This is a genomic window from Actinoplanes hulinensis (assembly GCF_019429605.1).
GTDB lineage: Bacteria > Actinomycetota > Actinomycetes > Mycobacteriales > Micromonosporaceae > Actinoplanes > Actinoplanes campanulatus.
Map to the genome: position 1 here is coordinate 1 of NZ_JAHXZI010000025.1, position 57,538 is coordinate 57,538.

General features: G+C 69.8%; 52 protein-coding genes and 2 tRNA genes (1 of these 54 cut by a window edge). 20 read left to right on the forward strand and 34 right to left on the reverse strand.

Translation table 11 applies throughout. From position 1 onward, the window contains the following. On the reverse strand, positions 1–507 hold a 507-nt coding region (locus KZ829_RS36050), incomplete at its 3' end, for an RICIN domain-containing protein (RefSeq protein ID WP_246636865.1). Between the two features lie 409 nt (positions 508–916). On the opposite strand from KZ829_RS36050, the gene KZ829_RS36055 reads away from it, so the two are divergent. Next, the gene (locus KZ829_RS36055) at positions 917–2,608 is read left to right on the forward strand and encodes a cellulose binding domain-containing protein (protein WP_220148322.1); all 1,692 of its coding nucleotides are present in this window, start codon (positions 917–919) and stop codon (positions 2,606–2,608) included. 51 nt (positions 2,609–2,659) lie between these two features. Here the strand turns inward: KZ829_RS36055 and KZ829_RS36060 are convergent, their stop codons facing one another. Continuing rightward, the gene (locus tag KZ829_RS36060) at positions 2,660–4,084 is read right to left on the reverse strand and encodes a WGR domain-containing protein (protein ID WP_220148323.1); all 1,425 of its coding nucleotides are present in this window, start codon (positions 4,082–4,084) and stop codon (positions 2,660–2,662) included. Between the two features lie 163 nt (positions 4,085–4,247). Next, on the reverse strand, positions 4,248–5,879 hold the full coding sequence (locus tag KZ829_RS36065; RefSeq protein WP_220148324.1) for a methyl-accepting chemotaxis protein: 1,632 nt from the start codon (positions 5,877–5,879) through the stop codon (positions 4,248–4,250). A 345-nt stretch (positions 5,880–6,224) separates the two neighbouring features. Here KZ829_RS36065 and KZ829_RS36070 point away from each other — a divergent pair, with 345 nt between their 5' ends. Further along, positions 6,225–8,066 (forward strand): two-component system sensor histidine kinase NtrB, encoded by a 1,842-nt coding sequence (locus tag KZ829_RS36070; protein WP_220148325.1) that lies wholly within the window; start codon positions 6,225–6,227, stop codon positions 8,064–8,066. A gap of 22 nt (positions 8,067–8,088) precedes the next feature. On the opposite strand, the gene KZ829_RS36075 is transcribed toward KZ829_RS36070, so the two are convergent. The 9 genes from KZ829_RS36075 to KZ829_RS36115 all read right to left on the reverse strand — a co-directional run bounded on the left by KZ829_RS36075 (position 8,089) and on the right by KZ829_RS36115 (position 19,664). Next, positions 8,089–8,652 (reverse strand): GNAT family N-acetyltransferase, encoded by a 564-nt coding sequence (locus KZ829_RS36075; protein WP_220148326.1) that lies wholly within the window; start codon positions 8,650–8,652, stop codon positions 8,089–8,091. 41 nt (positions 8,653–8,693) lie between these two features. Beyond that, positions 8,694–9,830: a condensation domain-containing protein gene (locus tag KZ829_RS36080; protein WP_220148327.1), complete on the reverse strand. Its 1,137-nt coding sequence runs from the start codon at positions 9,828–9,830 to the stop codon at positions 8,694–8,696. Beyond that, a complete protein-coding gene (locus KZ829_RS36085) occupies positions 9,827–10,858 on the reverse strand; it encodes an NAD-dependent epimerase/dehydratase family protein (RefSeq protein ID WP_220148328.1) in 1,032 nt (343 codons plus the stop codon). The genes KZ829_RS36080 and KZ829_RS36085 overlap by 4 nt, the downstream gene beginning before the upstream one ends. Next, positions 10,855–12,696 (reverse strand): fatty acid CoA ligase family protein, encoded by a 1,842-nt coding sequence (locus KZ829_RS36090; protein WP_220148329.1) that lies wholly within the window; start codon positions 12,694–12,696, stop codon positions 10,855–10,857. Before KZ829_RS36090 ends, KZ829_RS36085 begins: the two co-directional genes overlap by 4 nt. Continuing rightward, the gene (locus tag KZ829_RS36095) at positions 12,696–13,586 is read right to left on the reverse strand and encodes a beta-ketoacyl-[acyl-carrier-protein] synthase family protein (protein WP_220148330.1); all 891 of its coding nucleotides are present in this window, start codon (positions 13,584–13,586) and stop codon (positions 12,696–12,698) included. The genes KZ829_RS36090 and KZ829_RS36095 overlap by 1 nt, the downstream gene beginning before the upstream one ends. Positions 13,587–13,588: 2 nt before the next feature. Next, positions 13,589–14,638 (reverse strand): 3-oxoacyl-ACP synthase III family protein, encoded by a 1,050-nt coding sequence (locus KZ829_RS36100; protein WP_308285811.1) that lies wholly within the window; start codon positions 14,636–14,638, stop codon positions 13,589–13,591. A gap of 244 nt (positions 14,639–14,882) precedes the next feature. Next, entirely contained in the window at positions 14,883–16,292 is a 1,410-nt protein-coding gene (locus KZ829_RS36105) for an endo-1,4-beta-xylanase (protein WP_246636866.1), read from the reverse strand. Positions 16,293–16,695: 403 nt separating this feature from the next. After that, positions 16,696–18,045: a glycoside hydrolase family 43 protein gene (locus tag KZ829_RS36110; RefSeq protein WP_220148331.1), complete on the reverse strand. Its 1,350-nt coding sequence runs from the start codon at positions 18,043–18,045 to the stop codon at positions 16,696–16,698. Then, positions 18,045–19,664 (reverse strand): glycoside hydrolase family 27 protein, encoded by a 1,620-nt coding sequence (locus KZ829_RS36115; RefSeq protein WP_220148417.1) that lies wholly within the window; start codon positions 19,662–19,664, stop codon positions 18,045–18,047. Before KZ829_RS36115 ends, KZ829_RS36110 begins: the two co-directional genes overlap by 1 nt. 339 nt (positions 19,665–20,003) lie before the next feature. On the opposite strand from KZ829_RS36115, the gene KZ829_RS36120 reads away from it, so the two are divergent. After that, a complete protein-coding gene (locus tag KZ829_RS36120; protein ID WP_220148332.1) occupies positions 20,004–21,290 on the forward strand; it encodes a CE1 family esterase in 1,287 nt (428 codons plus the stop codon). A 6-nt stretch (positions 21,291–21,296) separates the two neighbouring features. Here the strand turns inward: KZ829_RS36120 and KZ829_RS36125 are convergent, their stop codons facing one another. Genes KZ829_RS36125 through KZ829_RS36150 form a run of 6 tightly spaced genes read right to left on the reverse strand, consistent with a single transcriptional unit; the run spans position 21,297 to position 30,345 of the window. After that, positions 21,297–22,178, reverse strand: coding sequence for a fructosamine kinase family protein (locus tag KZ829_RS36125; protein ID WP_220148333.1), 882 nt, complete (start codon positions 22,176–22,178; stop codon positions 21,297–21,299). A gap of 26 nt (positions 22,179–22,204) precedes the next feature. Beyond that, complete coding sequence (locus KZ829_RS36130; protein WP_246636867.1) at positions 22,205–25,144, reverse strand: hypothetical protein; 2,940 nt, start codon at positions 25,142–25,144, stop codon at positions 22,205–22,207. A 44-nt stretch (positions 25,145–25,188) separates the two neighbouring features. Beyond that, on the reverse strand, positions 25,189–25,410 hold the full coding sequence (locus KZ829_RS36135; RefSeq protein ID WP_372453982.1) for a response regulator transcription factor: 222 nt from the start codon (positions 25,408–25,410) through the stop codon (positions 25,189–25,191). A 16-nt stretch (positions 25,411–25,426) separates the two neighbouring features. Next, positions 25,427–27,898: a glycoside hydrolase family 5 protein gene (locus tag KZ829_RS36140; RefSeq protein WP_220148335.1), complete on the reverse strand. Its 2,472-nt coding sequence runs from the start codon at positions 27,896–27,898 to the stop codon at positions 25,427–25,429. Between the two features lie 55 nt (positions 27,899–27,953). After that, complete coding sequence (locus KZ829_RS36145; protein WP_281428326.1) at positions 27,954–29,249, reverse strand: type I glutamate--ammonia ligase; 1,296 nt, start codon at positions 29,247–29,249, stop codon at positions 27,954–27,956. Next, positions 29,233–30,345, reverse strand: coding sequence for an amidohydrolase family protein (locus tag KZ829_RS36150; protein ID WP_308285813.1), 1,113 nt, complete (start codon positions 30,343–30,345; stop codon positions 29,233–29,235). Before KZ829_RS36150 ends, KZ829_RS36145 begins: the two co-directional genes overlap by 17 nt. Before the next feature lie 171 nt (positions 30,346–30,516). Between KZ829_RS36150 and KZ829_RS36155 the strand changes: the two genes are divergently transcribed. The 5 genes from KZ829_RS36155 to KZ829_RS36175 are packed head-to-tail and all read left to right on the forward strand — an operon-like array spanning position 30,517 to position 34,246. Further along, positions 30,517–31,581 (forward strand): ATP-binding protein, encoded by a 1,065-nt coding sequence (locus KZ829_RS36155; protein ID WP_220148337.1) that lies wholly within the window; start codon positions 30,517–30,519, stop codon positions 31,579–31,581. After that, positions 31,574–32,053, forward strand: coding sequence for a roadblock/LC7 domain-containing protein (locus tag KZ829_RS36160; RefSeq protein WP_220148338.1), 480 nt, complete (start codon positions 31,574–31,576; stop codon positions 32,051–32,053). Before KZ829_RS36155 ends, KZ829_RS36160 begins: the two co-directional genes overlap by 8 nt. Positions 32,054–32,107: 54 nt before the next feature. Continuing rightward, positions 32,108–32,416 (forward strand): DUF742 domain-containing protein, encoded by a 309-nt coding sequence (locus KZ829_RS36165; protein ID WP_220148339.1) that lies wholly within the window; start codon positions 32,108–32,110, stop codon positions 32,414–32,416. Beyond that, complete coding sequence (locus KZ829_RS36170) at positions 32,391–33,011, forward strand: GTP-binding protein (RefSeq protein ID WP_220148340.1); 621 nt, start codon at positions 32,391–32,393, stop codon at positions 33,009–33,011. The genes KZ829_RS36165 and KZ829_RS36170 overlap by 26 nt, the downstream gene beginning before the upstream one ends. Further along, on the forward strand, positions 32,996–34,246 hold the full coding sequence (locus tag KZ829_RS36175; protein ID WP_220148341.1) for a styrene monooxygenase/indole monooxygenase family protein: 1,251 nt from the start codon (positions 32,996–32,998) through the stop codon (positions 34,244–34,246). Before KZ829_RS36170 ends, KZ829_RS36175 begins: the two co-directional genes overlap by 16 nt. Positions 34,247–34,423: 177 nt before the next feature. On the opposite strand, the gene KZ829_RS36180 is transcribed toward KZ829_RS36175, so the two are convergent. Then, positions 34,424–37,045, reverse strand: coding sequence for a M4 family metallopeptidase (locus KZ829_RS36180; protein WP_220148342.1), 2,622 nt, complete (start codon positions 37,043–37,045; stop codon positions 34,424–34,426). Between the two features lie 290 nt (positions 37,046–37,335). Between KZ829_RS36180 and KZ829_RS36185 the strand changes: the two genes are divergently transcribed. From KZ829_RS36185 to KZ829_RS36210, 6 genes are all read left to right on the forward strand, one after another. Then, a tRNA-Sec gene (locus KZ829_RS36185) sits at positions 37,336–37,431 on the forward strand. A gap of 27 nt (positions 37,432–37,458) precedes the next feature. Next, positions 37,459–38,472: a selenide, water dikinase SelD gene (gene selD / locus KZ829_RS36190; protein WP_220148343.1), complete on the forward strand. Its 1,014-nt coding sequence runs from the start codon at positions 37,459–37,461 to the stop codon at positions 38,470–38,472. Next, positions 38,469–39,764, forward strand: a complete 1,296-nt coding sequence (gene selA, locus KZ829_RS36195) for an L-seryl-tRNA(Sec) selenium transferase (RefSeq protein WP_220148344.1) — start codon at positions 38,469–38,471, stop codon at positions 39,762–39,764. The genes selD and selA overlap by 4 nt, the downstream gene beginning before the upstream one ends. After that, positions 39,755–41,536 carry a selenocysteine-specific translation elongation factor gene (gene selB, locus KZ829_RS36200; RefSeq protein ID WP_220148345.1) on the forward strand — a complete coding sequence of 594 codons (1,782 nt, stop codon included), beginning with the start codon at positions 39,755–39,757 and terminating at the stop codon, positions 41,534–41,536. The genes selA and selB overlap by 10 nt, the downstream gene beginning before the upstream one ends. Continuing rightward, a complete protein-coding gene (locus KZ829_RS36205) occupies positions 41,533–41,961 on the forward strand; it encodes a rhodanese-like domain-containing protein (protein ID WP_220148346.1) in 429 nt (142 codons plus the stop codon). Before selB ends, KZ829_RS36205 begins: the two co-directional genes overlap by 4 nt. A gap of 25 nt (positions 41,962–41,986) precedes the next feature. Continuing rightward, positions 41,987–42,523: a MauE/DoxX family redox-associated membrane protein gene (locus KZ829_RS36210; RefSeq protein ID WP_220148347.1), complete on the forward strand. Its 537-nt coding sequence runs from the start codon at positions 41,987–41,989 to the stop codon at positions 42,521–42,523. A 1-nt stretch (position 42,524) separates the two neighbouring features. On the opposite strand, the gene KZ829_RS36215 is transcribed toward KZ829_RS36210, so the two are convergent. The 10 genes from KZ829_RS36215 to KZ829_RS36260 all read right to left on the reverse strand — a co-directional run bounded on the left by KZ829_RS36215 (position 42,525) and on the right by KZ829_RS36260 (position 49,691). Then, complete coding sequence (locus KZ829_RS36215) at positions 42,525–43,220, reverse strand: hypothetical protein (RefSeq protein WP_220148348.1); 696 nt, start codon at positions 43,218–43,220, stop codon at positions 42,525–42,527. After that, a complete protein-coding gene (locus KZ829_RS36220; protein ID WP_220148349.1) occupies positions 43,217–43,735 on the reverse strand; it encodes a SigE family RNA polymerase sigma factor in 519 nt (172 codons plus the stop codon). The genes KZ829_RS36215 and KZ829_RS36220 overlap by 4 nt, the downstream gene beginning before the upstream one ends. A 70-nt stretch (positions 43,736–43,805) precedes the next feature. Further along, complete coding sequence (locus KZ829_RS36225; protein WP_220148350.1) at positions 43,806–44,291, reverse strand: hypothetical protein; 486 nt, start codon at positions 44,289–44,291, stop codon at positions 43,806–43,808. Positions 44,292–44,366: 75 nt separating this feature from the next. After that, the gene (locus KZ829_RS36230; RefSeq protein ID WP_183218789.1) at positions 44,367–44,519 is read right to left on the reverse strand and encodes a hypothetical protein; all 153 of its coding nucleotides are present in this window, start codon (positions 44,517–44,519) and stop codon (positions 44,367–44,369) included. A 23-nt stretch (positions 44,520–44,542) separates the two neighbouring features. Continuing rightward, positions 44,543–45,091, reverse strand: coding sequence for a hypothetical protein (locus tag KZ829_RS36235; protein ID WP_220148351.1), 549 nt, complete (start codon positions 45,089–45,091; stop codon positions 44,543–44,545). Between the two features lies 1 nt (position 45,092). Further along, positions 45,093–45,611: a hypothetical protein gene (locus tag KZ829_RS36240; RefSeq protein WP_220148352.1), complete on the reverse strand. Its 519-nt coding sequence runs from the start codon at positions 45,609–45,611 to the stop codon at positions 45,093–45,095. Positions 45,612–45,615: 4 nt separating this feature from the next. Beyond that, entirely contained in the window at positions 45,616–46,314 is a 699-nt protein-coding gene (locus tag KZ829_RS36245; RefSeq protein ID WP_220148353.1) for a hypothetical protein, read from the reverse strand. A gap of 635 nt (positions 46,315–46,949) precedes the next feature. Then, positions 46,950–48,200 (reverse strand): cysteine desulfurase family protein, encoded by a 1,251-nt coding sequence (locus KZ829_RS36250; protein ID WP_246636869.1) that lies wholly within the window; start codon positions 48,198–48,200, stop codon positions 46,950–46,952. 244 nt (positions 48,201–48,444) lie between these two features. After that, complete coding sequence (locus tag KZ829_RS36255) at positions 48,445–49,191, reverse strand: hypothetical protein (RefSeq protein ID WP_220148354.1); 747 nt, start codon at positions 49,189–49,191, stop codon at positions 48,445–48,447. Continuing rightward, positions 49,188–49,691: a SigE family RNA polymerase sigma factor gene (locus tag KZ829_RS36260; protein WP_220148355.1), complete on the reverse strand. Its 504-nt coding sequence runs from the start codon at positions 49,689–49,691 to the stop codon at positions 49,188–49,190. Before KZ829_RS36260 ends, KZ829_RS36255 begins: the two co-directional genes overlap by 4 nt. 407 nt (positions 49,692–50,098) lie before the next feature. Between KZ829_RS36260 and KZ829_RS36265 the strand changes: the two genes are divergently transcribed. From KZ829_RS36265 to KZ829_RS36285, 5 genes are all read left to right on the forward strand, one after another. Further along, positions 50,099–50,806 (forward strand): hypothetical protein, encoded by a 708-nt coding sequence (locus KZ829_RS36265; protein ID WP_208465757.1) that lies wholly within the window; start codon positions 50,099–50,101, stop codon positions 50,804–50,806. Between the two features lies 1 nt (position 50,807). After that, a complete protein-coding gene (locus tag KZ829_RS36270) occupies positions 50,808–51,305 on the forward strand; it encodes a hypothetical protein (RefSeq protein WP_220148356.1) in 498 nt (165 codons plus the stop codon). 19 nt (positions 51,306–51,324) lie between these two features. After that, the gene (locus tag KZ829_RS36275) at positions 51,325–51,882 is read left to right on the forward strand and encodes a hypothetical protein (protein WP_220148357.1); all 558 of its coding nucleotides are present in this window, start codon (positions 51,325–51,327) and stop codon (positions 51,880–51,882) included. Next, positions 51,879–52,076, forward strand: a complete 198-nt coding sequence (locus KZ829_RS36280; protein WP_220148358.1) for a hypothetical protein — start codon at positions 51,879–51,881, stop codon at positions 52,074–52,076. Before KZ829_RS36275 ends, KZ829_RS36280 begins: the two co-directional genes overlap by 4 nt. A gap of 126 nt (positions 52,077–52,202) precedes the next feature. Then, entirely contained in the window at positions 52,203–52,658 is a 456-nt protein-coding gene (locus tag KZ829_RS36285; RefSeq protein ID WP_220148359.1) for a hypothetical protein, read from the forward strand. Between the two features lie 459 nt (positions 52,659–53,117). Here the strand turns inward: KZ829_RS36285 and KZ829_RS36290 are convergent, their stop codons facing one another. The 3 genes from KZ829_RS36290 to KZ829_RS36300 are packed head-to-tail and all read right to left on the reverse strand — an operon-like array spanning position 53,118 to position 55,501. Beyond that, a complete protein-coding gene (locus KZ829_RS36290) occupies positions 53,118–54,431 on the reverse strand; it encodes an RNA polymerase sigma factor (protein ID WP_220148360.1) in 1,314 nt (437 codons plus the stop codon). Positions 54,432–54,453: 22 nt separating this feature from the next. After that, positions 54,454–54,825: a YciI family protein gene (locus tag KZ829_RS36295; protein WP_220148361.1), complete on the reverse strand. Its 372-nt coding sequence runs from the start codon at positions 54,823–54,825 to the stop codon at positions 54,454–54,456. 13 nt (positions 54,826–54,838) lie between these two features. Continuing rightward, positions 54,839–55,501 carry a DUF998 domain-containing protein gene (locus KZ829_RS36300; RefSeq protein ID WP_220148362.1) on the reverse strand — a complete coding sequence of 221 codons (663 nt, stop codon included), beginning with the start codon at positions 55,499–55,501 and terminating at the stop codon, positions 54,839–54,841. Positions 55,502–56,365: 864 nt separating this feature from the next. Between KZ829_RS36300 and KZ829_RS36305 the strand changes: the two genes are divergently transcribed. Beyond that, positions 56,366–56,444: transfer RNA gene (locus KZ829_RS36305), tRNA-OTHER, on the forward strand. Between the two features lie 66 nt (positions 56,445–56,510). Here the strand turns inward: KZ829_RS36305 and KZ829_RS36310 are convergent. Continuing rightward, positions 56,511–56,873, reverse strand: coding sequence for a hypothetical protein (locus KZ829_RS36310; RefSeq protein ID WP_220148363.1), 363 nt, complete (start codon positions 56,871–56,873; stop codon positions 56,511–56,513). A 190-nt stretch (positions 56,874–57,063) separates the two neighbouring features. Further along, positions 57,064–57,538, reverse strand: partial view of a hypothetical protein gene (locus KZ829_RS36315; protein ID WP_220148364.1) — the 3' portion only. Its footprint extends 80 nt past the window's final position; the window shows 475 of its 555 coding nt (coding positions 81–555); the start codon falls outside the window, past its right edge — the gene reads right to left on this strand; it ends in the stop codon at positions 57,064–57,066.

A 57,538-nucleotide genomic window follows, 5' to 3' on the forward strand; every position in this document is an offset into this window, starting at 1 on the left:
GCCGACCCGGACGAGCTGCCATTGCTGGTTGGCGCCGTTCCAGTCGGAGTACTGCACGATGTTCGCGCCGTCCGCCGTCGAGGCGCCCTGCACCTCGACGGCCTTGCCACTGTTGCGGTTGATCAACTGGATGTAGCCGTCGACATCCTCGACCTTGAACTGCTGATTCGTGGTGTTGTTGTCCGTCCACTGCACGATCGCGCCGCCGTCGGCCGTCGACAGGTTGTAGACGTCGAGCACCTTGCCCGAGTGCTTCGACCTGAGCCGGTAGAAGCCGCCGCCGGAGTCGACGAACTGCCACTGCTGCTGCGCCTGATCGTTACGCGTCCACTGGGTGATCCGGCCGCCGTCGGCGGTGGACAGGTTGTAGACGTCCAGTGCCTTGCCACTGGTGCGGTTGACCAGCACGTAGGAAGCGCCGGTGTCGATCGTCGCGGCGGAGGCGCTGGGCGGCCCGAGCACGACGGCCGCTGCCGTCAGCACGAGAGCCACCAGGGTTCTCAGCATGCTCCTCATCGTGGAACCGCCTCCTGTTATCGCTAACAACCGGATCGTCTGAGGATGCATGGTGTGGCATGCATCGATAGGCCGGAATGTTGCCAGAAGGTTTCCAGGATTTTCAAGGCACCTTGATGCTCGTATTGGCGGACTATCCAGCGCCCTTCCGCATAACACTTTCCGGGGCGGTCTTCGGGCTCGCGGCATTCATCGAAGTGTGGTCGAAGAAAGTGTTATGCGAGCGACGGTTGACCGGTCGGGGATGCCTCGCCGTCGCGGAATCGCTGATCAGAAGGGGCCGGCCGCTGTTCCTTGAATGAATGGGAGCGCTTCCGTAGCATTCGTCGATCGGCTGTCATCCATGCGAAACGATCGATCCCCGCGATCGTTCAGCCGTTGTCCCCGTCAGGAGAGAAGAATGCGCGAAGTCAAAGGCGCCAGGTTCGGCGCCGCGCTGGGTGGTGTCCTGTTGGCCGGCTCGGCGGCGATCGTGGTGGCGCTTCCCGCCGCCGCGGCCGCGGGCTGTTCGGTGAACTATGCGGTGTCGTCCCAGTGGGAGGGCGGATTCGGCGCCGCCGTGACCATCACCAACCTCGGCGATCCACTCACCAGCTGGACCCTGACCTGGTCCTACGGCGCCGGGCAGACCGTCACCCAGGCGTGGAACGCGACAGTCACCCAGAGCGGGGCAGCGGTCACCGCCAGGAACGTCAGCTACAACGGCGCGATCGCCACCAACGGCAGTATCTCGTTGGGCTTCAACGGATCATGGACCGCCGCCAACCCGGCGCCGGTGGGCTTCGCCGTCAACGGGGTGGCCTGCACCGGTAGCGCCACGCCGCCATCGTCGCCGACCACGTCACCGAGCACCGGGCCCAGCGCCACACCGGACATCACCGTGAACACGGCGACCAGATATCAGACCGTCGACGGTTTCGGGGCGGCGGTGTCGATCTGGGGGAGCGCCTGGTCGGCCGCCGAGACACAGACCCTGGTCGGCCTGGGCGCCAACCAGTTCGGCCTGTCGATCGTGCGGACCGGCGTCTCACCGGTCTCCGGCGAATGGGGCACGCAGGTCAACGCCCTGAAGACCGCGAAGTCGTACGGCTCAGGCGTCAAGATCCTCGCCTCGCCCTGGACCGCCCCCGCCGCGTGGAAGTCGAACAACAGCCGCGTCAACGGCGGCAAACTCAAGACCGACTACTACGACGACTACGCCAACCACCTCAACAGCTACGTCCAGTACATGCGTGGACAGGGCGTCGACATCGACGTCACGTCGATCCAGAACGAGCCGGACTGGCATCCCGACTACGACTCGATGGACTGGAGCGGCACCGAACTGCGCGACTTCGTCCGTGACCAGGGCGCCAAGGTCCAGAACACCAGGCTCATGGTCGCCGAGGCGGTGAACCTCAACTACGGCTACACCGATCCGACCCTCAACGACCCGGCCGCCCGCGACAACATCGGCTACATCGGCGGCCACCTCTACGGCACCGAGGCGTCCGGCCGCCTGAGGGACTACCCGCTCGCCGCGCAGAACGGCAAGCCGGTGTGGATGACCGAGTGGAACCTCCACGAGGCCGACGGCAGCGGCTCCAACATCTGGGGCAACCCCGCCGACCAGACCGTCTGGAACGAGACCCTCGACGACATCATGCGTACGGTCCACAGGTCGATGGAGTCCAACTGGAGCGCCTACATCTGGTGGTACGGCAAGCGTTTCTACTCGTTCATCGGTGACGGCGAGGCCGCCTACGGCACCACGGCCGGCGCCCCGCTCAAACGCGGCTACGCGTTCTCCCAGTTCGCCAAGTACGTCCGCCCCGGTCACCAGCGTGTCGCCCTGGCCAAGAGCACCAAGGCGTCGCCGCTGGAGATCACCGCCTACCAGGGCGGCGGCAAGATCACCCTGGTCGTCCTCAACCGCTCGGCGGGCGCGGTGAACAACGCCGTCATCCGGGCGCCGCAGAACATCAGCCGCGCCGACCACTACGTGACCTCGCTCCACGCGAACGCCGCGAGCCAGCCGGCCACCGTCAACGGTGGACAGGTCTCCGTCAATGTCCCCGCCCGCAGCATCTCCACCGTCGTTCTCACCCCCTGACGGCAGGTCTCCGGCCGGGTGTCGCCGCCGCGCCACCCGGCCGGATCTCTGTCAGCCGAGACGGCGGATGTCGCCGTAGGCGCGGTAGAAGCCGCCGCGGGAGGCCTCCCGGATCCCGGTGACCACGTAGCGGGTGCCGCTCTCCCGGATGCCCTTGGGGAACTGGACCTGCCAGTCGTGGTGGTAGCCGGCGGACACCACGCGAATGCGGAGGCGGCCGGACTCCTCGACGCATTCGACGACGATGCCGTCGGCCGGGTCGTGGACGATCTCGACGGTGGTGGAGGGAGCCACCTCCGCCATGCGCGGCGGGGCCTTCACGTCCACCACCACGGGGACCGTGCCGTCGACGGCCGACCGGATGGCCTGCTCGCTGGCGTCGATGCAGGCCAGCGAGCCGTCGGTGGTGACGAGGTAGAGGCGCTCGCCGTGGTACTGCATGGAGTAGGCGGAGCCGCAACCGGTGGCGAGTTTCCACAGGCGGGTGCCGGCGGCGTCGAAGCAGTAGACCGAGGACGCGCTGTCACCGGCGAAGACATAGCGGCCGTCCTCGGCGGCGGCGCAGGAGAACACGGCGGCGTCGCACTGGTAGGTCTGGCGGTGCTTGCCGTCCTTGCCGAGCTCCGCGACCTGGCGGGCGGACGTGCCGGCGTAGACGGTGTCGCGCTCCTGCCAGCCGAAGAGGACGGCGCCGCGGGTGCCGGTGTGCCACAGCTCCTGGCCGGTGCGCCAGTCGTAGCTGGTGACGCCGGCGCTGTGCCCGTGGTGGACGGCGTTGTCGTCGCAGCGCACCATCCAGGCCGACGAGCCGCGGCCGGGCCGCTGCCACAGGAACTCGTCCTCGTGGTCGATGGCCGCGATGCCGCCGTTGGCGTCCGAGACGCCGAGAACACCGTCGTGGATGTCCAGCCAGTAGATGTCGATCTCGGGTGCGATGCGGTACGCCAGGCGGGGCACCTTGCCGGACAGGTCGTACACGTTGCCGTCGTCGCATCCGGCGTAGATCCAGCGGTCGTCGGCGACGATGCACTTGACGCCGTCGGGAAGCCGGAACTGCCGCTGCACCTCGGCCTGATGGTTCAGCGTGGTGATGAGGCCGGCCTCGTTGCCGACCATGCAGACGTCGTCGTCGACGAAGACACCGAACGCGGGACTGCCGGTCTTGTAGCGCCACAGGACGGGGGCGCGCTTGGCGGTCGAACGGGTGCTGACGATCTGCCGGCGGGTGACCGAGCGAGGCTGCCGCTGACCGATGACCGCCGGCGCATACCCCTTACGGACCTTCTCGCCGATCTTCTTGGCCGCCTCGGAACGGGCCTTGTCCTCGTTGGCGAACGACGACTGCTTGACCTGGCCCCGGTCCCCGATCCGCCCGTAGCGGACGGTGAGATCGGCGCCCTCGACGGTCACCTCGTAGAACTTGTGGGAGCTCCCGTTGTCCTCGGAGAGCTCGAGGTACGTCGTTTCGGCCGGCATCCGGGCCACCTTTCGGCAGAAGGGGGAACGCCGATGAAGATAGCCAGGGGGTACGACATTCTCGGGTCAGCGAAAAACTGCTTGGGTAGGTGAAGTGTTCCGTCGAGGAGACGGGCCGGTGGCCGGACCTGTCCAGGCCCGGCCACCGGTGTGAGTTCGACCGCTATGTCTGGTAGGTGGAGACCAGCCGCTGCAGCCCCGTCGCCATCGCGGCCAGGCTGTTCGCCGTCGCCTGTGTCTCCGACGCGCCCGACGCCGCCGAATCCGCCGCCGTCGCCACCCCCGCGATGTTTCCGGCGATCTCCCCGGTGCCCGATGCCGCCTGCGCCACGTTCCGTACCATCTCGCTGGTCGTCGCGGTCTGCTCCTCCACCGCCGCGGCGATCGTCGCCGTGTAGTCGTTGATCCGGCCGGTCACCTCCGCGATCTCCCCGATCGCCGAGATCGCCTGCGTGGTCTCGCCCTGGATCGCCGAGATCCGCGCCGCGATGTCACCGGTGGCCCGCGCCGTCTCCTGCGCCAGGTCCTTCACCTCGGTCGCCACCACCGCGAATCCCTTGCCGTGCTCACCCGCACGCGCCGCCTCGATGGTCGCGTTCAGCGCCAGCAGGTTCGTCTGCTCGGCAATCGACGTGATCAGCTGCACCACGCCGGAGATCTGCGCCGAGGACTGCCCCAGCCGCGCCACGATCTTGTTGGTCCGGGCGGCCGCCTCGGCCGCCTCGGTGGCCACCTTCGCCGCCTCACCCGCATTGCCCGCGATCTCACCGATGGAGGCCGACATCTGCTCCGCGCCGGCCGCCACCGTCTGCACGTTGCCCGACACCCGGTCCGCGGCCGCCGAGACCGTCCCCGCCTGGGCCGACGTCTCCTCCGACGACGCCGACAGCTGCGTCGACACCGCTGACAACTCCTCCGCGGCGGCCGCCACCTGGGTGGCGTTGTCGGTCACCTCACGCACCATCGACGCCGTCGACCCCGTCGAGGCGTCCAGCGCCATGGCCAGCCGCGCCACCTCGTCGCGGCCGGTGAGCCCGGTCTGCTGGGTGAGATCCCCGCCCTGCACCCGCGTGAGCACCGATACACACCGCGACAGCCGGCCGGTGATCCCGCGGGCGATGAGCCAGCTCGCGGCGCCGGCCAGCAGCACCCCGAGGACGACGAACACGGTCACCGTGGTTCGGGCGCTGTCGGAGGTGGCACGCGACTCGTCGTTGCGGGCGCGGGCGGCGTCGCCTTCGATCTCGATGAGGCTCTGCACCCCGTCGTTGAGGTCAATGAGGATCGGCTTGGCCTCTTCGTCCCGTACGCGGGCGAATTCCTCCCGATCGTCCTTCTCGGCGGCCGGGCCGAGCTTGGTGTCGCGCAGCTGCCGGATGGCGGCGACAGCCTGTTCGACCTCGGCCACCGCCTCCTCCCGGCCGGTCATGTCCGTGCCGGTGTAGGCCGCGAACGCCTGGTCGAAGAGCCCGTCCTGGTCCTGGCTGGCCTGCAGGTACGAGCGCACCTGGGCTGGGTCGGTGGACACCGCGGCGTTGAGCAGGCGGTTCTGCAGGAGATCGGACGCGTGCTGCATGCGGGTCAGGTCGGTGATCGGCACCAGTGTCTGGCCGTACATGTAGTCGGACTGGCTCTGCATCTCGCTCATCCTGGTCAGCGCGACGCCGGCCACCCCGGCGGTCGCCAATGCCATCGCGCCGACAGCCATCCCGATCTTGGTGCCGACCTTGAGGTCGGTCACCAGCCGCGCCCACCGGTGGCCGCGGAACCCACGTACCTCGTCCGACCTGCTCATAACACCCCCGCACTCGACACCGGCTCAGCCGGGTGTGGCCCCCGCCACGTTGCGATTCAGATCGGATGGGCGGCGGAAACGCTGAATACTTCAGCGCAGGAAATATTCGGACGACGATCGGTCCACAGTGAGCGATCCACGCGACCGCCCGGAGGCGGCCGCGCGCAGGGTGCCGACCTCGATCGCGGAGCCGATCACCCCGGGCAGCGCGGTTGATCCGCCCTTTCCGTGGCCGATCTGCCGCTAATGTGAGGTAAACAGCCAGAGACGCGCCTCGCGATGTCGCGGAATCGCGAAATCGACGTGAACTGGCCTTATGTGTGACACCTCCCCAGGAGTGGAGACATGCAGAGGTTGCGTCGAGTTCGTGTCGGCGCGCGACTCAGCGCCACTTTCGGATCGGTCACGCTACTGCTGGTCGTCATGATCGGTGCTGCCGTCTGGAACATCGTCGCGCAGCGCCACGCGGATCAACGCGTGGCCACGTCCGCGGCGCTGCAACGTGACGCGCTGATCGCCAAATTCCGCACCGCCGACCTCAACGGCTGGCAGACCGGGTACGCGTTCAACGCGATCCGGGGCGTGCCGGACGCCACCGCCGACACGGTCGGTATGCGGGCGAATTTCCTGACCTCAGCGGAGGCCCTAAGGCAGGATCTCGCCCGGATCGGAGCCCATGACCTCAACGGGGAGGAGCGGCGGCTGCTGGGCACCGCCGAGTACGCCTTCGACCGCTTCATGGAAGCCGACGAGCGGATCGTGGCCGGGTACCGGGCCGGCACGCCCGCCATGATCGCGGCGTCCAACGACCTGGTCGCGGGTGAGGCACTGCACTGGTTCGACCAGGCCGCCGCCGCGGTCGATCGACTTGCCGTGCAGGCGCAGGCCGACACCGCGAGCGACGCCGCCGCGGCACGAACGACCAGCACCCGAGGGTTGACGCTCATGGTCGTGGTCGGTGTCGCCTGTCTCGTGATCGCCACGGTGCTCACCTGGGCGGCGGCGCGCAACCTCGTGAACAAGGCGCGGAACAAGGCGATCCTGGCCGCCATCGTCGAACAGTCCGCCGACGCCACCCTCACGCTCGCTCTCGACGGAACCATCACGACCTGGAACAGCGGCGCCGAGCGCCTCTACGGCTACACGGCCGACGAGGCGATCGGCCGTCGCGTGGCGATGCTGCTGCAACCCGACAGCGAAGCCCGGCACGCCGGAGTGCTCAAAGGTCTGGCCGACGGCATCGAGTTCCAGTTCGAGGAGACGCCACGACGGCGCAAGGACGGCAGAGAGATCTTCGTGTCGACAAACGTCTGGCCGATCCGCGACGATGACGGCGAGCTCATCGGTGGCGCGGCCACCGAACGCGACGTCACCGCCCGCAGACAGCGGGAGGCCGAACAGAAGACCGCCGACGAACGCGCGGCCCGGGCCGCCCGGCTGGAGAGTCTCGGTCAGCTCGCCAGCGGCGTGGCACACGACTTCAACAATCTGCTCGCCATCATCCTCAACTGCATCGAGTTCATCGCCGAGGACACCGGCGCCGAGGTGGCGGAGGACCTGGCCCGGATCCGCAACGCCGCCCATCAGGCCCAGGAACTGACCAGCCAGCTATTGCTGTTCGCCAAACGGGAACCGACCCACGTCGAGATCGTCGACCTGAACACGGTCGTCACGGACGCCACCGACCTGCTGAGCCGGGCCATCGGCGCCGGCGTCACGCTGCGATGCCACACCTGTTCCAAGGCCCTGCCGGTGTACGCCAACCGCAGCCGCCTCGACCAGATCCTGTTCAACCTCGTCATCAACGCCCGCGACGCGATGCCCGACGGTGGATTCGTGGCCATCGCGACCAGCGCCGTCGAACTTTCCGAAGATCCGGCTCAGCAGACCCTGCCGGCCGGTCGCTACGCCCAGTTGACGGTCAGCGACAACGGCACCGGCATGAGCGCGGAGGTCAAGGACCGCCTCTTCGAGCCCTTCTTCACCACCAAGCCGGCCGACCAGGGCACCGGTCTCGGGCTCGCCACCGTCTACGGCATCGTCGGCGACGCCGGAGGCGCCATCACCGTGGACTCGACGCTCGGCGCCGGCACCACCTTTCGCATCCTGCTGCCCCTGTCGCAGTTCGTCCGGCCGGAGCCGGCGCCGGACCACCGCACACGCTCATCCTCGGGGCTGCCCGGATAGCGGATGATTCCGTCCGGCCCGCCTACGGCGTCGCCTCCCGTAGCCATTCACCGGCGAGCAGGGCGTACGTGTACCCGTCCACCCAGCCCAGCTCGGCGTGCCAGGAATCGCCGACACCGTGCTGCTCACGACGCATGCCGACCTTTTCGAGGACCCGCACCGAGGCGAGATTGTCCGCGAAACAGCCGGCGGTGATCCGTCGAATACCGAGCCGCTCGAACGCGTACGCCACCATCGCGGTGACCGCCTCCGTCGCGTAGCCCCGGCCGCCGAAGGCCGGGTCGAAGGTGTAGCCGAGCAGGGCCTCCGTCCTCGATGGCATGCCGGGCTGTCCCCCCATGCCGTCGAGCGCCTCGAGCGAGACGGTTCCGATCACCACGCCGTCCAGCACGACCGCCCTGCTGTGGTCGTCCGGGTCCGCCGTCGCGCGCCGCCACGCCGCCCGGAAGGGCTCCGGGTCCACATTCGTGCGCAACAGCCAGCGGGTGACCTCCGGCAGATTGCGATACTCCAGGATCCGGTCGATGTCCTCGTCACGCACCGGGCGAAGTTCGAGGCGTTCGGTGCGCAGAATGTCGTTCCCCATGCGGCGGGACGCTAGTGAAAACACCACAACGGCACACCCGATTATCCGTACGTGACGCGGGTCGCGCCCGGCCGGTGCCGGTGTTGCGAGAGCGCCGCCTCGACCGCGTCCAGCAGCGCCTCGGCGCTTTCGGGCCTGCCGTGGTGGGCCATGGTCAGCTCGGTGTGCCCGGGTGACGCCGTCGCCACGATCGACAGTGGGGCCATCGGCGCGTGCGTCGGCAGTGCGAAGACCGTCGACGCCCGGAACCCGCCGGTGCTGAAGTCGGCCGGATCGACGCGACCGAGGTGCGACAGGATCGCCGAGCACAGGTGCCGGTCACCGGCCACCGTCAGAAACCGGGAGAGCAGACCCAGCGGCAGCCGGTATGCGGCCCGTTCCAGCGCCCCGCCGGTGACCTCCCGGCGTTCGACGAGGGCGCGCAGGATCTGTTTGTGCAGGGCCTCCCACGTCTCGTCCGGCCCCGCGGCGAGGAACACCGGCAGGCTCAGGTTGGCGGTGCTGCGCATCGCCGTGTCGTGCCGGCGCAGGTCGACCGGCACCATGAAGCGTGACCGGCCGGCACCGGAGAACGCGGCCACCGCCGCGGCGAGCTTCGCGACCAGTCCGGGAGGGTTGCCGTCGATGGTCCGCCGGGCCCAGTGCCGCGCCGCTGTGCGTTCGACGGGTGGCCCGGCCAACGGTGAGCGCCAGCCGACGCTCGTGCGAGGTCGCCGGCCGGGCGTGCCCAGCCGCTCGACCAGCTCGTAGTCGGTGAGCGCCGCCGGGGCGCCCAGCGGCGGCTCGCCGCGTAGCGCCCGGAACACGTCCGCGATCCAGGTCAGCGCGCCCCGGCCGTCCATCACGGTGTGCGACACCCGGAACAGCACCCCGCCCTCGGCGGCCACGACCTCACAGGTGCGTTCCAGCGGAGCGGACGCGTGATCGGTCCACCGCGCAGTGCCGTCGGCGACGGTCACCGGCGGGGCCTGCCCGGTGTCGGCCCAGGCGCGGCCGTGCCGGGTCAGGCGCGCCCCCGGGCATGCGGCCGACGCCACCCGCACCGCCCGGGTCAGCGCCTCGGGGTCGAGGCGTCCCTCGCCTTCGACGACGAGCTGGACGGCGAAGGGCGGCATGGTGCGCTCGGCGGCCAGGTAGAACCATTCGGTCGGCGACACCGGCCGCTGGTAGCGGCTCACCGGGCGTGCCTGGTGAACGCGTCGACGCCACCGATGCCGTCGGCCCACGCGCGCAACTGCCGGAGCCCGGTCTGCTGGTCGATCACGGGGGCGTACCCGAAGTCGCGGGTAGCGGCGCTCGTGTCGTACGTGCTCGATCGTGTCAGCAGCGCGACCGAGTACCGCGACAGCGGCGGGGAGTGCCGATGGCGCAGGTACGGGATGCGCCATACGGTCTCGACCGTTGCGACGAGCGCGTCGCGTACGGCCGGCGGCACCCGGCGCGTCGGTGGCGCCGCGTCGAACAGCCGGGCGACCTGCGCGATCAGCGCCCACACATCGGTGATCTCGGCGTCGGTCACGAAGTACGCCCGGCCGCCGACCCGGTCCGAACCCGCGGCGAGCAGGCAGGCCCGGGCGGCGCTGGAGACGTGGCACAGCGAGGCGTGCACGGTGCGCCCGCCGGAGAGGTCGGGCAGGCGCCCGGTACGCAGCTTCGCGATCAGCCGGGGCATGAAGCCGTACCAGTCACGCGGCCCCCAGATGCCGCGCGGGCGCAGCGCGCAGGTGGTGAACCCGGGCGCGTTCGCGGCCAGCACCAGGCGTTCGGCCGCCGCCTTGGTCTCCGAGTACAGGTTCAGATATCTGGCCGGGTACGGCGTGCTCTCGTCGATGGCGACCTGATCTCCGCCGTCCATCACGGCGCTCGGGCTGCTGACGAACACGAACCGGCGTACGCCGTTGGCGCGAGCCGCCGCCAGCAGCCGTTCGGTGCCGGCGATGTTGGTGTCGTGGAACTGTGCCCGGGTGCCGTGATCGGTCACCCGCGCCGCCGAGTGGTAGACGACCTCCACGTCGCGCGTCGCCGCGTCGAGTGACGCCGGGTCGGACAGATCCCCGCGCGCCGGTTCGACGCGATGCGCGCCGGCATCCATGGACAGGGTCGCACCCGGGCGCAGCAGGGCGCGTACATCGTCGCCGGCCGCGACGGCCGCCTCGGCGAGGTGCCCGCCGAGGAAGCCGGAGGCGCCGGTCACCAGGACCTTCACGGCAGACCTCGCCACCAGGTCGCGCCGAATACGACGGTCATCGCGACGGCGCGCGCCGGGGTGATGCCGGCCCGGCGGGCCCGGGGCAGCACGACCGGGAGCTGCAGGAGGTGCACGACGATGCTCAGGAACGCGTCGATCCACCACAGTGCCCACAGCGCCGGGTGCGGCATCGGCCCGAGCAGGCCGTACCCGAGGAATGCCCAGCCGGCCAGGGGGAGGAGGCGCGGTGCGAGGTCGCGCCGGCGGCTCGGTCGCAGCCGGTGTGCCGCCCAGCGCGACAGGTACTCCCGGTTGATCTTCGCGTTGTGCCGGATGTCGACCGGGAACGACGGATGGAACATGAACGTGTCCAGGGTCTTCGTCATCGGTTGGCTCTGCGCCAGCTCGTGCAGCTCGCGGCGCAACCGGTCGTGATCGTCGACGCCCCGGCAGGCCTCGACGCACACCACCGGACGGCCGTCGGCCTCGACCAGAGCCGTGCGGTGCACGTCCGGGTGGGCATCGAAGACCCCCTCGCACTGCACGGTGTGCAGGTCACCGACCCGTTGGCTCTTGCGCCCACAGAACCAGATCCGGCCCTGGTCGTCGATCCAGCCGAGATCACCGGTACGGTGCCAGCGCCGGTCACCGTCGGCGATCTTGGAGGCCGCGTCGGCCTCGGGCAGCCGATGGTACCGGGGGCTGACGGTGGGGCCGGCGATGGTGATCTCACCGATCTCGCCGGGCGCCGTACGCAGGTCCTCGCGCCACACCGGCATCGGCTCGTCGGTGATGTGCACGACGCGCACTTCGATGCCGTCCACCGGACGGCCGACGCACGTTCCCGCCCCGGCACGGCTGCCGGCGCCGGCGTCGCGCAGGATCTCGCGTGATTCGATCGAGGCGATCGGCAGCGCCTCGGTCGCGCCGTAGGTGTTGTGGAACCGCAGGTCATGGCGGTGCAGCAGCGGGACGAGCCGATCGGGGACCGGTGCGCCCCCGGAAACCAGGGTGCGCAGCGACGGCAACCGCCGCCCGGTGTCGCGCAGGTACCGGCCGAACGGGCCGAGCAGGGCCGGAGAGGCGAACATGGTGGTGACGCCGTATTCCTCGATCGTGTCGGCGATCGTAGCCGGGGCCGCGGCGCCGACACGGGCCGGGTCGATCGGGGCGAGTACGCAGGTGGAGCCGATCAGCAGGTGCAGGACGCCGAACATCGGCGAGGTGACCAGCGCGACGTCGTCGGCCGACTGGCCGTGTGCGGCGATCACCTGCTCGACCGTCGCCTCCAGGGCGCCGTGGGTGGACTCGACGCCCTTGGCCGGCCCGGTGCTGCCGGTGGTGAAGCCGATCATCAACAGGTCGCCGGCGTCCGGTTGGGCGGTCGGTGCCGGGCCCCGGTGGGTGGCGAGCGTACGCAGCGTGGTCCCGCCCCAGCCCCAGCGCCGTCCGGCGGTGACGAGTGTGCGCGTCCCGGCGAACGCGCGCCGGTTCAGCAACCGCACCACGTGCGCGGCCCCGATACCGATGAACGCGTCGGCTCCGGCGCTGCGGTAGCAGTGCAGCATCCGGCGTACGCCCATGCCGGGATCGACGACGACCGGCACCGCGCCGAGCTTGAGCAGCCCGAACAGCACCGGGAACAGCTCGAGCCCCGGGCGCAGCATCAGGACGGTCTTGGTGCCCTTGCCGATGCCCAGCGCGTGCAGGCCGGCGGCGTACGTGTCGGATTGTTCGTCGAGTTCGTGGAAGGTCAGCCTGCCGTGGCCGGGCCGGATCACGGCGTCTCGGGTGCCGAGGTCACGCGCGTGGGCGGCCAGCCGGGCGGCGACGCCGGCCACGGTCGAGGTGGCCATCAGCGGGCGCCGCGGTAGACCGAGCAGGCCACCGACAGTCCAGCGCCGGCCGCCACGAACAGTGCTTGCGGGTATGCGGCCGCCTGGCCGGTGCTGACCGCCTGGTGGTATGCGAAGGTCAGGGCGGAGGAGTGCGGGTCCGCGTCGACGCCCCGCACGGTGACCACGGCCGGCGCCGCGATCCCCAGGCGCCCGGCCAGCTCGGCCGCGAACGTGGACGTCGGTTGCGACGCGACCAGCAGGACGTCCGACAGGTCGATGCCTTCCTCGGCGGCGTACCGGGCCGCCTCGGCCGCCGCGAACTCGACCAGCCGGTCGGTGTAGTCGGCGTCCCGTTCCACCGTGACCCGCTCGCGTCCCAGTGTTCCGACCGCGTCGAGGTCGATGTAGCCGACGACTCCCGGTGTGCCGCCGTCATCGGCCGCGGTGCCGACCCGGCCGAACCCGGTGCCGGCGTCGGCCGTGCGCGACAGCAGTATCGCCGCGCCGACCGAGGCGTACCCGAAGGCCGGGTCCGGCCGGCCGGACGGGTGTGCGTCGCCGGAGACGACCAGGACGAACTCGGCGTCGCCGGTCTCCAGGAACGCACCGGCCACCTGCACCGCGTTGAGCACCCCGCAGGCGCCGTTCATCAGGTCGAAGGACAGGGCCGCGCGGCCCGAGCGCAGGTAGTCCAGGTTGGTGCCGACGTTCTTCTGGATCAGCGCCGACATCGCCGGTTCGGCCATGTTCTCGTCGCGGTAGACACCGACGTTGATCAGGAGATCCACCTGGTCGGGGCCGATGCCGGCTCGTTCGAGACAGGCGGTGGCGGCGGCCGAGGCGTGCGCGATGGAGCCGCCGAGGTACGGGTCGGTGCTCACGGCCGTGGACATGATGGCGGTGGGCATGCTCAGACCTCCAGCGAGCTGATGGTGGCGGAGACGCAACCGGTGACCACACCCGAGGCGGCCGGCACGAAGAGGTATTTCGCCCCGGCCCGGGCCCTGGGGCCGCGCAGGTGATCGTGCAGGACCAGGAAGTGCGAGGTGGTGGAGGTGTTGCCGTACTTCTCGACCACGGACAGCGACTCGGGCATCGGCGTACCGAACGCGGCCTCGCCATGGTTGTTGAAGTTGCGGATGAACCTACTGCCGACCTGGTGGTGGATGATGTAGTCGTAGTCTTCGGCGGCGAAGCTCGACCCGCGTTTGGCCAGGAAGTCACTCTGGAACCGGGTCCACAGCCGGGAGCGTTCTTCCTTGTGCATCTGATGGTTGTCGGTGTAGAGGGCGATGCCCTGGTTGCGGTCGCTCGGTTTGCCGATGCACAGGTGCGAGTACTCCGAGCAGGTCATCAGCTCCACATAGTGGATCCGGTCGGCCTCCGACGTGGATTCGTCGACGATGACCGCCGCCCCGGAGTCGCCGACGGTCAGCGAGCCGAACTGCGGGTCGTACGCCTCGCCGATCTCCTTGACCGCGGTTTCCGCTATCGCGGTGATCCGTTCACCGCTGACCACGATTCCGTTACGAATGTTTCCTGCCTTGATCATCCGGTCCAGGATCGCGACGCCGGTCATCATTCCGGCGCATGCATTGGAGACGTCGAAGTGAATCGCCTGCCGGGCGCCGAGCGCCCGGGCGAGCTGGTGGGCGAACGACGGCTCGAAATGAAAGTCGTCACCGTCCTTGAACCGGGTGATCGACGTCGAAATGATCACATCGAGGTCGGCGGCGGCGTACCGCGAGCGGGACAGGCAGTCCTCGGCCGCCCGCCGGGCCAGCACGAACGAGTCCTCGAAGGTTTCCGGGTGCTTGTCGTGGACCCGTCGTTCAGCGATTCCGGTGATGCTCTGGAGGTCGAACGGTGGCTGGTAGCTCATCTGTGCGACGAGGTCCCGGGTGGTGACGACGGCCGTCGGAAGGTAGGCGCCGACCGATTCGAAACGGGTGTGAATCACCAGAACACCTTCGGATGGGCGGCCACCCCGGATGGCCGCGCTGAGGTCCCGCGAATTGACTGGGGGCAATGCTTTCGCCAGGCATTCATCCAATCAAGCAAATGAGAGATGTGTCATGCCGGAATTCGTGCCGGAAACCCGTACGCCGCCACCGCGACACGTGCGGGAAACCGTATTCCGGCCACGGCGGATCCGGGCCGGGGCTCTGCTGCCCCGGCCCGGACCGTTACGGCGAACGTGGCGCTCAGCTCAGGCTGAACCGCTGGTTGGCCTGGCCGTTGCAGTCGTAGATCTGGATCTGCTGGCCGTTGCCGGTTCCCCACACGTCGAGGCACCGTCCGGACTGCACGTTGGTGATGGTGCCGTTGGTGTTGACGTTCCACTGCTGGTTGGCCTGCCCGTTGCAGGCGTAGATCTGCACGGCCGAGCCGTTGCCGGAGCCGGCGGCATCCAGGCACCTCGTGCCGTACACCGTCAGTTGCCTGCTGGACGTGAGCGTCCAGGTCTGGTTGGCCTGGCCGTTGCAGTCGTAGAGCTGGACGCGGGTGCCGTTGTTCTGTGTCGCGCCCGGCACGTCGACGCACCGGCCGGACTGGGCGCCGACGATCCGGTTGCCGGTACCCGGCGTGCCCGAGGAGGACGGGGCCGGCGAGGACGGGTTCGGGCCCGCGCCGTTGAGAGCGTTGAGCACCGAGGTGTAGGCGGCCTTCTTGTTGCCGTTGCCGTCGAACAGCAGCGGGTTCTCGCTGGCACGCCAGGAGTCGCTGTCGCGCACGCCCCACACGGTGATGCCGATGCATCGCGGCACGTTGAGGCAGGCCTGGGTCAGGCCGGCGTACTGGCTGGTCGAGGCGTTGGTGACGTCGACCTCGGTCAGGGTGACGTCCACGCCCAGGGCCGCGAAGCTCGACAGGGTGGTCTGGAAGTTGCCCGGCAGCGAGCTACCGCCGGTGAAGTGGGTCTGCAGGCCCACGCAGTCGATCGGCACGCCGCGGGACTTGAAGTCCCGGATCATGTTGTAGACGCCCTGCGTCTTGCCGTAGGACCAGTTCTCGATGTTGTAGTCGTTGTAACACAGCTTGACCGACGGGTCGGCGTTGCGCGCGGTGCGGAACGCCACCTCGATCCAGTCGTTGCCGGTGCCCTGGAGGTTGGACTGGCGACGGCTGCCGTCCTCGTTGAAGGCCTCGTTGACGACGTCCCAGGCGGCGAGCTTTCCCTTGTAGTGGGCCATCACGCCGTTGATGTGATCGATCATGGCCTGGCGCAGGGTGCTGCCGCTGAGACTCTGCATCCAGCCCGGCTGTTGTGCGTGCCAGGCGAGGGTGTGGCCGCGGACCTTCATGCCGCGCTGGGTCGCCCAGTTGTAGATCTGGTCGCCGGAGCTGAAGGAGAACTGACCCCGCTGGGGTTGCGTGGCGTCCGGCTTCATCTCGTTCTCGGCGGTCACCATGTTGAACTCGCGCCCGGCGATCGTGGTGTAGGTGGAGTTGCTGAGCCGGCCGGCGGCGATCGCCGTGCCGAAGTAGCGGCCCGACTGTGCGGCCGCGGCGCCCAGGGTGGACTCTGCGGCATCGGCCGACGGCATCACCGTCAGGGCGCCGAACGCCCCGACGGCGGCAACGGTGCCGGCGATCAGCGTTCGAACCCACAACGATCGGGATCGTATCTCCACGAGGGCTCCCTTTCTCTGGCCGCCGGGCATCGCGCACGGCGGCATACCCGGCATGCGGGGTGAAAGATTCGGTGAGTGCACGAGCCGCGTTAGCACGACGGACTTCAATGCAAGGCCATGCTGGCACGGTAATGGAGTGGAAACAATGGCTTCCGGAGAATTCTCGTAACTATCAGCGCCGGCAACCCCACTTGCGGGCCCGCCTCCATGCCTTCTGCCAGCAGGTTCGCAAGATGGGGCCACCCTGTCGTGCATCAATCTGGGTGCGAACTCATTCAGCGCACGATTCTGTCCCGAAACTTTCAGTCTCGCGACTTTTCGAGCTGTCTCCGCATAACACTTTTGTGTGAACCTTTTTTCGGATCGGCCCGACGTTGAATTCCTAGGCGAACTGCCACCAGTTGACGTTGAACAGGTAACCGGTGCCGCCGGTGAACCGTAGATACAGGTCCCGGGTGCCGGTGGCGCCGCTGACCGGGCAGGTGACGGTCGTCCAGGTCTGCCAGCCGCCGGTGCCCGGCGCCGTACAGGTCCCGGCGAGGGTGCCGGTGGGGCTGCCCAGCCGCAGTTCGATGCGCCCGCCGCCGGTGGCGGAGGCGACCCGTGCGGTGAACGAGGTCGCTCCCGCGCCGAAGGCGGCGCCCTTGACCTTGATGTAGTCGCCGTTGTCGATGAATCCGACGTTTCGGCCGCCTTCGCCGGCCGGTTCGGTCTCGACGCCGGAGCTCCAGGCGATGGTTTCGGCCTCCTGCCGGACGTACGGGTTGAGCGTCCCGAGCTGTGGGGCGCCGGCGGTGGTCATGGTGATCGCCGGGAGGGTGCCGTCGGCGTTGTAGGTGAACCTCTCCACCGCGACCGAGCGGGTGTAACCGCCGCCGCCGGGTAGCGCGCCGTTGTGGTAGAAGAAGTACGAGCCGCCGTTGAAGTCGATGACTGCGGGGTGGTTGGTGAAGCTGCTGCCCTGGGTGGGCATCACGGTGCCGCGGTAGGTCCACGGCCCGGTGGGGCCGGGCGCGGTGGAGTAGCCGATGAACTCCGAGCAGCATTTGGCGGCGAAGACGTTGTAGTAGAGGCCGTTGCGCTTGTAGACCCACGGCCCTTCCTCGTAGAGGGTGGGGCGGGACGTGTTGCCGGTGCGGGTGCCGAAGCCGGCGGTGGTGAGCGGGATCTGGTTCACCCCGCCGGAGTAGCTGATCATGTCGGGGTTCAGCCGGACGTACCAGAGATTGGGGTTGCCCCAGTAGAGGTAGGCCTGGCCGTCGTCGTCGACGAAGACCGTCGGATCGATCTCGCCGTTCTCCACCAGCGGGCGCCCGAGCGCGTCGGTGAACGGGCCGGTCGGGCTGCTGGAGACGCCGACGCCGATCGCCATGCGCCCGGACGTCCGGTTCTTGACGGGGACGTACCAGTAGAACTTGCCGTTGCGCTGGACGACCTGGCCGGCCCAGGCGTCGGCGCCGGCCCAGCCGAACGTGGCCAGGCTCATCGGCGAGCCGTGGTCGGTCCAGTTGACCATGTCGGCGGACGAGTACAGCCGCCATTCCTTCATGGTGAAGTAGGTGGAGTTGTCCTCGTCGTGGCCGGTGTAGAGATAGACGCGCCCGTTGTGCACCAACGGTGCGGGGTCGGCGGTGTAGACGGTCTGCACGATCGGGTTGTCGGCGTGTGCGGCGGACGGGACCGCGATGCTCGCGCACACCAGGGCGAGAGCCCACAGGAGTCTTCTCGGCATCAGACACGGCTCCATCGCTGGTTGGCGGCGGCGGTGCAGGTCCACAGCAGTACGAGGGTGCCGTTGGCGGTCAGGTTGCGGTCGACGTCCAGGCACAGCCCGGAGGCGGCGCCGCGAACGGTGCCGTCGGCGTTGAGGGTCCACTGCTGGTTGGCGCCGCCGTTGCAGTCCCACAGCTGCACCTTCGCGCCCGCGGTCGCGTTGAGCGGAGCGTCGAGGCATTTGCCGACCGCTTGAATGGTCTGGCCGGTGGTGGTCCAGCGCTGGTTGGCGCCGCCGTTGCAGTCCCAGATGGCCGGCTGGATGCCGTTGGCGGTGTTCCCGTTCGGTACGTCGAGGCAGCGTCCCGAGGCGGCGCTGACGAACGTGGTGCCGGCCGGTGGCGTGCTGGTCCCGCCGCTGACCCGGTAGACCGCGGTTCCGTGGGCGGGGACGCTCGCGCTGATGCTGCCGGTGCTGGTCGTCGTCGCACCGGTCCAGGCGTCCTGCAACGTGAAGGAGCTGCCGGACTTGCCGATCGCCGCGGCGGTGGTCGAGATCGTCGTGGTGGAGCCGCCCACGTTGAACAGGGCGACCGCCACGTCACCGTTGGCCAGCCGCTTGGCAAGAACCCGGCGCGTCCCGTCGTACGAAACCTGGGTCGCCTGCAGGCCGAGCGTGTCCTGGTTGATCGCGATGAGCCGCGGGTTTTTCAGAATGGTCTGGGTGGCCGTGCTCATCGACCGCAGGTCGTTGCCGGCGATCAGCGGCGAAGCCATGACCGCCCAGAGCGCGAAGTGACTACGCTGCTCGGTGTCGGTCATGCCGCTACGGCCGACCTCCATCATGTCCGGGTCGTTGAATCCTCCGGGCCGGGCGTATCCGGCCAGCGGCACGGTGACGTCGACGATGTTCTTCACACCCATCGGGTAGCCGTTGGTCTGTCCGGTGTCCCAGGCGTTGGTGATGTCCTCGGTGGTGCGCCACATGTTGGCGACGTCACCCCAGTTGCGCTGCGGACCGGTCTTGGAGTGGATGCTGTTCGGGTTGATGCTGTAGACGATCGGCCGGCCGGTCGCGGCGAGCGCGTCACGCATCTTGGCGAACGTGGTGACCTGGTCGTTGATCGAGCCGCTCGGAGAGCACCAGTCGTACTTGAGGAAGTCGACACCCCAGGCGGCGAACTGCCGGGCGTCCTGCGCCTCGTGCCCCTGGGCCCCGGTCGCGCCGGGGTAGCTGCCGAAGTACTGAGCGCAGGTGCGGTCCAGCGGCGCCTGGTAGATACCGAACTTGAGCCCACGGCTGTGCAGGTAGTCGCCCAGCGCCCTCATGCCGCTGGGGAACCGGGCCGGATCGCCCTGCAGGTTGCCGGAGGCGTCGCGGTTCGGGTTCATCCAGCAGTCGTCGACGACCACGTACTGGTAGCCCGCGTCGCGCATACCGCTGGAGACCATCGCGTCGGCCATGCCCCGGATCAGCGTTTCGTTGATGTTGCAGCCGAAAGTGTTCCAGCTGTTCCAGCCCATCGGCGGGGTCCGGGCCACGCCATTGTCCAGCGCCTGGGCTGCGGAGCCGGGAAGGACGGCCGCGGCGCCGGCCAGCAGCAGGCCCACGGCGAACAGGGTCTTCAGATTCTTCATCATCGCCTCTGGTTTTGGCAGTTCCTGTTATCGCTCACAATGGTCCCCATGCAGTTGCACGCCTGATGCGGCCTGGTTCTGGGAGCGCTAACAGCTTGCCTCGAAAGATTGCCAGGATGTTTCGAGACATTCAAGAGGGACTTTGCCGTTATTCGAGAAGCAGGCGCGGTGAATGGCGACTTTCGTCGCGTGAAAACTATTTGTGGAAAATCTGTTATGTCGACCCGCTGCCGGAAGTCGCTGCCGCTTTCGTTGAAATTTACGAAGCGTCTCCGTAACATCCGAGGCATCCAGCAATTGACATAGTTGGATTCGTTCATCCAGCTTCCGGAGGCTTCCATGGCAGAGCGAACAGCAAGAGACCGCGCCGTGCTCAGCACGGCTGTCGCCGCCGCGGCGCTGATGATCGTCGCGGCGACCGCCGTTCTCACCGGCGGGACCGCCTCGGCCGGGCGGGTGACCGCCCTGGCCGCCACCGCGGGATGCGGAAAGGCGCCGACGTTGCGGGACGGGACCTACACGATCCAGAGCGGCGGCCGGGCCCGGACGTACATCCTGCGGCTGCCCGGCAACTACACCAGCAGCCGGGCCTACCGGCTCGTCGTCGGCCTGCACTGGCTCAACGGCAGCGCGAACGACGTGGTCGGCAACGGCTTCTACGGTCTACAGCAGCGGGCCGGCGACAGCGCGATCTTCGTGGCGCCGCAGGGACTCGACGCCGGCTGGGCGAACACCGGCGATCGTGACGTGACCCTGGTCGACGACATCCTGCGCGTCGTCGAGGGAGACCTGTGCGTCGACACGTCGCAACGGTTCGCCCTGGGCTTCAGCTACGGCGGCGCCATGAGCTATGCCCTGGCCTGTGCGCGGCCGACCGTCTTCCGGGCGGTCGCGCCGATCGCCGGAGCCAATCTCAGCGGCTGCTCCCCGGGCACCCAGCCGGTCGCCTACTTCGGCATCCACGGCATCCGGGACAGCGTCCTCAACATCTCGATGGGCCGGTCGATCCGGGACACCTTCGTCCGGGCCAACGGCTGCACGGCGCAGAGTCCGCCCGAGCCGGCGCAGGGCAGCGGAACCCACCTCACCACGACGTACTCGGGCTGCCGTGCCGGACATCCGGTTCAGTGGGCGGCGTTCGACGGAGACCACGTGCCCCTGCCGGTCGACCGCAACGCGTCGTCGTCCTGGGTGTCCGGCGAGGTGTGGCAGTTCTTCACCCAGTTCGGCGGCACGACCACGCCGTCGAACTCGCCTTCCAGCCCGTCGAGCCCTTCGTCGAGCCCTTCGTCGAGCCCGAGTTCGCCGGGCGGCACGGCCTGCCGCGCCACCAGCACCGTCAATTCCTGGAACAACGGCCTGACCGCCAACATCACCGTCACCAACACCGGCGGTTCCACGATCAACGGCTGGACCGTCGCCTTCGTCCTGCCCTCGGGTCAGACGATCACCAACGGCTGGAACGCCACCTACGCGCCCACCTCCGGCCGGGTCACGGCGACCAACGTCGCCTACAACGCGGGCCTGGCGCCCGGCGCGTCGGTCACCTTCGGATTCCAGGCCACCCACACCGGCGACAGCGGGCCCCCGGCCGGGTACGCGCTGAACGGTTCCGCCTGCACATGACTCCGGTCAGGGCCGCGCCCGGAACGGCGCCAGCGTGGCGCGGATCGTCTCGGCGGCGCCCCAGTCGTCGTCGAACTGGGCCAGGACCGCCAGGTGCTGCCGCAGTTGGATGACCGGCATGCGGGCCGGCCAGTCGTCGTCGAGACCGGTCAGCTCGGCGTAGACGTCGAAGAACCGGCGTGACTCCGGTGGCGGCGCGGTGGTCCAGAGATGGGCCAGATCCACCTCCGCCCACGTGTACGACACCGCCGGGTCGATCAGCGCCGCTCGCCCGTCCACGGTGGCCAGCACGTTCTGCGCCCACAGGTCGCCGTGCGTCAGGCAGGCCGGCCGGTCCGGCAACAGTTCGGGGAGCCGGTCACACAGCCGTTCCAGCGCGGCCCGGTCGGCGGGTTCGAGCGCGGCCTCGACGCGGGGCTCGCCGAGCCAGCGGAGCAACCGGTTCTCCGCGAAGAAGGCGAAGCCGTCGTCGGCCCACCGGTTGACCTGCCGGCGGCGGCCCAGCCAGTTGTCGCGGTGCCATCCGAAGCGGGGATGGACGGTGCTCGTGTGAAGGCGGGCGAGCGCGTGCGCGAACCGCTCCCAGAAGGCCTCATCGGGTGGTCTCGGTCGCAGAATCGACAGCACGAGCAGTTCCCGGCCGGCCACGATCACGTCGGGTGTCGCCACCCCGCCGAGCTCCCGCAACGCCGCCAGCCCCTCCGCCTCCGCGGCGAAGGCGTCACCGTCCAGCGCTTCGGCGAACGCTTTGACGAAGACCGGCGGCCCGTTCTCGCGGCGGGCTATCCCGGCGAGCGCGGCGAGTCCACCGCTCACCGGCTCGACGGTGACGACGTCGCGGATCCCCGCCCGCGACAACCGGTCCGCCAGAAGAGCTGTCGAGGACATCGGCGGTGGCCTCCTTCGGTCGGACGTCAACTCGGCGATGCCGAAGTCGCACTGTCGAGATCGGGTGCGGGCATACGAATCGGGTCCGGTCGCGCCGCGCCGCCGCTGACCGCGACCGTCAGGCCGCCGGTGATCGACAGGACGGCGCCGGTCACGATGATCCAGGTCGGCAGGGTGGGTGGGATGTCGAGGAACGTCACGATGCCCAGGATCCGGTGCAGGCCCCACGGCAGCAACGCCATCTGGTCGTTCCAGGCGCTGAGCGCGCGTTCCAGGCCGACCGACCGGATCAGCGTGCCGACCGCGAGCACCGGAACGCCCGCCGCGAGCATGACGCTGCCGGTGACCCGGCGGCGCGACCAACCGTAGCGGCTGCGCAGAACCGAGCCGACCGCCACGAACAGCCAGGCGAAGGACGCGAAAGCGACGGTGACGTACGCCGTCCGCGCGACCGGATCGGTCCAGAACTGGAACCAGTAGAGGCCCGGGCCGCGGACCGCCAGCACGGCCAGCAGCAGAACCGTGCGGAGCAGCGCCACACCGCCGATCACCGTCCACAGGGCGTACGGGTCACGGCCGCGGACCAGCAGCCGGGCCACCAGTGCGAACAGGACCCAGGAGCCGAGCGTCACCAGCAGGTGGGCCGGGGCCGCGAACCAGGTGTAGATCTCGCGGCTGAGCAGCAGGGCGGCCGCCGGGAGCAGGATCGCGACCCACCGTGCCGTCCGGTCCGGGGTCGATGGCGCCTTCCACGGCATGATCGCCGCCCGCCAGAGGGACCGGACCGGCCGCCACGGCACCAGGATCGAGACGAGCAGCAGGCCGAGCAGGACGCGCGCCAGGATCGCCATCGCCGGATCCCGGTCGGACCGCTCGCTGCCGAGGTCGGCCGCGGTGAAGTTGTAGGCGGGCAGGTCGACGTCGCCGTCGTACTCGCGAACGTAGACGTCGCGGGCCTCCCGGTACGCGATCTCCGCGGCCTTCCACTGTTCACGCGCCGTCGTGGAGCCGGTGTCGAGCCACTGCGCCCGCCGCAGGAACATCGTGCGGTACGCGCCGAGCGTGCCGTACAGGTCCTTCTGGTACGCGAGCGAATCCAGCAGCTGTTCCCGCAGAGCCGGGTCACGCCACGTCGCGGGGTCGGTGGCGGCCACCCCCGCGTACTGTTCGGCGGCGATCGCGACGGCCCGCTCGCCCTCGGCGATCGTCTCGTCGACGTGGTCGCGGCCGGTCGCGTAGATGCTGCTCAGCACGGCGGAGTCGCCGGTGGCGATGTCCCACTCGAAGATCCACATCATCGGCGGCGGTTCGAGGCCGAGGGCCTTCACCGAGTTGTCCGCGTACGGGGTCAGGTAGAGCCCCTTCGTCACGGCGGCGCGCGAGCTCGCGAACATCCGGGAGATCGCGGCCACCGTCTCCGGATCGGTGGAGAACGTCCGGCGGACCCAGTCGGCGGTGATCTCGCCCGGGTCGGCGTCCGGTTGCCTGGCCAGCCGGCCCATCGCGTACACGTTCAGGTCGTAGAGCTGCCAGAACCCGGTACGCAGATACAGCGTCATGGGCCCGGCACGCAGCGGGCCACCCTCCTGCGTCCACAGCCAGACGCCCTCGATGTGCGGGTTGCCGGCCAGCAGCCGCTTCAGCGCGGACGCGTGCAGGGCCGTCAGGTCGTTGGGCAGCGAACCGAAGCCCTCGAACTCGCGCCGGCCCTGGAACTCGACGATGCGCCGCTGGTCGCCCACCGCCAGCGTGGTGTTGAGCGGCAGATGACTGTAGAAGTCGCCGAGCGTGAACTTCGTCGAGACGATCAGGCGCGGGTCGTCGAGATCGCCGAGCACCTCCTCGTACGAATCGGGGTTGGTGTGCAGGTCCCCGACCGCGCCGACGCCGACCGTCCAGGTCCGGAAGATGATGTCCCGGTCGCTCTCGGCGGCCACCGCGAGGAAGGCCTTCAGCATCGCCCGCACCTTCTCGGGCGTGGTGACCGCGATGCGGGAGAAGTAGTCCCAGCCCGGCGCGGCATAGGCGGAGCCGCCCTCGCCGATGCGGATCATCAGGCCGGACGCGAACGGCATGCTCGCGAACAGCTCACGCAGTCCGGCCTGGTAGACCGCCCACTGGTCGGTCTGCTTCGCCAGGTACGCCTCGAGCGGCCCGGACAGCGCCAGCATGTCGGTCATGAAGTAGACCCGCATGCCCATGTCCGACGCGTACCGGAAGACCGGCTCGAACGCGGTGACCATCGCCTGCGCGCGGGCGATGTGCGGATCTCCGGCGGGGTAGACGGCATGGCCGCCGCCGACGTCCGCGAAGGTCACGTACTCCAGGAAGCCGGGCACGACGACACCGTTGTAGCCCTGCGCGGCCGAGTGGTCGACGAACTGCCGGAACTGGGCGGCGACCTTCTCCACCTCGGCCCGGTCGACCCACGGCGCCCGCGGCAGCAGCGTGCCGGTGACGATGTCGGAGTTGAGCGAGTAGTCGGTGCCCTTGCTCCAGCGTGCCGCGTCGGGCTCGCGGCCGACCGAGCCCACGTCGGTCAGTCGCAGGCCCAGCTTCGGCGTCACCGGGCCGGTGGCGACCGGCGCGCCGGACCGGATCCGGTCGGCCACCGAGTACAGGCCGGCGGCGGCGCCCGCCTCACTCGCCGCGGTCAGGGTGAGACCGGTGGCCGTCCGGTCGAGCCGGTAGTCCTCGCCGGCGCCACCCTCGCCCACGATCACCTTCAGTACGCCGTCGGCGTTCTGCCCCTCGACGGCGTCGGTGACCGCCCGGGCCGCGACGTCCAGCCGGTGCGTGTGGCGGTCCATCGTCACCGACCCGATCGGGGAGGCGACGGCGGTTCGCTGCGGCGCCGTGCCGGACGGCTCGGCCATCACCGTGGCCGGCGTCCAGGACAGCCGCAGGGCGCTGCTCAGCCCGAACGCCATTCCGGCGCCGAGGGAGAGCAGCACGATGATGATCATGGGGCGGCGCATGCCTATTTGTAGAGCAAGAGGCCACTCTTTATCTAGAGCTGACCGAGCAGACCTGACTGGTACGCGAAGACCGCCAACTGGGCACGGTCCCGGGCGCCGAGCTTGATCATCGCCCGGCTGACGTGGGTCCGGGCGGTGGCCGTGCTGATCGCCAGCCGCCCGGCGATCTCGTCGTTGGCCAGCCCTCGGCCGCGAGCACCATGATCTCGTGCCCATCGGGTCGTCCGTCGCGTGGCGGCTTTCCGCGTACGCAGATCTGCGTACGTGTCCCTAAGACGCCGCCGTCACGGTGTAGGCGCCGCGGGCGCAGCCGCTGATCCGCCACCCGCCCGTGACCTGCTTCGACGACAGGTCGGTGATCCCCGTCGTCGTCAGGCGGGGCATCGTGTCGCCGGGCACCCAGATGTCGACCAGGCAGTTCGCCGGGTCGTCGGCGGCGGTGGCGGTGATCCGCAGCCCACCGTCCGGATCCGAGGTGAGCGACTCCAGCCGGCCCGGCAGCGCTCGCGGGTAAGCCCTGGACAGGGGCCGTGCGAAGCCCTCCGGCGGCGGGGTCGACGCACCGGTACGGCAGTCGACGGCGACCAGGTTCCCCGATGTGGTGGCGTCGGCGCCGGTCTCGGGCGAACCGCATCCCTGCCGCCACACCCAGAACGCGCCGCCGGCGCCGAGCCGGTCCTGGGCCGCCGCGAGGCGCCGCACCTTGGCGCCGTCCACCGCCGGGTCACCGAACCAGCCCCATTCGCCGAACCACAGCGCGGCCCGGTACGCCCGGGCGGCGCGGGCCGACGTGGTGAGATTCCGCTCGATGGACGCGATCGTCAGGCCCAGACCCTGGTCCATGCTGATCGACTCGCTGTACGGGTGCGGGGCGAACACCAGCTGCCGGTCGCCGGTGAACCCGGGCGCCGGGGCCGCGTCGAACCCGAGGCCGGACCACAGCACGCTCGGCTCGAAGAAGGCGAGGTGGGTGTGCCCGCCGGCGGCCTGCTCGGCCTGGCGGATGGCCGTGATCGCGGCGTCGTAGTACCGGCCGAGCAGCAGCCCCGAGCTGATCGGCGGGCTGGCCCCGATCCCCGGCTCGTTGAGCAGGTCGTAACCGGCGACGGCGGGCTCGTTCGCGAAGGCCTTCGCGACGAACGCCCACGTACGCACGAGTTCACTCTGGATGCCGTCGCGGTCGGTGTAGAAGTTCCCGAACGCCGTCGCCACCGCCGGCGCCAGGTCGCGGGCCAGGAACTCGCAGTGCGCCGTCCCGTCGGTGATGGTCGCCCACGCGGGTGCGCCGTCCCAGCCGCGGGCCGGAGTCGTCCCGCCGCCGCACTGCTCGGAGGGGCGGGCGATCGCGTTGCCCCACGCGTCCTCGTGCATGTCCAGAACGGTGTAGATCCCGTGGGCCTTCGCCCCGGCCACCGCGGCCCTGATCTGCTGAAGGTAGGACTCGTCGAAGGTGCCGCGCGCGGGCTCCAGCCGCGACCACGACATGCCGAGACGGATCACGTTGAAGCCCATCGCCGCCATCTGCTCGAAGTCGGCGCCGGTCAGCGGTTGCGTCGCCGGAACGGCCGGATCACGCAGGTGGTAGTCGATCAGTTGATTCACGTTGACCCCGCGCAGGATCACCTGCCGGCCGGTGACGTCACCGATCGTGGCGAGCTCGTCCCCGTCACGTGCCGGGAGCACCCGGAGGTATTCCGTGCCGCCGGACGCCGCGACCTCCTCGGCGGCCGGCGGCCCCGCGGGAGCCGGCGCTCCGATCAAAGGCACGAGAGCCAGCACGAGTACGCCGGTGGCCGCGACCGGCAGCACCCGCGACCGCAGCCGCCATCCCACCGCGACCACGCCGGCGCCGACGAGACCGGCCATCGCACCGTAACCGATACCGGTCGCGACGCTGATCAGCGAAGTGGCGACCCACCACTGGTCCGTTGACCGGGGGATCGCGGCGAGGACGGCATCGACCACCCCGAGCCCGAGGCCCGCCACCACCGAGGCCAGGCCCACGGTCACCGACACCACCAGCGGGCCGTCCTGCGCCAGCCGCCGCCCCGCCAACCGCACGGCCCCGGCGAACACCGCCAGGAACAGCGCCGTGCCGGCGAGGAAGCCGAGTACGCCGTTGGCCGCGCCCGGTGCGGCCAGGAATCCCTCGAACGCGTAGCCGACCGGTCCGCCGTGCCACCAGTGAGCCGCCGGCCCGATCGCGGCCAGACCGGTCACCACCACCATGACCGTGATGGGGAAAGCGGCCGGGGAGGCCTCGGCCCCGGCAGGTGCCGGCCGCGGCCCGAACCGGGCGGCGAGCGCCGCGCCGGCCGCGACCAGTGAGCCGACCAGCAGAAACTTGATCGCCGCGAAGCCGCTCGTGCTGAGCGCGTACGTCAGGGCCGAGCCGGCCGACAGGTGCGGCCCCACCATCGGAAGCGCCGACGCGAACCCGCTCGCGGCGGTCGCCAAGGCGCCGGCGCCTGTCACCGCGACCCACGTGGCGGCGAACACCCACCTGGCCGCCGCGTGCCCGGCGACCACGAAGGTGGGGACGGCGGTGCCGGCGAGCAGGATCGGGAGACCGATCACGAGGGGGGCCCAGCGGTAGACGCCGCCCGTACCCAGCAGCGGGAGCCCTCGACCGCCGATCGGCGCGAGCAGACCCGACGGATCCGCCACGGCGGCGGCCGCCAGGACGGCGACGAGGATGACGACGGCGGTCACGGCGGCACGGATCTGTGTGATACGGATCATGGTGGACGCGAATCATACTCGCGTTCCGCGTTTTGTCAGCCCACCCGAAAGGCTGTCAGTAGACCCAGCGCAGAGCGGCCGCCACATCCTCCGGACCGGCGTCGCGGAACCGGGCCGCCTCCGCCCGGCGGACCGCCACGACCGCGTCGAACAGCGTCGTCCCGAACGCCTCCCGCAACACCGCATCCGCCGCGAACTCGCCCACCGCCGCGTCCAGAGTCGTCGGCAACCGCGGCGCCCCCGGCAGATTCACCGGATCCCCGGTCACGGGCTCCGGCAACGGCAGCCGCCCGGCGAGCCCGTCCAGCGCCGCCGCCACCAGGGCACCGAGCAGCAGGTACGGGTTCGCGGTCAGGTCGAAGCACTTCACCTCCAGGTTCGCCGCCCCGGCCAGACCCGCGGTCCCCGGCACGAACCGCAGGGCCGTCTCCCGGGTCTCCACACCCCAGCAGGCGAAAACCCCCGCCCAGCGCGACGGCACCAACCGCAGATAGCTTCCCGGGGTGGGCGCGCCCACCGCGAGCAGCGCCGGAAGGTGGGCCAGGATCCCGGCCGCGGCGAACCCGCCCGCACCGGACGGGAAGCCGTCGAACAGGTTGGTTCCGTCACGCCACACCGACAGATGCACGTGGCCGCCGTTACCGACCCGGTCGGCGACCACCGCAGGCGCGAACGACGCCCGCAACCCGTGCCGGTGAGACACCGCGCGGATGGTCTCGCGCACCAGGACACTGTCGTCGGCCGCGCCGACCGGATCGGAGGCGGCGACCGACACCTCGAACTGCCCGGCCGCGTACTCCGGATGCAACTGTTCTACCTGGACGCCCTGCTCCTCCAGCGCGATCAGCACATCGCGGGCGTAGTCGCTCAACTCGACCAGGCGGGTCATCCCGTACGCCGGACCGCGGCACGCGGCGACGAAATCCTCACCGTCGCGCCCGACCGCCCACTCCACCTCGATCGCCATCCGGAACGACACACCCTCGGCCGCCGCCAGGCCCACCATCCGCCGGGCGAAGCCACGCTGATCGGCGACCCACGGCTCGCCGTGCTGGGTGAACCGGTCGGCCGGCGCCCACGCCCAGCCCGGCTGCCCGGACAGCACCACGAGCCGGTCGAGATCCGGGCGCAGGCGCAGGTCACCATCGGGGCTGCCGAGCCGGTCGGTGCTCGTGATCGAGTCGTCAGCGAGGAAGACGTCGAACACCGGCGACATGCCGACACCCCATCGGACGGCGTGCTCCAATCGGGACAGCGGCACGGCCTTGACGCGGTTGATCCCGGCCGTGTCCACGTACGAAAGGATGACGCCGCGCACACCCCGCTCGCGCAACTCAAGCACCCCGGCCATACCCATCTCCCCTTGATAGCCGGTAGACCCGCTCGGCGTTACCGGATCCGATCAGCTCTCCCACCCGGGTGGCGCCGGACGCCGGCCACCGTCCCTCCCGCACCCACGTACCGGTCACCGCTTCGAACGCCTGCCGGAACGCCAGCGCGCCGAGATGATGCAGCTCGGCAAGCCCGAACGCGTCCGAGGAATAGAGCACCTTGTGGAACGGGGCCAGCTCCAGCGACTCGGCGACGACCGCCGGGGCACGGGCGCCCACATGGTTGACGGCCAGCCCGACGTCGACGTACACGTGCGGAAACGCGTGCGCGAGGTAACCGGCCTGCCGGTGGAACGGATAGCAGTGCAACAGCATGACGCCGACGTGCCGGTCGCGGGTCGCCCGCAGGAAGCCGGTCAGCAGCAGCGGGTCACAGCGCGCCAGGTCGAGGTCCGGGTCGCCGAAACCGACGTGGAACTGGAGGGGCAGGCCACGCTCCACACCGCCCCAGATCAGATGGCGCAGCAGCACCGGGTCGTCCAGCCGTGGCCGGCCGCGGCGCAGCCATCTCCCCGCGGCCCGGGCCACCTCCCGCCGGCTCGGCGGCAGCGGATCGAAATCCAGGCCGTACCGGTAGGCGACGATCGACTTCACACCGGCCGCGCCCGCCACGGCCCGGTCGAGGGCCGCCGCGAACGCGCCCGCGAAACCCGCCGCGGTCACCTCCGGCAGCGCTTCGGCAACCGCTTCCAGGCGTACGATCCCGCGAACCGCCGCCCCGGAGGCCGCCGCCATCTCCGGTCCGTCCAACAACTCGCCGGCGCGGTACCCGGAGTCGATCAGGAACACGTCGACGCCGGCCGCCCGCAGCAGCCGCCGGTTCACCTCGTCCGCTCCCAGCTCGCGACGCCGGGCCAGGTACACCTCCGGCTCCGCGTGCGGATCCAGGCCCAGCACCGGCGCACACCAGCGCCGTACGGCGAACCCCAGCTGCGAGTCGAACATCGAGCAGCCCGGCGGCGCCGCCCGGTCCGATTCGGTCAGGAGCGACTCGAACCCGGCCCGGTCGAGCGGCTCGGTCACCACGCCGTGACAGTGATGGTCGATCAGGCGCACCGGTCCAGTATCGCGGCCACCGACAGCCGGGTCAGTGGAGTTCGAGCACGTCGAAAGTGTGTGAGATACCGCTGATAGCCATCCGGACAATCGGGCGGGTACGGTACAGACTCCGTAGCCGGTGATCTTCCTCCGCCTCGGTGAGACAGAAGGCTGATTGGGGAGTAATCGATGCCCGCAGCAGGTCGCTGGCTGAGCTGGTCACGCCGGCGGCGGCCCCTCGTCGTGCCGGAAGCCGTACCGGAAACGGCGCCGGCGCCCGCGGTCGCGCCGCCGGATCCGTGGCGCCCGATCGCCGGCGAGTTCGCGCTCCGCCTCCTCACTCTCACCTGGGAGGCCGTTCACCACATCGGCGAAGCCGAGTTCCGCGAGCAGGACGCCGAGCGCCGCCAGGTCCTGTTCCGGATCGATCACTCCGTCACCCGGGTCCGCCGCCTCGCCGAGAACCTGCGGGTCCTCACCGGCGAGCCGCTCGACGACCCGGATCAGCAGATCACCTCGCTGTACGACATCACGCACGCGGCCGGCGCGGCGGTCGAGCACTACGAGCGCCTGCACTTCGGCCCGATCGCCGACCTCGCGGTGGTGGCGGTCGCGGCCGACGACGTGATCCGGATCCTGACCGAGCTGATCGACAACGCCGACCGCTATTCTCCGCCGACCGAGCCGGTCACCATCGCCGCGCACCTGACCGGTGACGGTGACGTGGTGATCCGCGTCGAGGACGTCGGGATCGGACTCAACCCGGCGCACCTGCCGTGGATCGAGCGGCTGCTGTCGGACCCGGCCGAGCCCGCCGCCAGTGAGCTGCATCCGGGGCACCTGGGCCTCACCGTGGCCGCCGTGCTCACCCATCGCCACGCGTCGCTGCGGGTGCGCCTGGTGCCCCGGCAGCCGCGGGGCACGACCGCGATGCTGCTGATCGGCGCGGACCTGCTCTGCGAGGCGCCGCGGCACGACCCGATGCCCGCGCATGCGCCCGCGCCTCCGCCCGCGGGTAACCATCAGAACGACGTGACGATGGTGCTCCCCACGCTGCAGAAGCCGATGCCCCGCCGCGTTCCGGCCAGTGTCCGCGGCGCAGGCGCGCCGCCACCCCCGGTCCCGGCCCAGCGGCACCGGACCGCTTGGCACGACGACGCCGCCGACTTCAACGCCGGCGTGGACGCGGCCCGAGCCAACGCCCCCCAGCAAAGTGCCGCCCCCCAGGAAGAACCGAAGGACCGCGATGACTGACTACCGTTTCCCCGCCGGTGCCAGCGAAGGGGCCGACGGCGGCCAACCGGACGTGTCCTGGCTGATCGGCCAGCTCGTCCGCGAGGTGCCGACGATCACCGCGGTCGTCCTGGTCTCCGCCGACGGCCTGCAACTCGCCTCCTCCGGCCACCTGAGCCGCGAGCACACGGAGAGCGTCGCCGCGCTCGCCGCCGGATTCCTCGGGATCACCGGCCAGCTCGGTGGCCTCCTCCAGCTCGGCGCCCCGGAGAACCTGAGCATCCGCTACCCGAACGGCCATCTGGCCTTCCTGCGCATCGATGACCTGTCCGGCGAGTTCGTCGCGGCGCTGCTGGTCTCCGCCCAGCCGCAGACCCAGATCGGCCAACTGGGATATGCCATGACCACATTCAGTCAGGCCGTCGGTCACGCGCTCACCCCGGAGACCCGTCACGCGCTGCACCAGAACACCCTGCCCGCGCCGGCTCGCTGATCGGAGGCACCGATGGCCCGAAGGCCGGGGCTGCACTGGAAGGTGCGCCCGTACATGACCGCCCGGGGTCGCACCAGCAGCCGCAACCCGCTGTTGATGCACACCCTGGTCTCCACCGGCGACCGGTACGACCCGGCCCTCGCCGCCAGCCTGGCCCCGGCCTCCCGGTCGCTCTACGAGCAGGCCCGCCGGATGTGTTCGGTCGCCGAGCTGTCGGCGACCTGCGGCCTGCCGCTCGGCCTGACCCGCCTGCTGATCAATGACCTGCTCAAAATCGGTCAGCTAGTCGTGCATGACACCCGTTCCTCGCAAGACCTAGCGCTCCTGGAGAGACTTCGTGCCGGCCTTCTCCGACTCACGTGAGGCGAACCTGAACAGGCGGCTGACCTCGGCGAAGATCGTCATCGCCGGCGGCTTCGGCGTCGGCAAGACCACCGCCGTCGAGGCGATCTCGGAGATCCCGGCGATCCGCACCGAGTCCTGGATGACCGCGGCGGCGGCCCAGATCGACCGGCTTGACCCGGGCATCGACAAGGTCACCACCACGGTCGCGATGGATTTCGGCCGGGTGACCATCGACGACTCCCTCGTGCTGTACCTGTTCGGCACGCCGGGCCAGCCCCGCTTCTGGCCGATGTGGGACGACCTGGTTCGCGGTGCGGTCGGCGCCGTGGTCCTGGTCGACACCAACAACCTGGAGAACTCGTTCGCCGCGGTCAACTACTTCGAGAACGACGCGACGGTGCCCTGGATCGTCTGCGTCAACCCGTTCCACGGCGTTCAGACCCACGAGCTCTCCGCGGTACGGGAGGCGCTGACCCTGCCCCCACACATCCCGCTGATCGCCGCGGACGTCCGCGAACCGCGAAACGTCGCGCGCGCGTTACTGACCGTTGTGGACCACGCGACCGAACGTCGGTCAGTACTACAGGAGACAACAACATGCGCAAGATCCTGATTGTCGGGGCCGGCCAGGCCGGTCTTCAACTCGCACTCGGCCTGCGGGCCGAGGGCTACGAGGTCACCCTCATGTCGGCGCGCACACCGGACGAGATCCGGACCGGCTGGCCCACCTCCACCCAGGCGATGTTCGACCTGTCGCTGAACACCGAGCGGGCGTACGGGCTGAACCACTGGGAGGACCAGGCGCCGCCGATCCACGGCCTGCGCCCCCAGCTCTCCGTCGAGAAGGGCCGGTTGGCGCTGGCCTTCAACGCGCCGCTGGAGCGCCCCGCCCAGTCCACCGACCAGCGGATCAAGATGGCCCACTGGCTGGAGGACGCCGAGGAGCGCGGCATCGAGGTGATCTACAACGCGGTCACCACCCAGGACCTCGACGCGATCACCCAGCTCGGCCGGTACGACCTGACCGTGGTCGCGGCGGGCAAGGGCGACCTGGTCGCGATGTTCGACCGGGACCCGGCCCGCTCGCCGTACACCGAGCCGCAGCGGGGCCTCGCCGTCGCGTACGTCCACGGTCTCGCGCCGGACCCGGAGTGGCCGGAGCCGCACGTCGGCTTCCACGCCCTGCCCGGCCTCGGCGAGCTGTTCGTGATCCCCGCCCTGACCCACACCGGTCCGTGCGACATCCTCTTCTGGGAGGCGATCCCGGGCGGCCCGCTGGACCGCTGGGCCGGTCACACCGGCCGGATGGTGCCCGAGGAGCACCTGGAGATCACCCTCGAGCTGATCCGCGAGCACCTGCCCTGGGTCGCCGCGCGGGCCGCGAACGTGCGGCTCACCGACGACAAGGCCACCCTGCACGGCCGCTACACGCCGACCGTCCGTCACCCGGTCGGCCACCTGCCCGGCGGCGGCCGGGTGCTCGGCCTCGCCGACGTGGTCATCGCCAACGACCCGATCACCGGCCAGGGCAGCAACACGGCGGCCAAGGCCGCGAACCACTACCTGCGGGCCGTCCTGGCCCGTGGCGACCAGCCGTTCGACGAGCAGTGGATGACCGACACGTTCGAGGCGTTCTGGACCGCGCACGGCCAGGCGGTGACCGGCTGGACCAACGCCATGCTCCAGCCGCTCCCGCCGCACGTGCAGCAGCTGCTCGGCGCGGCCTCCCAGAACGAGGAGATCGCCCGCCGCTTCGCGGCCGGCTTCAACGACCCGAACGACCTGCTCAACTGGTTCGTCGACCCGGAAAAGGCCACCGCCTACCTGGCCGAGGTCAACGGCGCCTGAGACCCGATCCGCGTCTCTTCGGCAGGTATCCGCGCGAGGCCGTCGACCGGTGGGCGGACCGGCGTCCGGACGAGGTCACCCCGACCGAGATCGAGACGCTGGGGATCGAGCCGGTGGCCGGTTGCTTTCGGTACGTCGACGGGCAGCCGTATCCATGGATACGGCTGCCCGTGTGCGCTACTTGGCGACGAGTCTGATGGAGCGGGTGGTGCCGGTCGCGTTGTAGGAGCCGCCGGCGACGACGACCCGGAGCGTCCAGGTTCCCTTGGGGAAGGCACGGGAGAACGTGTAGGTGCCGGTGGCGGTGGTCTTGGAGTTGGTGACGTTGATCCACTTGCCGCCGGACCAGCGTTGCAGGGTCACCTTCACGCCGGGGCGCGCGGGCCGGACCGTACCGGTGATCTTGATCTTCTTGCCGGGTTTGGGTTTGAGCGTGCCGGCCTTGACGGTGGCGGCGTAGCGGACGGTGGCGGTGGCAGTCGTGGACGTGGCGGGCCACATGCCGGACGAGCCGGGGTAGGTGACCCGGTAGGTGGTCGTCGTCGCCGGTTTGAGGGCGCGGGTCCAGTTGCCGTTCGCGTCGGTTCTGAGGGTGGCGGCGCGGGTCCAGGTGGCGGCGCCGGCGGGTCGTTGGTCGAGGTAGACGACGGCACCACCGATCGGGGTGCCGCCGCGCGGGATCCGGCCGTTGAGGGTGACCGTGCCCGCGTAGGTGGTGGCGGTGGGGGAGACGGCCAGCGGCAGCGTGATCGGGCTGAGGGTGACGGTCTGCTCGGGGCCGTCGCCGACGATGCTGACGGCCCGTACCCCGATGGTGTAGGTCTTGCGGGTGTCGAGGCCGGTGATGGTGGTCGACCGTGCGGTGGGCGGCAGGGTTTGAGTGGTGCCGGGGGAGACGCGGACCTGGTAGCCGGTGAGCGGGGTGGCCGGCGCGGGACTCGGGTCGGTCCAGGTGACGAGTGCGGTGCCGTTGCCGCCGGTGACGGAGACGCCGGCGGGCGGGGCGGGTAGTGCCGGTCCGACGGTCCACGGCACGGTGAGGGTGGCGCTCTGGCCGTCGCTGTCGGTGGCGGTGAGGACCATCGTGCCGGATCCGGTGGTCGTCGGGGTGCCGCTGATCAGGCCGTCGGGGGAGATGGTGATGCCGGCGGGCAGGCTCTTGGCGCTGAAGGTGACCTGATGGTGTTGCGGGTCGGTGGCGGTGACCTGGATGTGGACCGGTTGGCCGACCATGGTGATGACGTCGGCGATCGGTTTGATGACCGGGTCGACCGGTGGGGTGGGGATCTGGTCGGTGCCGTCGACACCGACCGCGAGCCAGGCGGCCTGCACCGTGCCGGCTTCGGTGCTGCCGGCCCCGTACAGGTCGACGGCCGCTTTGAGGGTGGCCTCGCGGGCGCCGGACCAGTTGGTGTTGGACACCATGTAGGCGGTGAGCGCCTGGTACCAGATCCGGGCGGCCTTGTCGTTGCCGATTCCGGTCACCGCGGGAGCACCGTTGCAGGGGGTGCTGGTGCCCCGGCCGGGTGTGGTGCCGCTGCCGACGGCGAGCAGGTAGAAGAACTTGTTGCCGATCCCGGAGCCGTGGTGGACGTCGAGGTCCTTCACCTGCGGGGTCCAGCAGGAGGCGGATCTGCCGTCCTTGCTCGGCTCGGCCATGTAGCGCAGCGGGGACCCGCTGGTGGTGACGTCCTCGCCGATGGTGTAGTCCGGCCCGTCGATGCGGCTGTTGACGAAGAACTCGACCAGGGTGGCGAAGATGTCGCTGTTCGCCTCGTTGAGGGCGCCGGCCTCGCCGGTGTAGACGAGGTCCGCGGTTTGGTCGGTGAGCCCGTGCGCCAGTTCGTGGGCGACGATGTCCAGGGTGGTCCACGGGACCGGCTGGCCGTCGCCGAGGAACATGCAGTGGCAGGAACTGCGCCAGAACGCATTCTTGTAGATGCGGCTGTAGTGGACGTACGCCGTCGTGCCCTTGCCGTCGTCGGCGATCCCGGACCGGCCGAACGTCTGCTCGAAGTAGTCCCAGGCCTTGGCCAGGCCGTAGTGGGCGTCGACGGCGACCGACGCCCGGTCGGTGAGGGTGCCGTCACCCCACACGTTGTCGGCGTCGGTGAACAATGGTGACGTCGTCAGACCGGGATCGATCAGGTTTCCGGCGTCCCGGACGGCGTTGCCGCCACGGTCCGGATCGATCATCACCCATCCGTCCTGGGCCGCGGTGGTGCTGATCGAGACCGTACGGGCGTGCACACCGTTGCCGGTCGCGCTGTCGGCGGCGTGCACCTCGTCGTAGGCGCGCCGCACCTTCCCGGTGCCGGCGTCGACCACGACGACCAGGTCGCTGGGGATCCCGCCCGGCGCCGTCCCGGAGACGGTCACCTCCCACGCCAACGCCGGCGTGCTCTCGAACGCGTCCACGACCAGCCGCGCGTTCGTCCTCGCGCGGGCGCCAGCGAACCGGCGCCCGGCCACGGCGATGGCGCGTTTGCGGGTGATCACTGGTGTCACCGGGACGTCGACGGCCGTCCGCTGGGCGATGGTCACACCGGTGTACGCGCCGGTGGCGTCCGTGTGCACGACGAAGTCACCGCCGAGAACATCGAGACCCCGATGGGTACGGGTGAAACGCACGTGCCGCCGGCCGGCCGGATCGGCCACGACATCGACCTCACGGTACGCATCACCGGCGGCACCGTGGATGGCCGGACCACGACCGCGGATCGCCGTACGGGCCTCGGCCACCGCCCGCGACGGCGTGACGGCAGGTACCGGGCGGTCCGCGGCGGGAACTGCCGCCACCGGCCGCACTCCTCGATTCAGATAGATGATGTTGAAAGGTACGTGCCCGAGCCGCGTCGATGTCACCCTGGAAGAAGCCCACATTGCGGTCCTCCCAGGTGTGTCCACTTGTTCAGCGTTACCGCGCCGGCCGGGGCGTTGGCTGCCGGCCTGGTCGGCCCCGTGGCATCGGAGGGCGCGTCCGGCTCGAGATACCGGAGAGCTGGTGATCCTGCCCCTCGGTCGGACTGCCCACCGTCGGCCATGTCGCGATCACGAAGAAGGGCGTGGTCTAAGATCCATCCATGCATGGAGGCGTTTGAGTTCCTGGTGGTCTCCCCCGCCTTCAAAGCGGGTGGGCCTGGCTCAGCCTGGCCGGCGGGTTCGATTCCTGTCCGCCTCCGCCATAAGACGTCTACGGGGGGAAACGTCGGATGGACCTGGTCGAGGATTCGTTGCGCCTGACCCAGTTCGCTCGCGGTGGCGGTTGTGCCTGCAAGATCCCGCCGGGTGAGCTGGAGTCCGCGCTCACCGGGGTCTTCGATGGCGGCCCGGTGCCGTCGCCGTGGGAACTGCTCGTCGGCCTGGAGTCCGGTGACGACGCGGCGGCCGTCCGGCTCGACGGTGACACCGCGATCATCGCGACCACCGACTTCTTCACACCGGTGGTCGACGACCCGTACGACTGGGGCCGCATCGCCGCCGCGAACGCCCTGTCCGACGTGTACGCGATGGGCGGCGACCCGGTTCTCGCGGTGAACCTGCTGGCCTGGCCGCGTGACCTGTTGCCGATGACGGTCGCCTCCGAGGTGTTGCGCGGCGGATACGCCATCGCCCGCGAGGCCGGCTGCCATCTGGCCGGCGGGCACAGCGTCGATGACGCCGAGCCGAAGTACGGGCTGGCGGTCACCGGGATCGGCGACGCCCGCCGTCTGCTGCGAAACGATGCGGGCCGGCCCGGTGTCCCGCTGAGCCTGACCAAGCCGCTGGGCGTCGGCGTGCTCAACTCCCGCCACAAGGCGACCGGCGAGGTGTTCACGCAGGCCGTCGCCGCGATGACCACCTTGAACCGGGCGGCATCCAAGGCCGCCCTGGCGGCGGGCGTGGTCTGCGCAACCGACGTGACCGGCTTCGGTCTGCTCGGCCACCTGCACAAACTCGCCCGTGCGAGCCGGGTGACGGCGGTCGTCGACGCGGCCGCCGTGCCCTATCTCGACGGTGCTCGCGAGGCGGCACGCGACGGTTTCGTCAGCGGCGGGTCGCGCCGCAACCTCGACTGGGTGCACCCCCACACCAGCTTCGGCCCGCACGTCACCGAACTGGAGCGGCTGCTGCTCGCCGACGCGCAGACCTCCGGGGGCCTGCTGGTCGCCGGCGAGATCCCGGGCGGCACGGTGATCGGTGAGCTGATCGCCTTCGACGGCGAGCACACGCTGGTGGTGCGATGAGCGGCGATCCGCGCCGCGCCATCGCCCGCACCGACATCCTGCTCGCCGACCCGTTACTGGCCGACGCCCACCGGCAGGTCGGCCCGGTCCTGGTGAGACAGGCCGTCCGTGACGCCCAGCAACTGGCCCGGGACGGCCGCATCGAACCCGCCGCGGTCCTGTACACCGCGCTCGCCGCGCTTCCGGCCACCCCGGTCAGGCTGCGACGGGTCATCAACGCGACCGGCGTGGTGCTGCACACCAACCTCGGCCGGGCCCCGCTGTCGGAGGCGGCCGTCGAGGCGGTCACCGCCGCCGCCGGCTATGTCGACGTCGAGTACGACGTGGCCACCGGCGCCCGCGCCCGCCGCGGCCGCGGCACCCTGGAGGCGTTGCGCGCTGCCGTCCCGGACGCCGGCGACGTGCATGTGGTGAACAACGGGGCGGCCGCGCTCGTGTTGGCGGCCACCGCCCTGGCGGCCGGCCGGGAGATCGTCGTGGCCCGGTCCGAGATGGTGGAGATCGGTGACGGCTTCCGCCTGCACGAGCTGCTGGCCGGCGCCGGTGCCCGGCTGCGTGAGGTCGGCGCCGCCAACCGCGTCCACCTGCGTGACTACGCCGGCGCGGTCGGCCCGGACACCGGTTTCATCCTCAAGGTCCACCCGTCGAACTATCGGATCGAAGGCTTCACCTCCAGCGTCGGCGTCGCCGAACTGGCCGGGCTGGGTGTGCCGGTCGTCGCCGACATCGGCTCCGGCCTGCTGCGGCCCGAACCCCTGCTGCCCGGCGAGCCCGACGCCGCGACCTGGCTGCGGAACGGCGCCACGATCGTCACCGCCAGCGGCGACAAGCTGCTAGGCGGCCCGCAGGCCGGACTGCTGCTCGGCGACCGCGACATGATCGAGAAGCTGCGCCGCCACCCGATCGCCCGGGCCCTGCGCGTCGACAAGCTGACCCTCGCCGCGCTGGAGGCGACCCTGCGCCGGCCGGTCACCCCCACCGCTACGGCTCTGCATGCCGACCCGGTCGAGCTGCGCGAACGCGCCGGCAAACTGGCCGCCCGGCTGGTGGCATCCGGTGTCGCGGCGACGGTGACGGCCAGCGACGGTGTGGTCGGCGGCGGCTCGGCGCCGGGCCTGACATTGCCCGGCTGGGCCGTGCGGCTCCCGGCCGAACTGGCCGCGCCGCTGCGTCGCGGCATGCCGTGCGTGGTCGGCCGGGTCCACGACGGCCACCTGCTGCTGGACCTGCGCTGCGTCCCGCCGGCCGACGACGAAACCCTCGTCGAGGCCGTGGAGCGCGCGTGTTCGTGATCGCGACCGCCGGGCACGTCGACCACGGCAAGTCGACGCTGGTGCGTGCCCTCACCGGGATGGAACCCGACCGGTGGGCAGAGGAACGCCGCCGCGGCATGACCATCGACCTCGGCTTCGCGTGGACGAGCCTCGCCGACGACGAGATGACCGCGTTCGTCGACGTGCCGGGCCATCAGCGGTTCGTGACGAACATGCTCGCCGGGGTCGGCCCGGTCACCGCCGTGATGTTCGTCGTCGCCGCCGACGAGGGCTGGCGGCAGCAGTCGGCGGAGCACCTGGCAGCTTTGCACGCGCTTGACGTACGCCACGGGGTTCTCGCCGTCACCCGCAGCGACCTGGCCGATCCCGGCCCGGCGATCGCGCAGGCCCGCGAGCGGCTGGACGGCACCGGCCTGGCCGGGATCCCGGCGGTCGCGGTCTCCGCCGTAACCGGTCAGGGTCTTGCGACGCTGCGGGACACTCTGCGGGATCTCACCCGCGCACTTCCCGCACCGGCGCCGGGACCGGCGCGACTGTGGGTGGACCGGTCGTTCAGCGTGCGGGGCAGCGGCACCGTGGTGACCGGGACGCTGGCGTCCGGAACCGTGGCGGTCGGCGACGAGCTGCTGCTCTACCCGTCCGGCCGTACCGTGCAGGTCCGCGGCCTGCAGAGCCTCAAAACCGACGTCGACCGGGCGGGCGCGGTCTCCCGGCTCGCGGTCAACCTGCGCGGGCTGAGCACCGACGAGGTACGCAGGGGCCACGCTCTGGTCCAGCCGGGCGCCTTCGCTCCGGTCACGTCCATGGACGTGCGCCTGGTCCGGGCCGCCGACCGGCTGCCCGCCCAGCTGACTCTGCACCTGGGGTCGGCGGCGGTGGCCGTACGCGTGCGGATGCTCGGCCCGTCTGCCGCCCGCCTCACCTTGGCGACGCCGTTGCCGTTGCACATCGGCGAGCGGGGCCTGCTCCGTGATCCGGGCGCCCAGCACGTCGTCGCCGGGTTCGTCGTCCTCGACACCATGCCGCCGGGACTGCACGCCCGCGGCGACGCCCGGCGGCGGGCCACTGCTCTGGCCGGGATGCGTGATCGTCCGACGGTCGCCGAGGAGGTGGGCCGCCGTGGCGCGGTCCGGCGCGAGGCGCTGGTCACGGCCGGTGTCCTGGCCCCGGGGGACGCCGATCCGGACGGGGTGGTCGCCGCCGGCGGGTGGCTGGTCGACCCGGTCGTGTGGAAGCAATGGGCGGCCGCACTGCACCGGGTCGTCGACGAGTGGGCGGCGGCGAACCCGTTGTCTCCCGGCATCGTCCCCGACGCCGCGGCTCGCCGGGCCGGGATCACCGATGCGCGGCTGGTCGGCGCCCTGGCCGCCGAGGCGGGGCTGGTGCTGGACGGCAGCGGCGTACACGGCCGGGACACCGGGATCCGCTTCCCGGAGCCGGTGCGCCGCGCGCTGGACGAGATCTGTGCCAGGTTGCATGACGCCCCGTTCGCCGCGCCCGGCGCCGAGGATCTCGCCCGCCTGGGTCTGTCCCGGCAGCATCTGGCCGCCGCCGTGACCGCGGGTGTTCTGATCCGGGTCACCGACGGCGTCCATCTGCTGCCCGGCGCGCCCGCCGAGGCGCTGCGGCGGGTCGCCGCGCTGCGGCAGCCGTTCACGGTGAGCCAGGCCCGCGCGGCATGGGACACCAGCCGACGGGTGGCGGTGCCGCTGCTGGAGTACCTCGACCGGCAGGGCGTGACCCGCAGGCTCGACACCGCCCGCCGCATGATGACGAAGGAACCTCGATGACCAGCACCCCGGCTCGCGGCGAGCGGCCGCGCGGCGTTCAGGCGCTTCTCGATGAGGCCCGCGTGGGCGTGCGGCGGTTGCTGCCGCATGAGGTGCTCGCGGCGGCCGAAGCGGGCGCGCTGCTGATCGACACCCGCACCGATGTCCAACGGCGGGAGCAGGGCGACCTTCCCGGCGCCCTGGTCATCGACCGCACCGTCCTGGAGTGGCGGCTCGACCCGGCGTACCCGCACCGGATTCCCGAGGCCACCGGCTACGACGTTCCGGTGATCGTGGTCTGCCGGCACGGTTACAGCTCGAGCCTGGCGGCGGCGAGTCTGCGCGCGGTGGGGCTGCACCGGGCCACCGACATGGTCGGCGGGGTGCAGGCGTGGCGGGAGGCCGGCCTTCCGATGTGGACCGGTCGCGCCGACGTACGCCGCTGACACCGTCCGGGAAGGAGAAGATCGAATGCATCAGCAGATCGCCACAGCGACAGCGGTGGGTGGCGCGCTGCTGCTGTTGGCCGCCGGCGTCGGGCATCTACGCCGGCGGGTGCATCTCGCGGCGGTACTGGCGGCGCAGCGCATGGTTCCGCGGTGGTCGTACCGGCCGTTGGCCGCGGTGGTCGCCGTCGTCGAGGTCGGCGCCGGTGCCGGTGCCGTCGCCGGGTGGCTGACGGCAAGTTGGCCGTTGATGATCCCGGCGTCGGCGGTGTACGCGGCATTCGGTGTCTACACCACGGTGCTGCGCATTCGGCGACCCGGAACGCCCTGTGGCTGCTTCGACGGCGACAGCGCCGTCTCCTGGAGCGTGGTGGTGCGGGCCTGGATGTTCTGTGGCGCTGTGATCGTGGCGGCGTCAGCGCCGGGTGCGGACGCCGCCGTGACGGATCGGATGGTCGTCGGATGCGCGGCGACACTGGTCGCCCTGATCAGCCGGCTCGCGCCTCAGCTCGTTGGTGTGGGCAGGCCGGTCCGGACCGGAGGCGCCGGCTCGCGCCGGTGAATCAGCGCCCCGGGGCCGTCGCGACAGCCACGTCCTTGATGAGGGCGAGCCGAGCGGTGGCGTCGGCGCCGGTCGCTGCCAGGTCCCAGCGGCGGCCCGTCGGGGTGTTCATCGTGAAATAGGTCGTCTGTGCGCTGTCGTCGACCGTCAGCAGAGCCTTTGCGCCGCCGAGGGAACCGAACCAGTCCTGAGGTTCGGGTTCCCCGGGCAGGCCAGGATGGTCCTGGGCGTCGACTACGACGGTGAGCCGGGTCTCGGCGTCCTGCTCGCCCGGCACCGAGAGCAGGGCCCGGTCGCCGGTGCTGGGCAGCGCGGCGGCCGGCGGCTGGTCAGCGGCTCCCGCCGTGTTCAGCAACTCGGCCTCGGCGGGAAGCCCGCGCACCACGGCCTCGCCGATCTGCACGCTGTCCGCCCGGATCCGCAGTGGCGCCAGTGCCGGCGTCGCCGGTGCGGATGAGATCGACAGTGCGGGACCGGCCGGCTGGAGATCTGCGGGTCCCGGACCGGAGGCGTTGAGCATGCTGATTCCCGTGGTGGCTCCCAGGGCTACCGCGCAGACGGCTGCCGCGGCGGTGCCGGCGGTCCGGCGCGACCGGCGCCGACGCGCTGTCGTGGTGAGCCGGTCGGCGTCGACCGGCAGGTCGTAGGGGCCGTCGCGGAACTCGGCGGCCAGCAGTTCTTCCAGCTTCTCCGTCATGGCGTCTCCTGAAGGTCCGCTGCCCGGTCGAGCGACCGCAGCTCATCGATCCGAAGGTCGCGGCGCAGACTCCGCAGAGCGCGATGCCGCAGGGAACGGATGGTGGCGGGCCGGCGGTGCAGCAGACCGGCGATCTCCTCGTCCTCGGCCTCATCGAGGAAACCGAGAACGAGAACCGTCCGTTGCAGGGGCGGCAGCGTGGCCAGTGCCCGGCGCAGTTCATCGCGATGTTCCACCCCGGCCAGGGCCCCGTCCGTGGCGGCCAGGGTTTCACTGACCGCCACGGACGGGCGCCGCCGACGCCACCAGCTGACATTCGTCCGGGCCATGATGGTCTTGACGTAGCCGACCGGGTTGCCGTCCCGCCTGATTCGCGACCATGCCCCCATGGTTTTCACCAGGGAGTCCTGCAGCAGGTCCTCGGCCGCGTGCCGATCGCCGGCGAGCACGTAGGCGTAGCGAGCCAGACCGGGCAGCGCCTGCCGCACGAACTCGTCGAACGTCGTGTCCGTCATGTCACCTCCGTTTTCCTCCAACTAGTACGCCGGAGCCGGAGCACCTGTTGCAGGCGCCGGAGGAAATTTCTCAGATCACCGCAGCGAAGATCCCCCCGGCGAACGCCAGGACCAGAATGGCCTTGATCCACCGCTCGTAGAGGGAGAACTCCAGGTCCCACGAGTTGTCGTCGCTGAACCGCAGGTTGGACGTCGTCATGAGGGAACGGCCCAGCCCGAAGCCCAGGCCCGCGACCAGTGCGGCGCCCGGTGACGCGAGCAGGGCGACGGCCGGCAGCAGAACGTACGGCAAGCCGCTGGTGACGTAGGTGCGCAGGCCGGTGCCCATCTCAAGGCCGAACTGCAACGGACCGAAGAACCGTCCATGACGGAACACCGTCACGGGCACCAGACGGGCATTCTGCGGCAGCCCGAACGACAGCAGCCCGAACTCCCGCACGGTGATGACGGCGAACCAGCACACCAGCAGCACGACCCACACGCCTGACGGTGCCGCCAGACGCAGAAGGGAGCCGACCACGAGGGCACCGAGCGCGGTGACCAGCGCACCGAGCACCTGCCCCAGACAGAAGGAGATTTGTGGATAACCTCGCCCGACCGGCGAGTTCAGCACGAAGGCCGAGTTGCGGCTTCAAGTGGAGCCGCTGACGGCGAAGCCGCCTGCCGCACCCGCGACCAGCCACCCGATGAGTGCGGCCACGGAAACGGCACCGATGTGCAGCAGAACGCCGCCGGTCGCCGCGGCACCGATCAGTGCCGCGGCGACAAGCGGGTGCCACAGCACGCGCCGTGGCGTAACGACCGTCATCAGGCCCGAGCGCGGCAGATCGTCAGGTACGTGCGCGTCGATCCGCCGCCGGACACGCGGGTGTTGCCGTCCGAGCAACGCCACACCTTGTTGCCGGTCTTCCACTTCCACGCGTTCTTGGTGGTGCTCGAACCGCACGCGGTGGAGATCGGCGTGTACGTGTAGAGGATCGGGGCGTCGCGCTCGGTGCCCTTCTTGTGCCACCCCGACGAGCAGTACATGCTGCCCATGAAGTCACCGCCGAAGCAGGCCGCCGGCTCGTTCACGTACGAGCCGCCGGTGTCCTTCTCCTCGCTGTAGCCGTCGGGGTAGGCATCCTTGCAGTCGGTCCGGTCCCAGCCCTTGAGCCCGTTGGGACCGTTCTCCGCCCGGGCCGCCCGCTGACCCGCCAGCGGCGACCAGCTCAGCGCGGTGGCGCCCAGGGTCAGGCTGGAGAGGGCGACACCGCGCAGGACCGTACGGCGCCGGCTGGATGCCTTGCCCAGTCCGGCCAGGGCCAGGGTCGGCTCGGTGACAGCCGAGGTCTCGGCGTCGGGGATCTGTTCCATGTCAAGCGGCATTGGCCCGCCCATTCTTCTCGGATTGACTCAACAGGCCCCACGACTGGAGGACCGGAGTGACGTCACGTTCGTTGGCCGGCAGGTGCAGGCGCCGTACCCGGCCCTGCCCGTCCACCTGCAACAGGATCGGCGTGCTCAGATGAGCGATCGCCGACCATGCGCGGTCGTCCCGTACGACCGGGAGACCACCGGTGAGTCCGTTCCACTGCTCCTCGGGCTCGAAGGTCAGCAGGACCGCCGCCGCACTGTCCGGCCCGGACATCACCGACCCGACTTGCTGAACCACGGCGATGCACAACGGGCAGCCACTGTCGACGGCCAGGACCAGACCGCCCCGGTCACCGGCCACGCTGGAGGGCAGCTCGATGTCGACCCGCTCACCCGTAGCCGCCGCGGCATCGATCTGAGCCCGCAGTATCCGGACCTCACGCAGCACCGCGCCGAGGCCGAGGAACAGAATGATCATCGCGGCCCAGGTCAGAAGCAACAGGGCCCACAACGGACTCACCGAGCTACCGTCCGGACCACTCGACGTTGATGCCGTCGAGCCAGCCGAGCAGTTCCGAGTCCGGCACGTCCTCCAGCGCATCCAGGTGAACCTCGGCCACGGCCTTGGAGAAGCCCATGGTGAAGGCGAAGTTCTCCACGCCGGTAGCCGTCGCCTCGACGCCCGGCAGACGGGACCGCCAGACCTCTCCGGACGCGGTCTTGGCGCCGCGTGCCTTCGGCAGCAGGTCACGACCCCGGTCGGGGGACGGGACGTTGACCGAACCCCGGTTCTCGATCGTGGCGAGCACATGCTCGCTCGCGACGCTCAGCAGCGTCGACTTCTTCGGGACGACGCGCATGCCCTCCGGCTGGTCGTCGATGTCGAGCACGGAGAACAGGCCGGTCAGATTGACGTCGGTGGGCGCCGGCCCGGAGAAGACCGTCATCAGCTCGTGGTGCTTGCCCAGCAGCGAAACGATGGTGGAGCCTCCGTCGTCGGCCTCCGAGATGACCACCTCCCGGCTGCCGACCACCAGCCGCTTCTTCACCGAAGCGGCCACGAAGTACGTGGTGGCGAACTCGTGGTTGCCCCGCGTGCCGATCTGGAAGCCGCGCCCGTAGTTGCCGCCGACGAACCGCACCCCGGCGATCCGATCCGCCAGACCGGACCCGTCGGCCCACTGCACACGGACCCAGGCGCCGCTCGGCGCTCGGGTGTCCAAAGTTGTTAACGCCATTAATAAACCCCCCGGTGTTTGATGGCACGGGGGCATGCCGAGCCAATGTGGAATCGACAAGCGGACCCCCCGTGGCTCCGCAGCCTGCCACACTTGATCAATGGCTCGCTACCCGGCGGTAGACGGAGGTGACTGTCTGGAGGAGGGCGGGTCATCAATGTGGAGCCGGTGCTGAGTGAAACGGCACACAGTGGCGAGGCCAGGATTGACGGGGATGCCGTGCCGTTCGCACACGAGTGAACAGGGTGAAACACGGGTGCCCACAGTCGCCATATCTGTGTTCGACATCGTCCTATTAGCCCCATTTTGGGCTATTATGGGCAGGGCGGTTGCGCACCTCGCGGCCCCGCGGCCCCTCCTGTGGCAGATGGCGGCCGCCTGCCGGCGCGAGGTCGAAGCGGGATCAGGTGCAATGTGTGGGGACTGAAGGTCGGCTGCGGCAATGGCGAATCTCAATGGATTAAACGAACTTGATCGCAATCTTGAGACCCGTTTGTCGAGGAGCTGACAAATGCTTTTAAAATTGTGCCACCGGAATCAAAACGGTCGATTCTCCGGCTCGTTCTCGGTGGTCGATTGGGAACTGAAACCGCTGGAAGTCCTGGCGGATCTGTTCGGCCTCACGACCGGTCACGCACCGGACCTTCTCCTGGACTGCGGAGTTGTCTGCGACCGGTGCCGTTCGCCTGGCGGAGGCGGTCTACCGCGTCCGAGAGCGCAACGGCGGCGATGTCGATGTCTTCGGGGGTGCTCCAGCGCCCGAGCGACAGACGCAGCGCCCCGAGCGCCAGTGCGGTGGGCACGCCCATGGCGGTCAGCACCGGGGACGGGGTGTGGGCGCCACTATGGCAGGCGGAACCGGTGGATGCGGCGATCTGCGGTGCGGCGCTGAGCACGTCATGACCGGCGACACCGGTGATGCTGATGTTGAGGGTGTTACCCAGCCGCCGGGTGACGGGCCCGTTGAGGTGGATCCGGTCAGGCAGCGCGCTGGTCAGTCTGTTGTGCAGATCGTCGCGCAACGCCGCCAGCTGTTGCGGCAGGCCGTCGCGCAGATCGTCGGCCGCGAGCTGGGCCGCGGCGCCGAGTGCGACGGCCAGCGCGACGTTCTCGGTGCCGGCTCGGAGGCCGTGTTCCTGGCCGCCGCCGTAGGCCACCGGCTCCAGCCGTACGCCGTCGCGTACGTACAGCGCGCCGATGCCCTTGGGGGCATACATCTTGTGTCCGACGACGGTAAGCAGGTCCACCCCCAATTCGTCGACGTCGAGGGCGATCTTTCCGGTGGCCTGTGCGGCATCGCAGTGCATCAGTGCCCCGCGTGCGTGGGCGATGGCGGCGAGTTCACCGAGCGGCTGCAGGGCGCCGGTCTCGTTGTTGGCGGCCATCACCGAGATCAGAACGGTGTCGTCGGTGATGGCTTCGGCGAGCGCCTCCGGGTCGAGGATGCCGTTGTCGTCGACCGGGAGCACCGTGACCCGGGCGCCGTGCAGCCGGTGCAGGGCCCGGCAGGTTTCCAGTACGGCCGGGTGCTCGGTGATCTGGGTGATCACGTGTGGCTGCCGACGACCGCAGGCCAGTACCGGACCGCGTAGGGCCAACAGGTCGGCTTCCGAGCCGGACGCGGTGAACACGATCTGCTGCGGATCGGCGCCGATGAGGTTCGCGACCTGCGCACGCGCCCGGGCAAGGGCGGCCCGCGGTGCGGCGCCGTAGGCGTGGCCGCTGGACGGGTTGCCGAACACGGAGGTCAGATGGGGCAGCATCGCCTCGGTGACGCGCGGGTCGATGGGGGTGGTGGCGTTGTAGTCCAGATAGACCGGCATGCCGGCAAGTCCGGGGTGCGCGGCACGGCTGTCGGTGGTGCTTCCCATCCTCGCTCCAACGGGATACTGGCGGTCATCCCGCGACTGCGCGCCGCCGTCAACCACGGATGCTGTCCGGGACGTGGTCGGAATCTGCAAACCGGACCCTAACCTGTTCAAGGGATTCCGGTGCTATTCACCGCAACGTGGTGGGGGCCGCCCTCTATGCGGCTGTGGGCTTCAAGGGCACCGGCGATCGGGAGGACGAGGACATCGTCGTCGCCCCCCGGTCCCGGCGCCCGCATGTGATCTCCTACTTGGGCGCGGTCCCGATCGTCGAACCCGGCGCGTTCGGGATCCGATAGCGGCGCCCGTCCGGCAACGTCGCCCAGACCTCGATCTGCTCGGCGGTGACCGTTGAGGGCACCTCCACGACGGCCCCCTTGTCGGCCTGGCCCACCTTGTCGGTGTCGCTGCCGCTCGTCACGCTGATCTGCCGATCGGCGGGCGCCTGGACGAGAACGAACTTGCCGCCGTCCGCCTGCTGCCGTACGACGTAGAAGCCGAGGCCGGTAGGCCGGACCGCGACGCATACGTCGTCGCCTTGAGTGCATCCGTAGTCGTAGGACAGATAGTCCAGTGCCCGGACGAAGGGCACGGATCCGCTGGCGACGAAGATCTCGGCGGCCTTGCCGCCGGCTGCGGCCTCCTGCTCGTTGGGGGTTCGGCGCACGGCGACGAGGCGTTCCTCGCCGGCCTGCCCGACGGCGAGGATCTGGCTGCTGTCGATCTCCTCGCTGGAGGCGCCGCTGAGTTCGGCGGCCAGCGCGGCGGCAGCGCTGAGACCGGGGTCTGCTGGAAGCCCGTCCGATCCGGCGTTCACCTGTTGAAAGCCGATGAACCCGGCGGCTGCGACCACCGCGGCGGCTCCGGCGGCGCCGACGGCACGCCGGCGGCGATAGGTCTGGGCGTCCTTGACGACGCGCTGGGTGAAGCCGGGCGGAAGCTGACCGGTGCTGGCCGCCTGGTCGAGCAGGTCGTGCATGCCGGTGTCCGTCATTTGTTCTGGCCTTCCGCTCCCGATGCGACACAATCCTTCACCAGTTCTCGGAGGCGTTGCAGCCCTCGCGATGATTGGCTTTTCACGGATCCGACCGAGCAGTCCAGGGTCGTCGCCGTCTCCTGCTCGCTGTATCCGAGCCAATAGCGCAGGACAATCACCGCCCGCATGCGTGGTGGCAGTTCCCGTAATGCGTCGAGGAGCATGTTCCGGTTATCTGCATGGCTCATTTCGTCACGGGTGGACGCGGCGTCGGGAACCTCTGTCTGGCGACGTCGGACCCACGGTGACCTCTGGCGGCTGAGCAGTCGATTGAGCATCGCTCGGCGAACGTAGGCCTCGGGCTGTTGATCGCGTAGCTTCCGCCATCGCGGAAAGGAGCTCACGAGGCTGTCGTGCAGAAGGTCTTCGGCATCGCCGACGCTGCCGCAGAGCAACACTCCGAACCGGAGAAGCCGGGGGCCGCTGTGCTCCACGAATGCCGCGAAGTCATCTTTCATGTTTGCTCCATGTGTACTCAACGCCCTTGGCCCGGCAAAGGTTGAGCAAGCCGTCAGCCTATCTTCGGCAGGCCTTTCTATGCAGGTGGCGGGCCTGTCCCCACGGCATCTTCGGGTCGGAGGACACCGACGCCGATCAAAATGTGAGCCAAGTCACAAGGATAGTTAACAGTTCGCTTCGGGGTGCTCGGTGGATTGTTTTGTGCCGTTAAGCGCTTCTTTAGCGAGCGATTTGTGGGGCTATGAGGTTTTGAAGCCACCGCCCTTCCGGTAGACGCATCGATGGACCTGTCCGTGCAGGGGGCAGACGCCCGTGATCCGGGTGCCGCATGATCGCCTTCCTCGCTGACCGATGTCGATCAACGGTCGGCTCGGTCCGCATGAGCTTCTTCATTGGGGGATGTTGCATGGCAAGGACAAAGCAGACCCATCGCGCAATCGCGCCCAACGGCGATGCGGTGACGCTGTCCTGCGTCACCGAAACGATGCAGGACGATTGGTTCTGGCACGCCCGGATGACCAGCAAGACGCTCGCCATCGGTGTTTCGGTCGGCACGCACGAATACGCCGAATACGGCATTGCGCACAACGACTACACCGTCACGCAGACCGTGCAGTACCGGGGACGGCCACTGCTGGTCGCCGTGTCCCCGGATCGCCTTGGATGGCAGGTCGTCTGGAACGGCCCGTACCACAGCATGATCTTCGGCGGCGCGGGGTCCGCACCGGCCCTGCGCGCCATTGTCGAACTGCTCGACCAGATCACGCTCAAGGACAGCCCGGCCGGCCTGGAAATCAAGCCGCAGCCCGGCAGCGACATCGTCATGTGGAGCCTTTACGGCGTGAAGTTCACCGATTCAGGAATGGTGACGATCTATCCCCGCGACGATGCCGCCGCCCTGATCCCGAAGCAGGAGGGACTCGCCGTCGCCCAGGGCACGGTCTGGAAGAAGACCGTGGACGCCGCCGACGGCAAGGCCAGTCTCGGCAAGTACCTGCACGCCGGGACGGAGGCCGTCGCGATGATCAACGACGACCTCGGGCGCAACCCCGACGTCACCGCCGACGGGCAGGAGCAACTGCTGGCCACCCTCGACATCCGATGGAGCCGCTGAGTTGAACGCCGTCATCCTCGCAATGCTGATCATGTCGTGGGTGGCGATCGCGCTGCTCGTGCTCGGCTACGCGGGCCTGGTCGCCCAGATCAAGGATCTTCAGAGCCGGGCCGTCCCGGCCGCCCCCACGACCGTGTTCCCGGAGCTCGCCGCGACCGGGCCCGGCGCCTACACCGTGGCGCTGACCTTGAGCTCCACCTGCGGCACCTGTGACGAGGCCTTCGAGATCTGGCCGCAACTGGCCAGCGAGCTGGTCGCCGGAGGTCACCGCCCGGTCCTGATCAGCATCGACAACTCGCCCGTCTGGACCGAGCGGGGCGCGGAAAACCTGCTGCTGGCCAGCGACCTGTCGGCGCCCCTGCTGCTCTCGTACCAGCCGGCGCTCGTCAGATTCGACTCCACCGGCGCACTGTTCTCCGCCGACCCGCTCGGGTCCGCCGCCGGCCTGCGCGAAGCGGTTCACGAGTTGCTGGCCCCGTCCGTTCCCTCCGCTCGCTGAGTTCCTAAGGAGACACATCATGTCGACGTTGCTGGATCGAATCCCGGAGATCCGGATCGACCTGGAAGCCGGCGGTGAGGGCAGCAGTGCCCGGCCGATGGCCACCCGGCCCGCGACGACACCGGTGCCGGACCTCAAGATCACGGTTCGCGGAGTCGGTCGCCGGACCTTCCTGCGCGGAGCCGTCGCCGGTGGAGGCGCGCTCGCCCTGAGCATGCTCGGCTGGGTCGCCGAGCGAGTACCCGCCTTCGCCGCCAAGGGCGACCGCACCACACTGAGTCCCACCCACTGCATCAGCTACGACACGCCCGGAGGCGACATCCCCTGCTGGGGCCGTGACTACATCGGCTCCGGCTACTGCGGGTCCGACGGCCGCCACCGCACCGACACGGTGAACAGCGGCAGCTACTCGACCCTGTACAGCTGGGACCCCGCCTGCGCCGGATACGCCGGCTGGTTCTGGCGGACCAGCGCCGGAACCACGAACTGCTGGGACGGCCACTACTACACGCGCACCAACGCGACCGGAAAGCTGAACGGCCCCTACACCACCATCTGCAAGAAGAAGGTCAGTTGAGCACGTCACCAGACCTGCTGCGACCCGCCCTGGCCCGGCTGACCGCGTCCCCGGTCGCGGTGGCGGCAGGCGTCTCCCTCACCTGCGCGCTGCTGGCCGGCGCCGGACTGCTCACCGCCGGAGTCGCCGGACTGGTGGTGGCGGCCTGTGCCGTCGGCACAGCCGCGGGCTACTCGACCTCCGGCTCCGTTTGAAGCCACAACTCAGCAGCGCTGCTGACCTCGTCGGTCTGGCGAGGGACCCACAACGTCTCCTATTTCAACCGAGGACTGGCCCTCGGAGGCACAGCGACCGGGACACTGCTTCTCCTGCCGGCCGCCGTGCTGCAACTCCTTCCACCCACAGCACGAGTCGTCGCGCTGTGCACCGTGGTGTTGCTGGCGATCGGATGCGACACGAAGGTCGTACCGTTCCGCCTGCCGCAGAACGGCCGACAGGTACCCAGCGACATCATCGTCCGGCAGGACGGGACCGGAGCACTCCAGTTCGGTTTCGAGATGGGCACCGGCCTGCGTACGTTCGTGCCGACCCATCTGCCGTACGTGCTGGTCGCCGTGGCGTTGTTCGCCGCACCCTGGTGGGCGGCGCCGGTGCTGGGTGCCAGTTTCGGGCTGGGCCGCACGTTCATGGTGCACTCCGCGGTCCGCTCGGGTAACGCCACCGCATGGGACCGCCGGTTCGCCACGAACCGGACGGTGATCGTGGCCGCATGCTGGGCCGCCACCGCAATGGGCCTGACCGTCCTCATCTGGGGTCTGCTGCGTCAGAACGGGTGACGGCCTGGGGTCGGCGGGCGTGGCGACATGCTGCGCCCGCCGCCCGAAGCACTATGTGCCACAGAGATGGTGATCGCGGCGGGCCGGGGCGAATCGCCGAGACGCAGGCCGAGCGGCAACTCGCCCAGGAACGGCTGAAGCTGAAAGAGATGGAAGCCACTGACCGCAGCAGCTATCAGTTCACCGTCGAAGAGGTCACCGCGGTGCTCCTACACGAGGAACCCGTCCGGGAGAACTTCTCCCGGACGGGTTCCTCGCTTCGTGGGTTCCAGTGGCTGCGCTCCTGTCCACCAGGCAGCGCGCATGCTCGGAGTCGACAAGGATCTCAACAGCGATCCCATGAGGGTCACTGACGACGAGTCTGCCGGCGCGGAGATCGCTGATGGGTGGGCGCTTCACTGCCTGGCCGGGCAGCGGTCGTGCCACCAGTAGATAAGTAGCCGAGAAGAGTGCACTTGATCATTGGTTCTTGCTCCACGGCCAAGGGGACTTCAAGGTGCCGTGACCCTGGTCCGACGCGAGCGATTCTCTGCGAGCCCGGAACAGCGTTCGCTCGCCCTCGTTGCGGGTCAGTTCCGCGGCTCGCTGGAACTCCACCTGGGCCTCCGCGATCCGCCCGACCTGTGCCAGTAGCTCCCCGCGGACGGCCGGCAGGTGCGGATACCCACGAAGTGCCCGTTCGGCGCCCAGCGCTTCCACGATCATCAGGCCGCGCATCGGGTCGCCGGCCTTGCTGACCGCGACCGCTTGGTTGAGCCGCACCACCGGTGAGGGCTGCAGGTAGGCGAGGACCTCGTACAGGGCTGCGATCCGTTTCCAATCGGTGTCGGCGGCGGTGTGCGACCGGGCGTGGCAGGCGGCGATGGCGGCTTGCACGGTGTACGGGCCACCGCCGAGTGACTCGGCCCGTTCCAGGGCAGCTAGCCCGCGTCGGATCAGCAGTCGGTCCCAGCGGCGCCGGTCCTGATCCTCGAGCAGGACCGGGCGGCCTTCTTGGTCCGTGCGGGCGGGTAGCCGCGACGCCTGCAGCTCCATCAGGGCGACGAGCCCGTGGACCTCAGGTTCGTCCGGAAGTAGTCCGGCCAGCACGCGCCCGAGACGCATCGCCTCCCGGCAAAGCGCTGGTTGTGTCCAATCGGCTCCGCTGGTCGCGGCGTAGCCCTCGTTGAAGATGAGATAGACGACGCTGAGGACCGTGTTCACCCGGTCCATGGTCTCGGCCGGCGTCGGCATGGTGAATCGGACGCCCGCCGCCGCGAGCGTGCGTTTGGCACGCACGATGCGCTGAGCGGCGGTGGCCTCCGGGATAAGGAAGGCTCGCGCGATCTCCGTCGTACTCAGCCCTCCCAACAGGCGCAGGGTGAGAGCAACGCGTGCCTCGCTGGACAAAACCGGGTGTGCCGCGGTGAAGATGAGGCGGAGCAGGTCGTCGCCGATGTGGTCGTCGAGGCGGTCAAGGAGCTCGTCCTCGCTGTCACGCTGCTGCAGAACGGCGTCAGTGCCCAGGACGGCGAGCTTCTCGGCGTACCGCTGGCGGCGCCGCACCGCATCGATGGCCCGGTGCTTCGCGGTGGCCCTCAGCCATGGACCCGGATCGGCGGGGATACCGTCACGGGGCCACTGCTCGAGCGCGATCACGAGGGTGTCCTGGGCGAGTTCCTCGGCGAGACCGACGTCGCCGACGAGCCGGGCGAGGCTCGCGACGAGCCTCGCCGACTCGATCCGCCACACCGCTTCGAGCACGCGGCGCGCTGCCGCGGGATCGGTGTACATGGGTTGTGGTCTTCCGCGGTCGTCACGCTGGGGCGGGGAAGTCCTCCGGGCCGAAGAACTTCAGGACGTCGACCTCGCCTTCCCATTGCGGCCACAGGTCGCGGTGCGCCTTGAGGAAGCGTGCGGCCCACTCGACCGCTTCCTCCTTCGACTGCACGTCGTAGATTGCGTAGCTGATGATCTCCTTCGACTCGGTGAACGGCCCGTCGAGCGTCGTGAGCTCGCCCCCGGCCAGACTGAGCCGGGCGCCGCTCGCGCTCGGGGCCAGGCCCGCGGTGTCCAGCAGGGCGCCGGCCTGGGTGCCCTCCTGCCCCAGAGCCATGATTGCCTCCATCAGCCCAGGCGGCGGAGGTGTGGTGGAGTGCGTCCCGCGGAGCAACGTGAGGTATCGCATGTCATCTCTCCTGTCAGAACGAATGGCGGTAGTGGGCGAAGATCGTCGACAGCCAGGCGGAGGCCACGATCACGGCGCCGGTGAAGGCGAACAACGCCCAGGACGCCCCACCCGTGGCGGCCATCGCGATGAACAGAACCAGGAACAGGGTGCCGGTGACGTGGGAGAAAATCGCCATCTGCGGATGATTCTCCCGGCGCAGGCGGCGGCCGAGGAGATGGCACACCCCAAACAAGGCAAGGAAGCCGATCCCGCCAACGACGAAGTGCAGGATTCCGTGCCAGCTCATCGGTGTCACCTCCGGAGTACCGGCCGGAAAGCCGCGGCCCGGATCCGCACGGAAGAGTCCGGCACCTACCATGCCCGCGCCGTACAGCGCCAGCAGCCCAGCCGCCATCCGATCCCGGAGCACCTGCGACAGGCCGGCCGCGCCCGCGACGACGAGTGCGCCGGACACCACCAGGTTCACACTATGAACCCAACCGAAAGGCCCGTTGGCCAACATGCTCCACGCGTGTCGGGCGGGATCGAAGCCGTCTCTGCCCCCGGCCTCGATCAAGGAGACCACGACGTACAGCGGTCCCGCGACCAAACCCGCGAACAGCAAGTTCCGTCGTCTTCCAGGAACGGTCCCGCCATCCGGGGCGGTGACGGGTGTATGCGCGCTCGACAGCATGCTGGTCTCCTCTCAAGGACGGGCCGCTTGCCGGCCTCCGACCTGTAACTCGAACGGCAGGACCCAGCTTCGACACGCTGTCCGAAAATCTTTGAGGCACTTCGCCGCGTGCCGTTCGTTCAGTAGCCCATCAGTACGATTAATCCCGGGTTTCGGGTCACCGACACCGGCTCCGACGATCACCTCCGTTCATGACGCGGGACACATGTGACCGCTGATGGCCATGCCGGACTTGTCCGCCTAAACTGCCCAGCCCCGGCCCAGGCGAGGAGTGGTCCAACAGCATGAGGCGGGGATTACCGCCTTGGTAGGTGCCTCGATCAGCGTTGCCGCGCCCATGCGGCGTACTGATGTGTTGCTGTCCGCGCGCCGACCCGGCATGCGCGACTCCCGAGAGGCGCGCGGTTATCGAGGTGCCTGAGTCGGTTGGACGGTGCAGGTGGATGTCAGCTCTGTCCAGCACGCCGCCGGCGCCCGTTGGTTGCTGGCCCGCGTTGATCGGTTGAGACGGTGTGCGGGCGGCATGGCGGGTGCGCCGTGGCGGGTCGACACCCAGCGCATTCCTGAAGCTGGGCGCATATCCGGTTCATCGGGCCGAGTCTTGACGTTGGAAACGGACGATCACATCTGGATACGCGGCGCTCCCGTTCATGTCCAGCGTCCGAACGGCGGCCCGCCCCATGTGCCATCAAGGAGAAGATGTCGGGCTTTGCCGGTAGCCGGTGGAATGAGCCCGACCGCGCGAGCGTCCACGCGTGCCGCGATCCGCGCAGCTCAGCCGACGAGGCGGGAACGCGGACGGGCGCTTGCCCCGCCCCCGGAAAGCGGCAAGCTGAGGGCCGTGTCAATGCTGTACATTCCCCGTGTCTCGTCGTCTAGAGGCCTAGGATCCCGCGCGCCCTTTGGGGACGCGGAGGCGCGGGTTCAAATCCCGTCGAGGCACTTGGCCGACGCCGTAGACGGCGTCGGCCAGCACACTCATGCCGTAAGTCGCTCACTGCCGAGCCTGTCAGATGTTGGTGGTCAGGCTCAGTGGGAGTGGGACGACCCGGCAGCGTTGCGCGAGCGGGATTTGGGACAGTACGTCGGCGATGAGGTCGGCCATGCGGGCGGCGGATGGCCCGTAGAGGTACAGGGCGGTCTCTCGAGGGCCTTGCCAGTAGGACTGCATGCGGCCGTGCGCGCCGAGGGCGTCGAGGAGCGCGGTGATCAGGTCGTTGATGTCGCTGGTCGCGTATACCTCGTCTGGCAGATCGGTGCCGTTGAGGTGGACGGCCAAGCCTTCGGTGACCCCGAACGTCACCGGTTCCTGTTTGTCGAGCCGTGCCGTCGATCCTTTCGGCGCTCCGGCCTTTTCGAGGGCAGCCGTCACGAGGTGCCTCGTGAGTGCGCTCGGAGCAGATCACCCCATCGGTATCCGCGGTCCGAGTGATGGGCGAGTCCGCCCAGGTCAGCGGGGGGAACGGCGTTTTCCAGGGTTGGGCCGTGAAGATCAATTAGAACGAAGGTCAGGTGGAAGCTTGTGACGGCTCGCCGCCCGCGGCAGCCGCGCTGCCGGAGGCTCATGTCGGGCCTGGCTGCTCCGCGGAGAAGGGTTCGGGGCGTTGCTCGATGCGGGTGACCCCGATCGATCTCAGCGCGTCCACTGCCGCGGAGCGGACGGCCAGCCCGTCGGGTAGCGGGGTGTGCACGTGAACCGTGTTCTGCCTGCTCATTGGCTCAACATCGAACACCACGTCGGTGCGGTCCCCGAGCGTGTGTCGGAGCCGTTCGACGAAGTCTCGGAAGTGTCCGGGAGCCACCAGGTCGGTGCACACGACGGTGGTGACCGTCCGTTCGAGCGGCGGGTGGGGCAGGGTCGTCCAGATCCGGGCCTGGTACCAGTCCGGCCTGGCGTTCGCGTGCCGCAGCAGAGCCAGGCAGAACCAGCCGACGGCGGCGACGGCGAGGAGGGCGACGGCGACCGTGGCCGGTGTTCCTATCCTTTGCCAGGGCTTCAAGACGACGAAGAACGGCGCCACCATCACCGTTAGGAGG

Excerpts from the sequence above, each read along its gene's own strand:
- KZ829_RS36215 (WP_220148348.1), bottom strand. The coding sequence starts at position 43,220 with ATGACGGAGAAGCTGGAAGAACTGCTGGCCGCCGAGTTCCGCGACGGC.
- KZ829_RS36295 (WP_220148361.1), bottom strand. The coding sequence starts at position 54,825 with ATGCGATACCTCACGTTGCTCCGCGGGACGCACTCCACCACACCTCCG.
- KZ829_RS36235 (WP_220148351.1), bottom strand. The coding sequence starts at position 45,091 with ATGGAACAGATCCCCGACGCCGAGACCTCGGCTGTCACCGAGCCGACC.
- KZ829_RS36140 (WP_220148335.1), bottom strand. The coding sequence starts at position 27,898 with ATGATCCGTATCACACAGATCCGTGCCGCCGTGACCGCCGTCGTCATC.
- KZ829_RS36090 (WP_220148329.1), bottom strand. The coding sequence starts at position 12,696 with ATGGCCACCTCGACCGTGGCCGGCGTCGCCGCCCGGCTGGCCGCCCAC.
- KZ829_RS36110 (WP_220148331.1), bottom strand. The coding sequence starts at position 18,045 with ATGCCGAGAAGACTCCTGTGGGCTCTCGCCCTGGTGTGCGCGAGCATC.
- KZ829_RS36165 (WP_220148339.1), top strand. The coding sequence starts at position 32,108 with ATGACCGCCCGGGGTCGCACCAGCAGCCGCAACCCGCTGTTGATGCAC.
- KZ829_RS36265 (WP_208465757.1), top strand. The coding sequence starts at position 50,099 with ATGGCAAGGACAAAGCAGACCCATCGCGCAATCGCGCCCAACGGCGAT.
- KZ829_RS36175 (WP_220148341.1), top strand. The coding sequence starts at position 32,996 with ATGCGCAAGATCCTGATTGTCGGGGCCGGCCAGGCCGGTCTTCAACTC.
- KZ829_RS36220 (WP_220148349.1), bottom strand. The coding sequence starts at position 43,735 with ATGACGGACACGACGTTCGACGAGTTCGTGCGGCAGGCGCTGCCCGGT.
- KZ829_RS36290 (WP_220148360.1), bottom strand. The coding sequence starts at position 54,431 with ATGTACACCGATCCCGCGGCAGCGCGCCGCGTGCTCGAAGCGGTGTGG.
- KZ829_RS36255 (WP_220148354.1), bottom strand. The coding sequence starts at position 49,191 with ATGACGGACACCGGCATGCACGACCTGCTCGACCAGGCGGCCAGCACC.
- KZ829_RS36160 (WP_220148338.1), top strand. The coding sequence starts at position 31,574 with ATGACTGACTACCGTTTCCCCGCCGGTGCCAGCGAAGGGGCCGACGGC.
- KZ829_RS36055 (WP_220148322.1), top strand. The coding sequence starts at position 917 with ATGCGCGAAGTCAAAGGCGCCAGGTTCGGCGCCGCGCTGGGTGGTGTC.
- KZ829_RS36155 (WP_220148337.1), top strand. The coding sequence starts at position 30,517 with ATGCCCGCAGCAGGTCGCTGGCTGAGCTGGTCACGCCGGCGGCGGCCC.
- KZ829_RS36275 (WP_220148357.1), top strand. The coding sequence starts at position 51,325 with ATGTCGACGTTGCTGGATCGAATCCCGGAGATCCGGATCGACCTGGAA.
- KZ829_RS36300 (WP_220148362.1), bottom strand. The coding sequence starts at position 55,501 with ATGCTGTCGAGCGCGCATACACCCGTCACCGCCCCGGATGGCGGGACC.
- selD (WP_220148343.1), top strand. The coding sequence starts at position 37,459 with ATGGACCTGGTCGAGGATTCGTTGCGCCTGACCCAGTTCGCTCGCGGT.
- KZ829_RS36075 (WP_220148326.1), bottom strand. The coding sequence starts at position 8,652 with ATGGGGAACGACATTCTGCGCACCGAACGCCTCGAACTTCGCCCGGTG.
- selA (WP_220148344.1), top strand. The coding sequence starts at position 38,469 with ATGAGCGGCGATCCGCGCCGCGCCATCGCCCGCACCGACATCCTGCTC.
- KZ829_RS36205 (WP_220148346.1), top strand. The coding sequence starts at position 41,533 with ATGACCAGCACCCCGGCTCGCGGCGAGCGGCCGCGCGGCGTTCAGGCG.
- KZ829_RS36060 (WP_220148323.1), bottom strand. The coding sequence starts at position 4,084 with ATGCCGGCCGAAACGACGTACCTCGAGCTCTCCGAGGACAACGGGAGC.
- KZ829_RS36210 (WP_220148347.1), top strand. The coding sequence starts at position 41,987 with ATGCATCAGCAGATCGCCACAGCGACAGCGGTGGGTGGCGCGCTGCTG.
- KZ829_RS36115 (WP_220148417.1), bottom strand. The coding sequence starts at position 19,664 with ATGAAGAATCTGAAGACCCTGTTCGCCGTGGGCCTGCTGCTGGCCGGC.
- KZ829_RS36145 (WP_281428326.1), bottom strand. The coding sequence starts at position 29,249 with ATGGCCGGGGTGCTTGAGTTGCGCGAGCGGGGTGTGCGCGGCGTCATC.
- KZ829_RS36120 (WP_220148332.1), top strand. The coding sequence starts at position 20,004 with ATGGCAGAGCGAACAGCAAGAGACCGCGCCGTGCTCAGCACGGCTGTC.
- KZ829_RS36095 (WP_220148330.1), bottom strand. The coding sequence starts at position 13,586 with ATGCCCACCGCCATCATGTCCACGGCCGTGAGCACCGACCCGTACCTC.
- KZ829_RS36070 (WP_220148325.1), top strand. The coding sequence starts at position 6,225 with ATGCAGAGGTTGCGTCGAGTTCGTGTCGGCGCGCGACTCAGCGCCACT.
- KZ829_RS36125 (WP_220148333.1), bottom strand. The coding sequence starts at position 22,178 with ATGTCCTCGACAGCTCTTCTGGCGGACCGGTTGTCGCGGGCGGGGATC.
- KZ829_RS36250 (WP_246636869.1), bottom strand. The coding sequence starts at position 48,200 with ATGGGAAGCACCACCGACAGCCGTGCCGCGCACCCCGGACTTGCCGGC.
- KZ829_RS36260 (WP_220148355.1), bottom strand. The coding sequence starts at position 49,691 with ATGAAAGATGACTTCGCGGCATTCGTGGAGCACAGCGGCCCCCGGCTT.
- KZ829_RS36065 (WP_220148324.1), bottom strand. The coding sequence starts at position 5,879 with ATGAGCAGGTCGGACGAGGTACGTGGGTTCCGCGGCCACCGGTGGGCG.
- KZ829_RS36130 (WP_246636867.1), bottom strand. The coding sequence starts at position 25,144 with ATGATCATCATCGTGCTGCTCTCCCTCGGCGCCGGAATGGCGTTCGGG.